General features: G+C 70.1%; 53 protein-coding genes and 1 pseudogene (1 of these 54 running past the window's edge). 32 read left to right on the top strand and 22 right to left on the bottom strand.

The window, feature by feature from the left end; genetic code table 11:
• Positions 1 to 55: the 3' end of a pyridoxamine 5'-phosphate oxidase family protein gene (locus AC6CCG_RS32535; protein ID WP_496659013.1), read on the top strand. It extends 362 nt beyond the left edge of the window; the window shows 55 of its 417 coding nt (coding positions 363–417); its start codon lies beyond the left edge, outside the window; it ends in the stop codon at positions 53 to 55.
• 10 nt (positions 56 to 65) lie between these two features.
• Positions 66 to 884, top strand: coding sequence for an alpha/beta fold hydrolase (locus AC6CCG_RS32530; RefSeq protein WP_496659012.1), 819 nt, complete (start codon positions 66 to 68; stop codon positions 882 to 884).
• A gap of 6 nt (positions 885 to 890) precedes the next feature.
• Here the strand turns inward: AC6CCG_RS32530 and AC6CCG_RS32525 are convergent, their stop codons facing one another.
• A complete protein-coding gene (locus AC6CCG_RS32525; RefSeq protein ID WP_496659011.1) occupies positions 891 to 2,471 on the bottom strand; it encodes a hypothetical protein in 1,581 nt (526 codons plus the stop codon).
• 144 nt (positions 2,472 to 2,615) lie between these two features.
• On the opposite strand from AC6CCG_RS32525, the gene AC6CCG_RS32520 reads away from it, so the two are divergent.
• Positions 2,616 to 3,656, top strand: coding sequence for a CobW family GTP-binding protein (locus AC6CCG_RS32520; protein WP_496659010.1), 1,041 nt, complete (start codon positions 2,616 to 2,618; stop codon positions 3,654 to 3,656).
• Between the two features lie 114 nt (positions 3,657 to 3,770).
• On the opposite strand, the gene AC6CCG_RS32515 is transcribed toward AC6CCG_RS32520, so the two are convergent.
• Together AC6CCG_RS32515 and AC6CCG_RS32510 are read right to left on the bottom strand one after the other, a co-directional pair.
• Entirely contained in the window at positions 3,771 to 7,595 is a 3,825-nt protein-coding gene (locus tag AC6CCG_RS32515) for an efflux RND transporter permease subunit (RefSeq protein WP_496659009.1), read from the bottom strand.
• Between the two features lie 164 nt (positions 7,596 to 7,759).
• Positions 7,760 to 8,164, bottom strand: a complete 405-nt coding sequence (locus tag AC6CCG_RS32510; RefSeq protein ID WP_496659008.1) for a hypothetical protein — start codon at positions 8,162 to 8,164, stop codon at positions 7,760 to 7,762.
• A 147-nt stretch (positions 8,165 to 8,311) separates the two neighbouring features.
• On the opposite strand from AC6CCG_RS32510, the gene AC6CCG_RS32505 reads away from it, so the two are divergent.
• Entirely contained in the window at positions 8,312 to 8,797 is a 486-nt protein-coding gene (locus tag AC6CCG_RS32505; protein WP_496659007.1) for an HNH endonuclease, read from the top strand.
• Between the two features lie 7 nt (positions 8,798 to 8,804).
• Here the strand turns inward: AC6CCG_RS32505 and murQ are convergent, their stop codons facing one another.
• Positions 8,805 to 9,746: an N-acetylmuramic acid 6-phosphate etherase gene (gene murQ / locus AC6CCG_RS32500; protein WP_496659006.1), complete on the bottom strand. Its 942-nt coding sequence runs from the start codon at positions 9,744 to 9,746 to the stop codon at positions 8,805 to 8,807.
• 115 nt (positions 9,747 to 9,861) lie between these two features.
• Between murQ and AC6CCG_RS32495 the strand changes: the two genes are divergently transcribed.
• Positions 9,862 to 11,100: an exo-beta-N-acetylmuramidase NamZ family protein gene (locus AC6CCG_RS32495; RefSeq protein WP_496659005.1), complete on the top strand. Its 1,239-nt coding sequence runs from the start codon at positions 9,862 to 9,864 to the stop codon at positions 11,098 to 11,100.
• A gap of 349 nt (positions 11,101 to 11,449) precedes the next feature.
• On the opposite strand, the gene AC6CCG_RS32490 is transcribed toward AC6CCG_RS32495, so the two are convergent.
• Positions 11,450 to 12,253 carry a class I SAM-dependent DNA methyltransferase gene (locus tag AC6CCG_RS32490; RefSeq protein WP_496659004.1) on the bottom strand — a complete coding sequence of 268 codons (804 nt, stop codon included), beginning with the start codon at positions 12,251 to 12,253 and terminating at the stop codon, positions 11,450 to 11,452.
• A 76-nt stretch (positions 12,254 to 12,329) separates the two neighbouring features.
• Between AC6CCG_RS32490 and AC6CCG_RS32485 the strand changes: the two genes are divergently transcribed.
• The 3 genes from AC6CCG_RS32485 (at position 12,330) to AC6CCG_RS32475 (ending at position 14,587) form a co-directional block, all read left to right on the top strand.
• Positions 12,330 to 12,812 carry a GNAT family N-acetyltransferase gene (locus AC6CCG_RS32485; RefSeq protein WP_496659003.1) on the top strand — a complete coding sequence of 161 codons (483 nt, stop codon included), beginning with the start codon at positions 12,330 to 12,332 and terminating at the stop codon, positions 12,810 to 12,812.
• Positions 12,813 to 12,914: 102 nt separating this feature from the next.
• Positions 12,915 to 13,889: a GNAT family N-acetyltransferase gene (locus AC6CCG_RS32480; protein WP_496659002.1), complete on the top strand. Its 975-nt coding sequence runs from the start codon at positions 12,915 to 12,917 to the stop codon at positions 13,887 to 13,889.
• Complete coding sequence (locus AC6CCG_RS32475) at positions 13,886 to 14,587, top strand: PIG-L deacetylase family protein (protein WP_496659001.1); 702 nt, start codon at positions 13,886 to 13,888, stop codon at positions 14,585 to 14,587. The genes AC6CCG_RS32480 and AC6CCG_RS32475 overlap by 4 nt, the downstream gene beginning before the upstream one ends.
• Before the next feature lie 4 nt (positions 14,588 to 14,591).
• Here the strand turns inward: AC6CCG_RS32475 and AC6CCG_RS32470 are convergent, their stop codons facing one another.
• Entirely contained in the window at positions 14,592 to 15,503 is a 912-nt protein-coding gene (locus AC6CCG_RS32470; protein WP_496659000.1) for a MurR/RpiR family transcriptional regulator, read from the bottom strand.
• 141 nt (positions 15,504 to 15,644) lie between these two features.
• Between AC6CCG_RS32470 and AC6CCG_RS32465 the strand changes: the two genes are divergently transcribed.
• The 8 genes from AC6CCG_RS32465 to AC6CCG_RS32430 all read left to right on the top strand — a co-directional run bounded on the left by AC6CCG_RS32465 (position 15,645) and on the right by AC6CCG_RS32430 (position 21,502).
• The gene (locus AC6CCG_RS32465) at positions 15,645 to 16,265 is read left to right on the top strand and encodes an alpha/beta fold hydrolase (RefSeq protein ID WP_496658999.1); all 621 of its coding nucleotides are present in this window, start codon (positions 15,645 to 15,647) and stop codon (positions 16,263 to 16,265) included.
• 31 nt (positions 16,266 to 16,296) lie between these two features.
• On the top strand, positions 16,297 to 17,064 hold the full coding sequence (locus AC6CCG_RS32460; protein WP_496658998.1) for a trans-aconitate 2-methyltransferase: 768 nt from the start codon (positions 16,297 to 16,299) through the stop codon (positions 17,062 to 17,064).
• Positions 17,065 to 17,073: 9 nt separating this feature from the next.
• On the top strand, positions 17,074 to 17,679 hold the full coding sequence (locus tag AC6CCG_RS32455) for a GNAT family N-acetyltransferase (RefSeq protein WP_496658997.1): 606 nt from the start codon (positions 17,074 to 17,076) through the stop codon (positions 17,677 to 17,679).
• Entirely contained in the window at positions 17,676 to 17,972 is a 297-nt protein-coding gene (locus tag AC6CCG_RS32450) for a GNAT family N-acetyltransferase (RefSeq protein WP_496658996.1), read from the top strand. The genes AC6CCG_RS32455 and AC6CCG_RS32450 overlap by 4 nt, the downstream gene beginning before the upstream one ends.
• Before the next feature lie 79 nt (positions 17,973 to 18,051).
• The gene (gene hisD / locus AC6CCG_RS32445; RefSeq protein WP_496658995.1) at positions 18,052 to 19,392 is read left to right on the top strand and encodes a histidinol dehydrogenase; all 1,341 of its coding nucleotides are present in this window, start codon (positions 18,052 to 18,054) and stop codon (positions 19,390 to 19,392) included.
• A complete protein-coding gene (locus AC6CCG_RS32440) occupies positions 19,389 to 20,123 on the top strand; it encodes an SDR family NAD(P)-dependent oxidoreductase (protein WP_496658994.1) in 735 nt (244 codons plus the stop codon). The genes hisD and AC6CCG_RS32440 overlap by 4 nt, the downstream gene beginning before the upstream one ends.
• Positions 20,120 to 21,046, top strand: coding sequence for a 3-hydroxyacyl-CoA dehydrogenase family protein (locus AC6CCG_RS32435; protein ID WP_496658993.1), 927 nt, complete (start codon positions 20,120 to 20,122; stop codon positions 21,044 to 21,046). The genes AC6CCG_RS32440 and AC6CCG_RS32435 overlap by 4 nt, the downstream gene beginning before the upstream one ends.
• 9 nt (positions 21,047 to 21,055) lie before the next feature.
• Positions 21,056 to 21,502 (top strand): acetyltransferase, encoded by a 447-nt coding sequence (locus AC6CCG_RS32430; RefSeq protein WP_496658992.1) that lies wholly within the window; start codon positions 21,056 to 21,058, stop codon positions 21,500 to 21,502.
• A 100-nt stretch (positions 21,503 to 21,602) separates the two neighbouring features.
• Here the strand turns inward: AC6CCG_RS32430 and AC6CCG_RS32425 are convergent, their stop codons facing one another.
• From AC6CCG_RS32425 to AC6CCG_RS32380, 10 genes are all read right to left on the bottom strand, one after another.
• The gene (locus AC6CCG_RS32425) at positions 21,603 to 22,520 is read right to left on the bottom strand and encodes a carbohydrate ABC transporter permease (protein ID WP_496658991.1); all 918 of its coding nucleotides are present in this window, start codon (positions 22,518 to 22,520) and stop codon (positions 21,603 to 21,605) included.
• Positions 22,510 to 23,388, bottom strand: a complete 879-nt coding sequence (locus tag AC6CCG_RS32420) for a carbohydrate ABC transporter permease (protein WP_496658990.1) — start codon at positions 23,386 to 23,388, stop codon at positions 22,510 to 22,512. The genes AC6CCG_RS32425 and AC6CCG_RS32420 overlap by 11 nt, the downstream gene beginning before the upstream one ends.
• Before the next feature lie 2 nt (positions 23,389 to 23,390).
• On the bottom strand, positions 23,391 to 24,737 hold the full coding sequence (locus AC6CCG_RS32415) for an ABC transporter substrate-binding protein (protein WP_496658989.1): 1,347 nt from the start codon (positions 24,735 to 24,737) through the stop codon (positions 23,391 to 23,393).
• A gap of 220 nt (positions 24,738 to 24,957) precedes the next feature.
• Entirely contained in the window at positions 24,958 to 25,947 is a 990-nt protein-coding gene (locus tag AC6CCG_RS32410; RefSeq protein ID WP_496658988.1) for a dihydrodipicolinate synthase family protein, read from the bottom strand.
• Between the two features lie 7 nt (positions 25,948 to 25,954).
• Entirely contained in the window at positions 25,955 to 26,704 is a 750-nt protein-coding gene (locus AC6CCG_RS32405; RefSeq protein WP_496658987.1) for an amidohydrolase family protein, read from the bottom strand.
• A complete protein-coding gene (locus AC6CCG_RS32400) occupies positions 26,701 to 27,591 on the bottom strand; it encodes an amidohydrolase family protein (protein WP_496658986.1) in 891 nt (296 codons plus the stop codon). The genes AC6CCG_RS32405 and AC6CCG_RS32400 overlap by 4 nt, the downstream gene beginning before the upstream one ends.
• A complete protein-coding gene (locus tag AC6CCG_RS32395) occupies positions 27,588 to 28,355 on the bottom strand; it encodes an amidohydrolase family protein (protein WP_496658985.1) in 768 nt (255 codons plus the stop codon). Before AC6CCG_RS32395 ends, AC6CCG_RS32400 begins: the two co-directional genes overlap by 4 nt.
• The gene (locus AC6CCG_RS32390) at positions 28,352 to 29,125 is read right to left on the bottom strand and encodes a creatininase family protein (protein WP_496658984.1); all 774 of its coding nucleotides are present in this window, start codon (positions 29,123 to 29,125) and stop codon (positions 28,352 to 28,354) included. Before AC6CCG_RS32390 ends, AC6CCG_RS32395 begins: the two co-directional genes overlap by 4 nt.
• Complete coding sequence (locus AC6CCG_RS32385) at positions 29,122 to 30,204, bottom strand: Gfo/Idh/MocA family protein (protein ID WP_496658983.1); 1,083 nt, start codon at positions 30,202 to 30,204, stop codon at positions 29,122 to 29,124. The genes AC6CCG_RS32390 and AC6CCG_RS32385 overlap by 4 nt, the downstream gene beginning before the upstream one ends.
• 217 nt (positions 30,205 to 30,421) lie before the next feature.
• Positions 30,422 to 31,222, bottom strand: a complete 801-nt coding sequence (locus AC6CCG_RS32380; RefSeq protein WP_496658982.1) for an IclR family transcriptional regulator — start codon at positions 31,220 to 31,222, stop codon at positions 30,422 to 30,424.
• Between the two features lie 107 nt (positions 31,223 to 31,329).
• On the opposite strand from AC6CCG_RS32380, the gene AC6CCG_RS32375 reads away from it, so the two are divergent.
• The 4 genes from AC6CCG_RS32375 (at position 31,330) to AC6CCG_RS32360 (ending at position 35,466) form a co-directional block, all read left to right on the top strand.
• Complete coding sequence (locus AC6CCG_RS32375; protein WP_496658981.1) at positions 31,330 to 31,821, top strand: RidA family protein; 492 nt, start codon at positions 31,330 to 31,332, stop codon at positions 31,819 to 31,821.
• Positions 31,822 to 31,961: 140 nt separating this feature from the next.
• Positions 31,962 to 34,724 (top strand): NEW3 domain-containing protein, encoded by a 2,763-nt coding sequence (locus AC6CCG_RS32370; RefSeq protein ID WP_496658980.1) that lies wholly within the window; start codon positions 31,962 to 31,964, stop codon positions 34,722 to 34,724.
• 84 nt (positions 34,725 to 34,808) lie between these two features.
• Positions 34,809 to 35,042 carry an AbrB/MazE/SpoVT family DNA-binding domain-containing protein gene (locus AC6CCG_RS32365; protein WP_496658979.1) on the top strand — a complete coding sequence of 78 codons (234 nt, stop codon included), beginning with the start codon at positions 34,809 to 34,811 and terminating at the stop codon, positions 35,040 to 35,042.
• Positions 35,026 to 35,466 carry a type II toxin-antitoxin system VapC family toxin gene (locus tag AC6CCG_RS32360; RefSeq protein WP_496658978.1) on the top strand — a complete coding sequence of 147 codons (441 nt, stop codon included), beginning with the start codon at positions 35,026 to 35,028 and terminating at the stop codon, positions 35,464 to 35,466. Before AC6CCG_RS32365 ends, AC6CCG_RS32360 begins: the two co-directional genes overlap by 17 nt.
• 19 nt (positions 35,467 to 35,485) lie before the next feature.
• Here AC6CCG_RS32360 and AC6CCG_RS32355 read toward each other — a convergent pair whose 3' ends face one another.
• Together AC6CCG_RS32355 and AC6CCG_RS32350 are read right to left on the bottom strand one after the other, a co-directional pair.
• Complete coding sequence (locus AC6CCG_RS32355) at positions 35,486 to 36,604, bottom strand: mandelate racemase/muconate lactonizing enzyme family protein (protein WP_496658977.1); 1,119 nt, start codon at positions 36,602 to 36,604, stop codon at positions 35,486 to 35,488.
• 2 nt (positions 36,605 to 36,606) lie between these two features.
• Positions 36,607 to 37,467: an aldose 1-epimerase gene (locus tag AC6CCG_RS32350; protein WP_496658976.1), complete on the bottom strand. Its 861-nt coding sequence runs from the start codon at positions 37,465 to 37,467 to the stop codon at positions 36,607 to 36,609.
• 134 nt (positions 37,468 to 37,601) lie between these two features.
• On the opposite strand from AC6CCG_RS32350, the gene AC6CCG_RS32345 reads away from it, so the two are divergent.
• From AC6CCG_RS32345 to AC6CCG_RS32305, 9 genes are all read left to right on the top strand, one after another.
• A complete protein-coding gene (locus AC6CCG_RS32345) occupies positions 37,602 to 39,047 on the top strand; it encodes a hypothetical protein (protein WP_496658975.1) in 1,446 nt (481 codons plus the stop codon).
• A 216-nt stretch (positions 39,048 to 39,263) separates the two neighbouring features.
• The gene (locus AC6CCG_RS32340) at positions 39,264 to 41,243 is read left to right on the top strand and encodes an ABC transporter substrate-binding protein (protein WP_496658974.1); all 1,980 of its coding nucleotides are present in this window, start codon (positions 39,264 to 39,266) and stop codon (positions 41,241 to 41,243) included.
• A 2-nt stretch (positions 41,244 to 41,245) separates the two neighbouring features.
• Positions 41,246 to 42,238: an ABC transporter permease gene (locus AC6CCG_RS32335; RefSeq protein WP_496658973.1), complete on the top strand. Its 993-nt coding sequence runs from the start codon at positions 41,246 to 41,248 to the stop codon at positions 42,236 to 42,238.
• Entirely contained in the window at positions 42,235 to 43,380 is a 1,146-nt protein-coding gene (locus AC6CCG_RS32330) for an ABC transporter permease (RefSeq protein ID WP_496658972.1), read from the top strand. Before AC6CCG_RS32335 ends, AC6CCG_RS32330 begins: the two co-directional genes overlap by 4 nt.
• A 9-nt stretch (positions 43,381 to 43,389) precedes the next feature.
• Positions 43,390 to 44,601 (top strand): ABC transporter ATP-binding protein, encoded by a 1,212-nt coding sequence (locus AC6CCG_RS32325; RefSeq protein WP_496658971.1) that lies wholly within the window; start codon positions 43,390 to 43,392, stop codon positions 44,599 to 44,601.
• Positions 44,598 to 45,647: an ABC transporter ATP-binding protein gene (locus tag AC6CCG_RS32320; RefSeq protein ID WP_496658970.1), complete on the top strand. Its 1,050-nt coding sequence runs from the start codon at positions 44,598 to 44,600 to the stop codon at positions 45,645 to 45,647. The genes AC6CCG_RS32325 and AC6CCG_RS32320 overlap by 4 nt, the downstream gene beginning before the upstream one ends.
• A 50-nt stretch (positions 45,648 to 45,697) precedes the next feature.
• Positions 45,698 to 47,662, top strand: coding sequence for a penicillin-binding transpeptidase domain-containing protein (locus AC6CCG_RS32315; protein WP_496658969.1), 1,965 nt, complete (start codon positions 45,698 to 45,700; stop codon positions 47,660 to 47,662).
• A complete protein-coding gene (locus AC6CCG_RS32310; RefSeq protein WP_496658968.1) occupies positions 47,659 to 48,603 on the top strand; it encodes a sugar kinase in 945 nt (314 codons plus the stop codon). Before AC6CCG_RS32315 ends, AC6CCG_RS32310 begins: the two co-directional genes overlap by 4 nt.
• 9 nt (positions 48,604 to 48,612) lie before the next feature.
• Complete coding sequence (locus AC6CCG_RS32305; protein ID WP_496658967.1) at positions 48,613 to 49,242, top strand: bifunctional 4-hydroxy-2-oxoglutarate aldolase/2-dehydro-3-deoxy-phosphogluconate aldolase; 630 nt, start codon at positions 48,613 to 48,615, stop codon at positions 49,240 to 49,242.
• 128 nt (positions 49,243 to 49,370) lie between these two features.
• Here the strand turns inward: AC6CCG_RS32305 and AC6CCG_RS32300 are convergent, their stop codons facing one another.
• On the bottom strand, positions 49,371 to 50,600 hold the full coding sequence (locus AC6CCG_RS32300; RefSeq protein WP_496658966.1) for a citrate synthase: 1,230 nt from the start codon (positions 50,598 to 50,600) through the stop codon (positions 49,371 to 49,373).
• A 92-nt stretch (positions 50,601 to 50,692) separates the two neighbouring features.
• Between AC6CCG_RS32300 and AC6CCG_RS32295 the strand changes: the two genes are divergently transcribed.
• Both AC6CCG_RS32295 and AC6CCG_RS32290 read left to right on the top strand, forming a co-directional pair.
• Positions 50,693 to 51,868: a citrate synthase gene (locus AC6CCG_RS32295; protein ID WP_496658965.1), complete on the top strand. Its 1,176-nt coding sequence runs from the start codon at positions 50,693 to 50,695 to the stop codon at positions 51,866 to 51,868.
• A 413-nt stretch (positions 51,869 to 52,281) separates the two neighbouring features.
• Positions 52,282 to 53,055, top strand: coding sequence for an enoyl-CoA hydratase-related protein (locus tag AC6CCG_RS32290; protein WP_496658964.1), 774 nt, complete (start codon positions 52,282 to 52,284; stop codon positions 53,053 to 53,055).
• Here the strand turns inward: AC6CCG_RS32290 and AC6CCG_RS32285 are convergent.
• From AC6CCG_RS32285 to AC6CCG_RS32275, 3 genes are all read right to left on the bottom strand, one after another.
• On the bottom strand, positions 53,042 to 53,518 hold the full coding sequence (locus AC6CCG_RS32285; RefSeq protein ID WP_496658963.1) for a hypothetical protein: 477 nt from the start codon (positions 53,516 to 53,518) through the stop codon (positions 53,042 to 53,044). The two genes, AC6CCG_RS32290 and AC6CCG_RS32285, sit on opposite strands and share 14 nt — an antisense overlap.
• Positions 53,519 to 53,595: 77 nt before the next feature.
• Complete coding sequence (locus AC6CCG_RS32280) at positions 53,596 to 54,357, bottom strand: 3-hydroxyacyl-CoA dehydrogenase (protein ID WP_496658962.1); 762 nt, start codon at positions 54,355 to 54,357, stop codon at positions 53,596 to 53,598.
• A 13-nt stretch (positions 54,358 to 54,370) separates the two neighbouring features.
• A complete protein-coding gene (locus tag AC6CCG_RS32275) occupies positions 54,371 to 55,564 on the bottom strand; it encodes a thiolase family protein (protein ID WP_496658961.1) in 1,194 nt (397 codons plus the stop codon).
• Between the two features lie 248 nt (positions 55,565 to 55,812).
• On the opposite strand from AC6CCG_RS32275, the pseudogene AC6CCG_RS32270 reads away from it, so the two are divergent.
• Positions 55,813 to 55,928: pseudogene (locus AC6CCG_RS32270) on the top strand (superoxide dismutase); the annotation flags it as partial.

Raw genomic sequence — 55,928 nt, 5'->3', positions numbered from 1 at the left:
CATCGCGATCAGTCTCGATCATGTCAGCGGGCGGGCGGTGATCAACTCGGGCTAGGGTCGTGATCATGGAACTGACCCAGACGTTGGAGTGGCACGGCCGGACGGTGCGCTGGGACCGGCTCGGCTCCGGACCGCCGGTCGTGTTCTGCCACGGCACACCGTGGTCGTCCTGGCTGTGGCGCCCGTACGCGGAGGCGTTGGCGGCCGAATTCACCACATACCTCTGGGACATGCCCGGGTACGGCAGCTCGTCCAAGCATCCGGAGCACCGGGTGTCGCTGGACGTCCAGGGCGAACTGCTGGCCGACCTGATCGACGGCTGGGGGCTGGACCGGCCGCACGTCGTGGCGCACGACTACGGCGGGGCGGTGTCGCTGCGGGCCACCCTGCTGCACGGCGCCCGGTATGCGTCACTGGCGCTGATCGACGTGGTCGCCCTGGCGCCGTGGGGTTCGCCATTCTTCCGGCTGGTCGGTGAGCACCCGGACCTGTTCCCGCAACTGCCGCCGTCGGTGCACGAGGGCGCGCTGCGCAGCTATCTGGCGACCGCGAGCCACCGCGGCCTGGCGCCGGAGCAGGAGGCGGCGCTGACCGGGCCGTGGCTCGGCGACGAGGGTCAGGCCGCGTTCTACCGGCAGATCGCCCAGGCGGACCAGGCCTACACCGACGAGATCGAGCCGCGCTACGGCGAACTCGACCTGCCGGTGTCGATCACCTGGGGTGCGCAGGATCGCTGGATCCCGGTCGACCGGGCGCACCGGCTGGCGGCGGCGATCCCGGGCGCCCGGCTCGAGGTGATCGACGGCGCCGACCATCTGATCCAGCTCGACCAGCCGGTCCGGCTGGCGACCAGCCTGCACCGCTGGCTCAGCGGGCAGCGCTGATCATGATCAACGGAGCCGGTCGGCCAACTGCGCCTGGTACAGCGAACCGGGGTTGAGCCCGGCTCGGTTGGCCCCTTCGATGTGCCCGGCCGGGTGGTCGAACGGGCCGTCGCCGGTGATCACACCACGGCAGCCGATCGCGTAGTTCTGCCCGGTCGGCGGCCGCTGCACGACCAGCTTCTTCCCGGCCATGTCGCAGTTCCAGCCGACCGAGTGCACGGCGGCCCAGCCGTGGCCGGTGCCGTAGTCGCCGCGGTTGTAGATGCCGAGGGTGATCGACGTCGCCGGGTCGACCTCCTGGTGGTTGTCCCAGAGCATGCCCTGGCTCCAGCGCCGGTGGCCCTCCGACGAGGCAAGGCTGCCGACCGAGGTGCCGCGCAGGAAGACCAGCCCCGAGGCGCTGCTGGTGCCGTTGGAGATGAACGCGTGCCTGGCCTTGGTGGCATGGCAGTCGGTGAACAGGATCTGCTGCGAATACCCTTCGCTGTTGAAGTTGTAGCGCAGCCCGCCGGTGATCACCGAGGCCGGATCGAGCGCCCGGCAGTCGGCCACGGTGACCCGGGTGGTCTCGTTGGTCTCGACGCCGGCCTTCGCGAAGTGCAGGAACGTGCAGCCGGTGACCCAGCCGTCCTGCAGCCCGCGCAGCCGGACCGCCACCCAGGCGTGATCTTCGTCGACGTCCGGATCGCCGGCGAATTCGATCATGATCCGCAGGTCCTCCACGCCGGCCTCGGTGACCAGCCCGGCGCGGTCCCAGCGGTGCACCGTCGAGGTGGCCAGGGACCGGTCCAGCGGGTTGTAGACCGGCACGTCGACGGTGATCGACTTCCCGGAGACGCCGGTGACGAAGCGGTTGTACGTGATCGGCTGGCTGCCCACCGTCCAGCCCGCGTCGGCGCCGGTCGCCCCGTGATCGACGGCGGCCAGCCACTCGGTGGTGCACGGGTGGACGATGATCACGTTGTCGCCCGGCCGGTACGCCGAGGGATCCGCCACCGAGAACGTACGCGCTCCGACGGGGACCAGGTCGGAGGTCACCTCGGTCCTGGTGCCGGCCACCTCACCGGCCCACTTCGTGGTCGCGCCGCTGCCGACGACCAGCACGTCCCGGTGCACCGGCGTGTTGCCGGTGGCCCGGATGATCGTGCTGTCCGACGGGTCGTCGCCGTCGCCGACCCCGCGCAGCACCACGCCGCTGTACGGGATCCGCAGCGTGCCCGCCACCGGATAGGTCCCGGCCTCGAGCAGCAGCGCACCGCGGTGCCCGTCCGGATCGAGCGGGCGGGCACCAACGGCGTCGATCGCGGCCTGCAGGTGCGCCGTGTTGTCGCCCGCCACCGGCCGCACGGTGGCCACCGTGGGCAGGTCCGGCAGCGCGACACCACCGCCCCGGTAGCCGGCATGACTGAAGTCGGGGATCACGTTGCCGTCGGCATCGGCACGGTAGCCGAGCCGGCCCCGCGAGTCCGTACGGACCAGCCGGGACTGCCAGCCCGCGGCCGACGCCGTCGTGGTCGCGCCGAGGATCGACAAGGCCGCCACTCCTCCGCCTGCTGCCAGGAGACTTCGTCGGGTCAGTTCGTTCATGATCGGCCGCACCTCACCACGTTGTCGAGACGGTCTGGGATCACCTCAGTGTCAAAGACCCACCCACCGCGGGCAAGCGTTTGCCAGGATTTTCCGCGTGCTGCCGAGCCCGGGGGCGGGAGCGGACGACACTAAGGTTGCCCCGTGCCTCGTCGTACCGCGTCCCGCCGCCCGATCCCGATCATCGTGCTGGCCGGCTTCCTCGGCTCGGGCAAGACCACCGTGCTCAACCATCTGCTCCGGAACAGCCTGGACGTCCGGATCGGCGTCGTGGTCAACGACTTCGGAGCGATCAACATCGACGCGATGCTGGTCGGCGGGCAGACCGACAGCATGATCACCACCAGCGGCGGCTGCCTGTGCTGCGTCTCCGACGGTGGCGAGATCGCCGGCATGCTGGACCGGTTGGCGGCGCCGGCCGCGGAGATCGACGTGATCGTCATCGAGGCCAGCGGGATCGCGGAACCGGGCGCGATGGTGCAGCTGGTGTTCCAGGCGCTGGACGACCGGATGGCCTACGGCGGACTCGTCGAGGTGGTCGACGCGGCCGCGTTCCCGGAGTCCCGGCAGGAGCACCCGGAGCTGGAGCGGCACGTCGAGGTGGCCGATCTGGTGATCATCAACAAGATCGACCGGCTCGACGACGCCGAGCGTTCCCTGCGCCGCAAGGAGATCCGGGAGCTGAACCCGGTGGCGCCGGTGCTCTGCACCACCGAGGGCCGGGTCGACCCGGAGCTGCTGTATGAACTCGAGCTGCGGCCCAACCACCAGCCGACCCTCGCCCTGGCCGACGCCGACCATGATCACGAAGCGGCCGACCATGATCATCTGCACGACCGGTTCGAGTCGCTGAGCTTCGAGACCGACCGGCCCCTGCACCCGCGACGGCTGATGGCCCTGCTCGACGACGACCTGCCCGGGGTGTTCCGGATCAAGGGCTTCGCGACGTTCGCCGTCCCCGGTCACCGCCGCCGGTACGTGATCGGCAAGGTCGGCCCGTCGTTGCGGATCGATCCGGAACGCCGTGGCAGCGACCGGGCCAGCCGGCTCGTCCTCATCGGTGCCGGGATCGACCAGGACCGCCTGACCGAGCGGCTCGAGGCCTGCATCGCCACCGACGACGAGGCCGCCGCCCTGACCGAGGACGACCTCATGGGTGTGCTGCGGTTCTCCGGGCAGACCTAGCGAGCCCTGAGCCTGGCACGTTGTTCGCCACGATCCCTGAGCCTGTCGAAGGGCAGGCCGGACCTGGCACTTCGACAGGCTCAGTGCGCGTCGTGGCTCAGTGCGCGTTGTGGCTCAGTGCACGTTGGGCCCGTCGCGGCGCGGTTCGTCGTCGAGCGGGAAGACCGTGTCCCGTTCCTCGGCCGGCCGGTCCGACTGCTCCTGTTGATCTTGCTCCGGTGCGTACTGCTGCTCCGGCGCCTCGGCCCGGCCCTGGTCGGGTCCGCCCTCCGGCGGTCCGGCCGGCTGTTCCGCCGCGGGCTGGGCCGGCGGCTTGTAGCCGATCTTGGAGACCAGGCTGTAGAGCACCGGGACCAGGATCAAGGTCAGGATGGTCGAGGAGACCAGGCCGCCGATCACGACGACGGCGAGCGGCCGGGAGATGAACACGCCGCCGCCGGTCAGGCCGAAGGCCATCGGGGTCAGCGCGCAGATCGTGGCTGCGGCGGTCATGATGATCGGCCGCAACCGCAGCCGGGCACCGTCGACGATCGCGGCCTTCGGCTCGGCGCCGCGCTCCCGGTAGTGGTTGATCAGGTCGATCAGCACGATCGCGTTGGTCACCACGATGCCGATCAACATCAGCAACCCGACCATCGCCGGTACGCCGAGCGCCGTGTTCGTCGCCAGCAGCCCGACCAGGGCACCGGTCGCCGCGAACGGGATCGAGACCAGCAGGATCAGCGGCTGCAGCAGGCTGCGGAAGGTCGCCACCATGATGATGAAGACGAGCACGATCGCCAGCAGCATGGCCAGGCCCAGCTGGACGAAGGCCTCCTGCTGCTCGGCCGAGGCACCGCCCTGTTCCTGGGCGATCCCCGGCGGCAGCTCGACGCCGTTGACCGCGGTCATCAGGGCGGCCGAGACCGCCCCGAGGTCGGACCCGGTCGGCGTCGCGGTGATCGTCACCGCGCGCTGCCCGTCGACGTGCTTGACCGTGATCGGGGTCTTCTGCTCGACCACCTTCGCGAGGCTGCCGACGGTGATCGCGCCGGCCTTCAGGTCGGCCAGGTCCTGCTGCTCCTCGGCCAGCTTCTTCTGGTCGTCGGCCAGTTCCTCCTGCAGGTCGGAGATCCGCTCCTGCTCGTCGGCCATCTCCTCCTGGTCCTGGGTCTGCTCGTCGCTCTTCTCCTGCTGCTCGTTCATCGCCTCGAGCTGGTCGTCGATCTGCTCGAGGGCCTGCTTCGCCTGCTTGACGGCCGATTCCAGCTGGGCGATCGCCTGGGCCCGCTGCTCCATCTGCTTCTGCCAGGCCAGCTGCTCCTGGGTGACCGGCGCGCTGCCCGGGCCGGGCGGCTGACCGGGCGACGGCGGGGCCGGCGGCGGAGGCTCCGGGCTGTTGCGCAGTTCGCGGAGCTGCTCGCGCAGGTCGGCCAGCGACTCCTCCGCCTCGTCCCGGGAGTCCTCCAGGTCGCGGCGCTGCTTGTCGGCCTCCTCCTCGGCCTCCCGCTTGGCGTCGTCGGACTGGTCCTCCTGCGTCCTCTGCAGGTCCTTCTGTCGCTCCTGCAGGTCCTCCTGTCGCTTCTCCAGCGCGTCGGACTTCTTCTCCAGCTCGTCCTGCGCCTTCTTCTGCGCCTTCTGCTGCTGCAACTGGGACACCGGGAGCTTCAGCTTCGCGATGTCCTTCGGCCCGGGAGTGCCCTTGAACGTCCGCAGCACCAGATCATGGGTCTCGCCGTCCAGCGTCACCTCGCCGATCGGCGTACCCCTGAGCGCACCGGCGACCGCGGCGCCGATCTCGGCCTGCGTGAAGCCGTAGTCGGCCGCCTTCTCCTGGTCGATCTGGACCCGGAGCACCGGACGCTGCTCGGAGAGATCGGTACGGACGTCGCTCAACCCGGGCACGCCGGCCACGGCGGCCTGGACCGCAGCGGCCGCCGCGTCGAGCTGTTTCTGATCATCGCCGGTCAGGGTGACCGTGACATCGTTCGAGGTGTACGCGGCGGTCGCCGAGGTCACCCGGACCTCGCCGGCATCCGGGATCGCGGCCAGCTGCGCCTTGATCCGCTCGGTCGCCGCACCGGCGTCGGCCTCGTCGGACAGAGTGATCGAATAGGTGGCGACGTTCGCCTCGCCCGGCTGGCCGATCGTCGACTGGTAGCTCTTCACGTCGGGATCGTCGGCGAGCACCTTCTCGATCTTGGCCGCCGACTCGGCGGTCGTCTCGAGCCGGGTGCCGGACGGCAGCTCCTGGTTGATCTGCAACGCCCGGTCGTCGCCGAGCGAGCCGAGGAAGTCGGTCTTCAGCAGCGTCGACGCGCCGAGCGTCCCGATGAAGATCACGAACGAGATGATCAAGGTGATCACCGGGTGCCGCAGGGTCCAGTTGAGGACCGGCAGATAGCCCTTCTGCAGCGGGGTGACCCGCTCCGCGCCCTGCTCGGCCTCGGCCCGCGCCGCGGCCGTCCCCGCCTTCGGCTTACGGCCACGGAAGAACCAGAACGCCAGCAGCGGCACGATGGTCAGCGACACCAGCAGCGAGGCGGCCAGCGCGATCGCCACCGTGATCGCGAACGGCCGGAACAGTTCGCCGGTGGAGCCGGTGACGAAGGCGACCGGCAGGAACACCGCGATCGTGGTCAGGGTGGACGCGGTGACCGCACCGGCCACCTCCTTGACCGAGTCGACGACCTGGTCGATCGACAGCCGGCGTTCCGTCATGCCGAGGCTGTGCCGTTTGATGTTCTCGACCACCACGATCGAGTCGTCCACCACCCGGCCGACCGCGACGGTCAGCGCGGCGAGGGTGAACAGGTTCAGCGAGTACTGGCCGATCCACAGCCCGATCATCGCGATCAGCAGCGACAGCGGGATCGAGATCGCGGTGATCAGCGTCGACCGCGCGGACAGCAGGAAGAGCAGGATCACGATGATCGCGAAGACCAGGCCGAGCCCGCCCTCGACGGCCAGGTCGTGCAGCGACTGCTCGATCATCGGCGCCTGGTCGAAGACCGTACTGAACGAGGCGTTGTTGCCGAGCTCGGTCTGCAGCCCCGGCAGGGTGGCCTGCACCGCGTGCGAGACCCGTACCGTGTCGGCGTCGGGGGTCTTCATCACCGCGAGGCCGAGCGAGGGCCGGCCCTCGGCCCGGGCGATCGAGCTGCGGGCGACCGACTGGAGCTTCACCTCGGCGATCTCGCTGAGCCGGACCGGCCCGTCCGTGGTCGCGATCGCCAGCTTCTTCACCGCGTCCACCGAGCCCGGCGCCGCGCCGACCTCGACGGACAGCTCGGTCCCGCCCCGGTACGTGGTCCCCGCCGGCAGCGAGCTGAGCTGGGCCTCGATCGTCTGGCTGACCTGCTGGGCGGTCAGTTCATGATCATCGAGCTTCTGCTGGTCCAGCGTGACCGCGAGTTCCTTGGTGTCCTGGCCGGACAGGGTCACGTCGCGGACGCCCGGCAGTCCCTTCAGGGCGCTCACCGCGACGTCGTCGACCAGCGGCCCGAACTTGTCCAGGGCGAGGTCGGAGGCGACCGCCAGCTGGATCACCGGGATGTCGTCCGTGCTGCCGGCGAACACCTCGGTCGTGACCTGGTCGGGCAGCGTCGACTTGCTCGCCGAGACGGCCGAGTTGATCTCGCCGAGCACCTTGTCGTCGTCCAGCCCGTACTCCCACATCACCGTGATCTGGGAGGAGTTGGTGGACGAGACGGAGTCGACCTGGGTGACGCCCGAGATGTTGCGGACCGCCTGCTCCAGGGGCGCGGCGGCCTCGTCGGCGACGATGTCCGGCGAAGCGCCGGGGTACTGCACGATCACCACGGCCTGCGGCGCGGTGATGCTCGGCAGCAACTCCTGTTTGAGCGAGGTCGTCGCGATCACTCCGAAGGCGATGATCGCCAACGAGAGCAGGGCGACGACCAGACGGTTGATCAAGCTGAGCCGGGTCAGCAGGGCCATGACAGGCGGGTCCTCTCCAACACCTGGGCGGCCCAGGTGAGACGCTCCCCCGAGGCCATGGTCGGCACCCTAGCGTTTGCTGCCCGGGCGCTGGCAAAACACTACGGATCAGGGGCAACCCTGGCCGTGCCCAGGGTCCGCCTCACCCTTACGGGGGAGGCGGTTCAGCTGGCCCCGTCGCGCTCCCCCGGCAGCACCTCGCGGAGCGCCTCGGCGGCGGCCATCACCTCGTCCTGCAACGGCCCGATCTGCTCCAGCTCGGGCGGGATCGGACCGGTGAACACGGGCCGTACCTCGAACACGAGATCGAGCAGCCGGTCCCGGGACAGCGTCGCCTGCCGCTGGGTCATCGCCTCGCCGGCCAGCCGCCCGTACTCGGCGACCCGTTCCCGCCAGCCGGGGTTCTGCAGCCGGATCCGGTCCTCCTTCATCGCGGCGACGAGCGCGTCCAGGGACTGCTCGAGTCGCAGCAGTTGGGCCTTGCGCTGCTCGGCGTCAAGGGTGATCGGAAGGTCCGGTCCGGACTCCTCGTCATCGGATCTTCCGAACAGCCGCTTGAGGAAATTCACCCTTCATTATGACCAGATGCGTCGAGCCGCCGACCCGCGGTTGGGAGTTGTCGGCAATAATCTCCATGGAATAAGCCGATGACAAGGTTTCGATCCATCGGGCACCCTGGTTGGTCGGAGCGGCTGGTTCGACGAAGGAGGTGCAGCATGTCGGTCATCGCGACAGCGGCCGGGCCCTTTCGTGCTGCCCCCGGAGTCCTGGTCCTGAACACCGACAACACCGCCCTGCACACGGTGACCCTGAAGCACGCGATCCGGATGCTGGTGCGTGAGGTCGCGGTCGTCGAGCAGGCCCACGAGGACCGCCGGATCGGACCGTACCCGTGGCCCCTGGTGCTGCGGTTGATCCGCTACGTCAAGACCACGTTCCTGTACGCCCGCAACCCGCTGTGGTCCAAGCGCGGCGTGCTGCGCCGGGACCGGCACACCTGTGCCTACTGCGGCCGCAAGGCGACCACGGTCGACCACCTGATGCCGCAGTCCCGCGGCGGCCGGAACACCTGGCTGAACACGGTCGCGGCCTGCCAGGACTGCAACGCCCGCAAAGGGAACCGGACCCCGGCCGAGGCCGGGATGCTGCTGTCCTGGAAGCCGCGGGTGCCCGGCTGGCGCGAGCACGCCAACGCGTGCTGAGCGCCGCTCAGGAGAGGGCCGGGTGCTGCGAGCTGGGCAGCCCGATGGCGACGCCCAGCCGCCCGCCGGCCTCGTCCACCAGCTTCCGAGCCTGGTCCGCGTCGACGCCGCGGGTGATCATCACCGAGGCCGTCTTGACCTCCTGATCGGCGGCGTCCAGAGCCTCCTCGGCCGGGGCCGCGTCGACCTGGGCGATCGTGCTGACCAGCCGGATCGCGCGCTGCCGCAGCTTCGCGTTGGTGGCCTGCATGTCGACCATGAGATTGCCGTACGTACGGCCGGTGCGGACCATCAGCGCGGTGCTGATCATGTTCAGCACCAGCTTCTGCACCGAGCCCGCATTGAGCCGGGTGGAGCCGGCGACGACCTCCGGGCCGGCCGGCGCCTCGATCGGGTGGTCGGCGTGCTCCGACAGCTCGGCCGGGCTGTTGCAGGACAGCGAGACCGTCACCGCGCCGGCGCTCTTGGCCGCCTGCAGGGCGCCGCGGACGTACGGGGTCCGGCCGCTGGCCGCGATACCGACCACGGTGTCCTCGGGGGTCAGGTTCAGGGCCGTGACGTCGGCGGCGCCGGCCGCGGCATCGTCCTCGGCGCCCTCGATCGAGTCGACCAGCGCGGTCCGGCCGCCGGCGATCACGCCGACCACCCGGCCCGGGTCGGTGTGGAACGTGGGCGGGCATTCCGAGGCGTCCAGCACGCCGAGCCGGCCGGACGTACCGGCTCCGACGTAGATCAGCCGGCCGCCGGCCGCGAAGCCGGGCTCGGCGGCGGAGATCGCCGCGTCGATCTGATCACCGGCCGCGGCGACCGCCTTCGGCACCGCGAAGGCCGCCTCGGTCATCGTGTCCACGATCTCGGCCACACTCATCTCGTCCAGGCGACCGAACCGTCGGTCGTACGCCTCGGTCCCGAGACCCTCGAGACGTGGCCGGTCCGGAGGTGGCGTCATCTCTCTCCTCGTTGGTCCTGCACAGCCCAAAACGCTTGGTGCGGTATTTACCCGCACAGTCGACCTTGGGTAATTTCTCTACCTGTAGCCCGCATCGTAACCGGAAAGGTCACCGATGGCCGACATATCCCGCAAGCAGCCGCGACCTGGTCCCGCCGACCCGTCCGGTCCGTCCGTCACCAGTGGCGCGGACCGGCTGATCCTAGACCCGGGGCTGTTGGGCGGTGACGGCCCGGTCGGCCTGATCACGAACTTCACCGGCCTGCGCCGCGACCTGCGCCCGATCGCCGGCGGCCTGCTCGAGGCGGGGGTCGAGCTGACCTCGCTGTTCGGGCCGGAGCACGGCCTGCTCGGCACGGCGCAGGCCGGCTTCGTCGAGGCCGGTGATCATGATCCGGTGACCGGGCTTCCCTTGTACGACACGTACCGGACGACGCCGGACGAGCAAGATCAACTGATCGAGAAGTCGGGCGTGTCGACCCTGCTGTTCGACCTGCAGGACATCGGGGTCCGCTACTACACCTACATCTGGACGATGTTCGACCTGATGCAGGCGGCCGGCCGGACCGGGCGCCGGTTCGTGGTCCTGGACCGGCCCAATCCACTGACCGGACTGGTCTCCGCGGGTCCGCTGCTGGAGCCCGGCCAGGAGAGCTTCATCGGCCGGGTGTCGATCCCCCTGCGGCACGGGCTGACCGTCGGCGAACTGGCCGACCAGCTCAACAGGACCGCCGTCGCCGAACGGCTCGGCCGGCCGATCGACCTCGACGTGATCACCGTCGACGGCTGGAGCCGCGACCTCTGGTACGACGAGACCGGCTGGTCCTGGGTCCCGCCGTCGCCGAACATCCCGACCCTGGACACGGCCATCTGCTACGCCGGTACGGGGTTGTTCGAGGGCACCAACCTCACCGAGGGCCGCGGCACGACTCGGCCGTTCGAGACCCTCGGCGCCCCGTTCTGTGATCACCGACTGGCGGACGCCGTGACCGAACGAGGCCTGCCCGGCGTGCTGGCCCGGGCCACCTCGTTCGTGCCGACCTTCCACAAGTTCGTCGACCAGACCTGCCACGGCCTGGCGCTGCACGTGACCGACCGGGCGGCCTTCGACCCGATCCGGACCAGCCTCGTGATCATGGAGGTCGCCGGCGAGCTCTACCCCGAGTTCGGGCCGCGGGAGAACGGCGGCACCGGCATCGACATCCCCGGAGCGAAGGGCTTCGCCCTGGACAAGCTCTGGGGCTCCCCCGCCCTCCGCGAGGCCATCGCCGCCCGTGCTCCACTGGAGCCCCTGCTCCCGGCCCCGACCCACCCGTCCGACTGGATCGCCACCCCCGATCTCCTCCGCTACTAGTCCCCGGGAGTCCAACGACCGGCGTCGGCGGAGTGTCCGCCCGGCATCACTGTGGAACTTTCCGCCGGGTCTGGTCGGCTGAATGTTCCACGGTCGGTCCGGCACCGTGCCTCGACAGGACGCAGAGTCATCGAGCGGCCGCGACGGCAGACGCGGAGCGGAGCACATGCGCGCCGGGCGCTCCGGGAGAGACCCACCGGGCCTGTCCGACCGGGCCACCACCACTGGGCCGGATGCCGCCCGTCCGCCGGCCACCGGTCGTCACCCCACCCCCCAACACCGACCGGTCACTTCTGCAGCGACACGCAGACAGAATGCCTGCTTGGGTGACCGGTCGGCAGAGGGAGGGTCAGGTGGGGAGCTTCTCCCAGACCGAGACGTGCTTGGTGCTGTCGGCGGTGAAGGCGGAGCGGTCCCAGTCGGACCAGCGGTCCTTCAGCCGCATCCCGGCGATCCGGGCCATCAGGTCCATCTCGGCCGGCCAGGCGTACCGGAACGGGATCCGGTAGAACCGGCCCGCGCCGTCCGGGGTCACGGTGACGTGGTTCGAGCTGAACTCCTGGGTGACCACGTCGTACTGGTCGAAGCCGACGTAACCGCCGCCCTGGGCGCCCGGAGCGACGGTGAACGGGACCGTGTCCTGGCCCGGGGGCAGCCGGCGCAGGCCGGGCACGCCGACCTCGATCAGGAACAGCCCGCCCGGCCTCAGGTGCGCGGCCGCGTTGCGGAACACGTCGACCTGGCCGTCCTGCGTCGTCACGTTGCTGATCGTGTTGAAGACCAGGTACGCCAGCGCGAACTCCCCGGGCACCCGGGTGCTCGTCATGTCGCCGATCGTCACGTCGACCGCAGCGCCGCCGGGCTTGTCCGCGATCCGCTCGGCCATCGCCCGGCTCAGCTCGATCCCGCTGACCCGGACACCGCGGGAGGCCAGCGGTGCGGCGATCCGGCCGGTGCCGACCGCGAACTCCAGTGCCGGCCCGCCGGCCGCGAGCTCCGCCAGCAGGTCGACCGCCGGCGTGATCACCGCCGGATCGTTCGCGCCGCCCGGGTCGTCATAGTTCGTCGCCACGCTCTCCGGGAACCAGCCGTCGGCCACATCGTCGCCGGGCTTGAGGATCGCCGCGAGACCGTCGTCCACCACATCAGTCATGATCTTGACGCTAGTGATCAACGGCTGGGCGCGCCACCCCATTCGGACCGCCGGCGCCGTGTGAGAACATCCGTCGATGACCACCGTGACCGTCCGGCCGATGACCGCCGACGAGTACCCGCACTGGCTCCGGGCGCTGTCGGAACGGTTCGCCCGCGAGCAGGTCGACACCGGCGCCTGGGCTCCGGAGGGTGCCTTCGAGGCGGCGCTGGCCAAGAACGAGAACTTCCTGCCACAGGGCCTGGCCACCCCCAGGATGTTGATCTTGGTCGGGACGGACGAGCTGGGGACGCCGGTCGGCCGGGCCTGGGTCGGCCTCGATCATCCGACCGGCAAGGCGGACTGCGCCTTCCTGTACGACATCGAGATCGAGCCCGGCCAGCGCGGCCGCGGCTTCGGCCGGGGCCTGCTGGAGGCCGTCGAGCAGGCGACCCGCCTGGCCGGAGCGCCGGCGCTCGAGCTCAACGTGTTCGCCCCCAACCGGACGGCCGTCGCGCTCTACAGCTCGGCCGGCTACGCGGTGACCACCCAGCAGATGCGCAAGGACCTGCACTCCTGACGTGTTGGGAACCCACACACTGAGATGACCACCGGAGATTTATTGACCTGGCTCCGCTAGGCTCGGTTGACTGGTCTCGATCATCGCGACAGAAAGTTGATCATGAACGACACTGGCAAGCCTTCCGGGGCGGTGATCCGCGGCTTCCGGACCGGCGACGGGCCTCGGTTGGCCGAGGCCTGGACGAAAGCGGCACCCGGCGACCCGATCGGCTACCGGCGGTTCCGGGACCAGGTCCTGCTGGACCGCAACTTCGACGCCGAGGGCCTCCGGGTGGCCGAGTTCGACGGGGTCGCGGTGGGCGCCGCCTACGCGGTGCGTCGGCTGATCCCCGAGGCCGGCGGCGATCTTCAGCCGGAGACCGGCTGGATCGGCTTCTTCTTCGTGGATCCGGCGGTTCAGCGGCGCGGCATCGGCCGCGAGTTGATCACCAGCGCCCTGGACTGGCTGCGGTCCCTGGGCTGCCGTACCGTCTTCTTCTCCCCCACCACGCCGAACTACTTCCTGCCCGGCCTGGACGCCGACCGCTATCCGGCGGCCGACGCGCTGCTGCGCGGCCAGGGGTTCCAGACCCACTACCAGGCCGTCGCGATGGACCGGAGCCTGAACGACTACGCGATGCCGGCCGAGGTCAGTGATCAACTCGCCCGGCTCGCCGAGGACGGCTACCGGTTCGGCACCCCGACTTCGGACGAACTGCCCGCGCTGATCAAGATCGCCGGCGAGGAGTTCAACGCGGACTGGGCTCGGGCGATCCGCGAGGCGGTCGTCGCCGGGCTGCCGCTGGACCGGATCGTCGCCGTGTACGACCCGGCCGGTGAGCCGCTCGGCTGGGCGATGCACGGGGCCTACGAGCAGGTGATCGAGCGCTTCGGCCCGTTCGGCGTACTGCCGACCAAGCGCGGCCTCGGCTTGGGCAAGATGCTGCTCCACCTCACCTTGGAACGGATGCGGGGTGCGGGCTGCCACAGCGCCTGGTTCCTCTGGACCGGTCTCCAGTCGGCAGCCGGCCAGCTCTACCTGAAGACCGGCTTCACCGTCACCCGGACGTTCACGATCATGAAGGCGGAGCTGTGACCGACCAGATTCCCCGGACGGTGCTCGCGGTCGGCGGGCACATCGGCGACATGGACCTGACCGCCGGGCCGACCCTGGCCCGGGTGACCGGCGAGGGCGGCCGGGCGATCCTCGTCGCGCTGACGTACGGCGAACGCGGCCACCCGAAGCTGACGCCCGAGGAATACCGGGCGCAGAAGATCACCGAGGGCCGGCGGTTCGCCGAGGGCATCGGCGCCGAGTTCCACGTCTTCGACTACAGCGACGGCTTCCTGCCCGACAACGACGAGGTCGCCGAGCAGTTGGCCACGCTGATCCGGCAGACCAAGCCGGACACGCTGATCGCGCACTGGAAGCACAGCATCCATCGTGATCATGAACACGCCTCGGCGATCGCCGAACGGGCCCGGTTCCTGGCCTCACTCCCCGGTGATCATGAGCTGCCCCGGCACGGGATCCGGCAGTTCCTCTACGCCGAGAACTGGGAGGACGCCGAGGGTTTCGTCCCCAACGTCTCGGTGCCGATCCCGGACCAGGCGTTCGACCGCTGGCATGCCGCGATCTCGGGGCAGGCGTTCGCCCGCGGCGAGACGTACGGCTTCCGCTACATCGACTACTACACGGCGTTGATGACGGTACGGGGTTGTCTGGCCCGCCACCCGCGCGCCGCCGGCTTCCATCGCCCGCAGACCGGCGCGCAGGTGCTGGCCGACTTCTGACGACCTAGTGCCGCTTGCCGGACGTGTGCCGGGAGCGGACCACGGCGTAGGTGCTCTCCAGCGCCTCGATCGCCGTGTCGTAGTAGCGCTGCGCGACCCCGGCGAACAGGCAGTCCACCAGGGCCAGCTGCGCGATCCGGCTGGACATCGCGCCGGACCGGAAGGTGGTCTCCCGGGCGGCCGTGATCAACAGGTGATCGGCGACCTCGCCGATCGGCGAGCCGCGGAAGTTCGTGATCGCGACCGTCGTCGCACCACGCTTCCTGGCCACGCCGAGCATGTCGATCGTGTCCACGGTCGTCCCCGTGTGCGAGATCCCGACCGCGACATCACCCGGATTGAGCACGGCGGCCGACGAGAGGGCCTGGTGCGGATCCGGCCAGATGAAGGAGATCAGGCCGATCCGGTGCAGCTTCTGGTGCAGGTCGCCGCCGACGAGTGCACTCGCGCCGGCGCCGTAGATGTCGATCCGGCCGGCGTTCGCGACGGCGTCGACCGCGGACTCCAGCTCGGTCAGGTCGAGGGCGGTCGCGGTCTCCTCGATCGCCCGCGCATCCGCGTGGGTGATCTTGCGGACGACGTCGGCCAGCGAATCGGTGGCACTGATCTTGCCCGTGATCGGGCCGTCGCCGTTCTGCCCGGACTCCTCCCACTGGGCGGCCCGCGCCAGCGCGATCCGCAGCTCCGGGTAACCCGCCAGCCCGAGTGCCCGGCAGAACCTGAGCACGGTCGTCTCCGAGGTCTCGCATTGTCGGGCCACAGCCGTGATCGAGCTCTCCGAGACCGCGGCCGGATCGGCCAGGACGGCCTGGGCCACCCGTTGCTCGGCCGGCCGCAGATTCGGCAGGATGCCCCGCACCCGGATCAGGATCGAACCGGGTCGCGGTGTCTCCGCCGTGCCATTCATCGTCGGCATCTATTCCTCTTCACTCAGGTCGACAGCATGGGAGTATCCCCCCACTGAATCCCCCGCGTACTCGGCGAACCCTCGTCCCTGGTGCCTGCGAGCCTACCGAGACCGGCACCGGCGCGCAGGGAACCCACCGAAGGACACCCGATGACGTCGAAATCCACCGCGTATCTGATCCACGGCGGACTGTGGGCCGAGCAGGACGCCGAACGATTCTGGCACCGTCCCGGCATCACCGCGGGACTGGCCACAGCCGGGATCCGGGTCCTGGCGCCCGACCGCCCGCCACGGCCACCCGACTGGGCGACGGAGGCCCGGGAACTCGCGAACTCGCTGCCCGCCGAACCGGTGGTGGTCGTCGCCGGGTCCAACGGCTGCTCCGCCGCGGTACGGCTCGCGACGGACGCACCGGGTCGGGTCCGGACCCTGGTCCTGGGCTGGCCGGCGACGGCGGGGGATCCCGAGGTCGACGCCCGGGACCGGGCCCGACTGATCAGGCTCGGCGCGGCCGGCCGAACCGCGGACCGGCTGCTCGCCGGCGGCACCCTGCGCGGCGTGGACGATGCCGACCTCGCCGGGCTGGCGATGCCGGTGGCCGTTCTGCCGTCGCTCCGGGAGAACCCGCCGCACCAGCGCCGGACGGTCGACGCCCTGCTCCGCCTGGTGCCGGGCGCGGTGGAGGTGCCGGGCTCTCCGGAGCCGCCCCGTCCCGACTTCGCCGAGCACCGAGCGTCCGTCGTCGCCACCCTCCTCGACCTGATATCTTGACATCAAGATATTCCGCAGTCGAGGAGTCACGATGCCGGTCTGGAACCCGTCCGTCTACCTGCAGTTCGCCGACGAGCGATCGAGGCCGTTCTTCGACCTCACCTCCCGGATCGATGCCGCCGGCCCGCGCACCGTGGTCGACCTCGGCTGCGGCCCGGGCCAACTGACCGCCTCGCTGGCCGAACGCTGGCCGGCGGCGACGGTGACCGGGCTCGACTCGTCACCGGAGATGATCGAGCAGGCGCAGGCGTACGCGAGCGACCGGGTGTCCTTCGCCGTCCGCGACCTGCGCGACTGGCAGCCCGAGGCACCGGTCGACGTGATCATCAGCAACGCAACCCTGCAATGGATTCCGGAGCATCGTCGGTTGCTGCCCCGTCTGATCGACCAGCTCACCGACGGCGGTTGGCTGGCCTTCCAGGTGCCGGGCAACTTCGACCAGCCGAGCCATGTCCTGCTGTACGAACTCGCCCGCGACCCGCGGTTCGCCCGCTGGACCGAGGGCACCGAGTTGCGCACCGTGATCGGCGCGGCCGACTACCTCGACGAACTGGCCGGCCTCGGTCACCGGATCGACGCCTGGGAGACCACCTACCTGCACGTCCTGGAGGGGCCCGATCCGGTGTTCCGCTGGATCTCCGGGACCGGCGCCCGCCCGGTGCTGCAGTCGCTGCCGGAGCCGCAGCAATCCGAGTTCGTCGCCGAATACCAGGCCCTGCTGCGCGAGGCGTACCCCGCCCGACCCCACGGCACCGTGCTCCCGTTCCGCCGGATCTTCGTCGTCGTCCGGAAGGCCTAAGGTTGGCCCATGGCCTCGCCCGTCTCACCCTGGTTCGACCCGATCCCGCTGACCGGCCGACTGCTCCGGCTCGAACCATTGACCGAGGCCGACGCCGACGACTACGCGGCCGCCCTCGGCGATCCGGACACCGCGGCCGAGGTGGTGGCGCACATGTCCTTCCTGCCGCCCGCCTCGAAGGCCGACATCGTGAAGATCATCAGGGCCGCGGTCGCGGATCCGGGCCGGATCGCGTACGCCCAGCGACTGCGGGACACCGGTGAGTTCGTCGGCACGACGTCCTATTACGAGATCACGCCGAACACCCGGGCGCTGGCGATCGGGCACACCTGGATCGGCCGCCGACACTGGCGCACCGGCGTCAACACCGACTCGAAGTTGATCATGCTCGGCCGGGCGTTCGACGACCTGGGCGCCGAGCGGGTGGTCTGGCACACCGACATCCGCAACACCCGGTCCCAGGCCGCGATCGAGCGCCTCGGCGCGATCAAGGAGGGCGTCCTGCGGCATCACCGGATCCGGCCGGACGGCAGCTGGCGCGATACGGTCCAGTACTCCATGCTCAGCGCCGACTGGCCGGCCGTACGCCAACGACTCGAGGAGAGCCGCCGATGACCAAGATCGACCCGGACCAGCTCGCGTTCCTCCAGGACGAACGGAGGTCCCGTTACGAGGCACGGCTGGACGACACGGTGGTCGGCGTGGTCGAGTACTCGCTCCGGGACCGGACCATGATCATCGTGCACACCGGGACCAAGCCCGAGTTCCGGGGCAACGGGATCGCCGCCCGGATCACCGAGCACGTCCTCGACGATGTTCGGAAGCTCGACCTCCAGGTGGTCCCCGAATGCCCGTTCACGGCCCAGTTCGTCGCCGAGCACCCGGAATACGCCGACCTGGTCGGCTGATCTCCGAGATCGTCACGCAGCGCTGGCCGCTGGTGATGTATACGTATACAATCCTGTCAGGCGAAGGGAGACCCCACCAATGACCACGACCCAGTCCACCGAGTTCCCGGTTCCGTCGACCCTGCTCAAGGCACCGTCCGCCGGCGAACAACCGCGCGGCGGCGACCCGGAGGTCCGGCAGACCGTCGAAGCCGTGATCAACGACATCGCCGAGCGCGGCGACGCGGCCGTCGCCGACTACTCGGCGAAGTTCGACTCCTGGTCCCCGGAGAGCTTCCGGCTCAGCACCGAGGAGATCGAGGCGATCGTCGCGCGGGTGCCGGAGCAGGTGATCGAGGACATCACGTTCGCGCAGGCGCAGGTGCGCCGGTTCGCCACCCGGCAACGGGAATCGCTGACCGACTTCGAGATCGAGACGCTGCCCGGGGTGCACCTGGGCCAGAAGAACGTGCCGATCCGGGCCGCCGCCGCGTACGTGCCGGGGGGCCGCTATCCGCTGCTCGCCTCGGCGCACATGACGATCGTCACCGCCAAGGTCGCCGGCGTGGAGCGGGTCGTCGCAGCCACGCCGCCGATCAAGGGCGAGATCCCGGACGCGACGATCGCCGCGATGCACCTGGCCGGCGCCGACGAGATCCTGCTGCTGGGCGGCGTCCAGGCGGTGGCCGCACTGGCCATCGGGACCGAGTCGATCGCCCCGGTGGACCTGATCGCAGGGCCCGGCAACGCCTACGTCGCGGAGGCCAAGCGGCAGCTCTTCGGCCGGGTCGGGATCGACCTGCTGGCCGGGCCGACCGAGATCTTGATCATCGCGGACGACCAGGCGGATCCGTACCTGGTGGCGGTGGACCTGCTCAGCCAGGCCGAGCACGGGCCGGACTCCCCCGCGATCCTGATCACCACCTCCGAGGAGCTCGGCCGGCAGGTGCTGGAGCACATCGACCGGATCCTGCCCGGGATGCCGACCAAGGACTTCGCCGAGCCGGCCTGGCGTGATCATGGTGCGATCCACGTCGTCGCCGACCTGGCCGACGCCTGGCGACTCGGTGATCACTACGCGGCCGAGCACGTGCAGGTGCTGACCGCCGAACCGCGGCTGGCGCTCACCGAACTGCACCACTACGGTGCGCTGTTCCTCGGCGAGGGGACCTGCGTCAGCTACGGTGACAAGGTGATCGGCACCAACCACGTGCTGCCCACCCGCGGCGCGGCCCGCTACACGGGCGGGCTCTGGGTCGGCAAGTACCTGCGCACGGTGACGTACCAGGAGGTCACCGACGAGGCCTCCTCGGCGCTGCTCGGCGAGGTGTGCGGCCGGGCGTCCCGGGCCGAACGGTTCGAGGGCCATGCCCGGTCCGGTGACGTGCGGGCGGCGAAGTTCGGCTCGTACAGCTACGACTGGGACCCCGCCCGTCCATGATCGACTTCGCGCTGACCGGCCGGACCGCGCTGGTCACCGGTGCCAGCCGCGGCCTCGGTCTGGCGATCGCCGACGGCCTGGCCGAGCTCGGCGCGACGGTGTTCGGGACGTCCCGGTCGGCCGCGGAGTCGGCCCGGATCGCCGAGCGCTACGGCACCACGCCGTGCCCGCTCGACGTCTCCCGGCCGGAGACCTTCGCCGCGTTCGCGGACGAGCTGCCGGACGTCGATCTCTTGATCAACAACGCCGGCACGATCGTCCCGGCCGCGGCGGTCGACGTCCGGGTCGAGGACTACGACACGGTGATGGACGTCAACCTGCGCGGCACGTTCTTCCTCACCCAGGCCTTCGGCCGGCGCTGGATCGCGGCCGGGACCGAGGCCAGCGTGGTCAACATCGGCTCGCAGACCGGCACGGTCGCGATCGAGGAGCGGTCCGTGTACGGGGCGTCCAAGGCCGCGCTGGACAACCTGACCAAGAACCTGGCCCTCGAGTGGGCACCGCACGGCATCCGGGTCAACGCGATCGCACCGACCTGGATCCGTACCGAGCTGGCCGAGCTCACCCTGTCCCGGGCCGAGCTGGCCGAGCGGCTGCTCGCCCGGATCCCGCTCGGCCGGTTCGGCGATCCGGTCGACGTGGTCGGCGCCGTCGCGTTCCTGGCCGGGCCGATGGCGAAGTTGATCACCGGCCACACCTTGATGATCGACGGGGGCTACACGATCCGATGACCGAGCAACTCGCCGTCGTCGGCGGCGGCTACATGGGCGGCGGCATCGCCCAGACCCTCGCCCTGGCAGGCTTCCGGGTCGCCCTTGCCGACGTCGACGCCGACACGACCCGGGCCCTGCGGGAGAAGTTGATCATGGGCGTGCAACGGTACGCCGAGCAGGGCCTGGTCGATCCCGACGCCGCGCTGCGGGTGCCGGAGCTGCTGACCGCGGCCGGCTCGGTCGAGCAGGCCGTCGGCGAGGCGGTCTATGTCAGCGAGGCCGTACCGGAGGATCTTCGGATCAAGCGCGCCGCGCTGGCCGCCGTCGCCGCCGCGGCGCCCGAAGACGCCGTGATCGCGACCAACACCTCGTCGCTGCCGCTGGACGCGCTGGCCGAGGTCGTCGACCGGCCCTTCATCGCGGCGCACTGGTTCAACCCGGCGCCGTTCCTGCCGCTGGTCGAGCTCGCCGGCGAGGACGAGGACGCGCTGGCCCTGGCCGAGCGGCTGCTGGCCCTGGCGGGCAAGATCACCGTACGGGTGCCGGCGGTGCCGGGCTTCCTGGCCAACCGGCTCCAGTTCGCGCTGTTCCGGGAGGCGGCCATGATCGTCGAGGAGGGCCTGGCGACGCCGGAGCAGGTGGATCTGGTGGTGAGCAACTCGTTCGGCTACCGGCTGCCGTTCTTCGGCCCGTTCCAGGTCGCCGACATCGCCGGGCTGGACGTCTACGCGGCCTCGTACGCGACCCTCGTCGACCGCTACGGCGACCGCTTCTCCGTCCCGCCGTCGCTCGCCGAACGGGTCGCTGCCGGCGATCTCGGGCTGAAGACGTCCGGCGGCTACCGGCAGACGCCGGCCGACCAGCGGGAGAGGCTGCAGGACTACCGCGATCACGCCTTCACCGCCCTGGCCGCCTTGCGCGCCAAGGTCTCTCCGGCGTAGACCAGCCCCATGGACCTCGCCATCCGCCCCCGCCGCGACACCGACCTCGCCGCGCTCTGGCAGATCTGGCGCGCCGCGGTCGAGGCGACCCACCTGTTCCTCACTCCCGCCGACCTCGACGACATCGGCGAGCTGGTCGCCGGCTACCTGCCGCGCATGAACGATCTCCGGGTCGCCGTGGACGCCGACGACCGCCCGCTCGGCTTCGTCGCCCAGGACCACGGCGAGATCCACATGCTGTTCGTCGACCCGGCGGCGCACGGCCGCGGCATCGGGACCCGGCTGCTGGAGGACGTCGGCCGAGACTTCCCCACCCTGCGGCTGGACGTCAACGAACAGAACCCGACCGCCCGCCGTTTCTACGAGGCCAAGGGCTTCGTCCAGGTCGGCCGGTCCGACCATGATCACCAAGGCCGCCCGTTCCCGCTGCTTCACCTGGAACGACGGCGGCCCTAGCCAGTTGACCTCGGCTGCCTGTCACGATTTCTCTTCGCATCAGCCGATAAAGCGCTTCAGGGGCCCGCAATGCTCGATGCCAAGAGATTCTGCGACATGCTCACTTCAGGGAGCCGGCCGTCAGCCCGCGCGTGATGTGCTTCTGCAGGAAGGCGAAGACGACCAGCACCGGCAGGACGGTGATCATCATGCCGGCGAACAGGGTGACCCACTGGCTCCCGTAGGTCGCGGCCTGGTTCAGCTGCCAGAGGCCGACCGGCAGGGTCATCCGGTCCGGCGTCGTGATGAACACGAGGGCGTAGAAGAACTCGTTCCAGTTGTTCAGGAAGCTGATGATCGTGATCGAGGCCATGCCCGGGCCGAGCAGCGGGACGATCACGCGCAGGAAGGCGGTGGCCGGGCCGGCGCCGTCGACGGCGGCAGCCTCTTCCAGCTCCCGCGGCAGGGTCTTCATGAAGCCGACCATGACGTACACGTTGAAGGGCAGGTTGTACGTGGCGTAGACCAGGATCAGGCCGAGCTGGCTGTCCAGCAGGCCGAGGTCCTGCAGGGTCAGGTAGAGCGGGATGAAGGTGACCATCCACGGCACCATCAGCCCGGACACGATCACGGCGAGCACGATGGACGAGCCGGGGAACCTCACCCGGGCCAGCGGATAGGCGGCGAGGACGGCGAAGCCGACGCCGATGGCGGTGGCGCAGACCGAGACCAGCACGCTGTTGCCGAAGTAGGTCGCCACGCCGGCGGTCTGCCAGGCCTCGACATAGTTCCCGAACGACCAGGTGCCGGTGATCGAGAACGGTGAGGTGCCGATGAAGTCGACGTTGGTCTTCAGCGAGGCGTTGATCACCCAGAGGTACGCGGCGATCGCCGAGGCCCCGCCCGCGCCCATGATCAGGTAGAGGACCAGGTGGAACAGCCGGAACGGCGGGTGCTCGCCCCGGCTCCGCCGTCGACGCCGGACGGCGCGCCCGGAACCAGCAGCACGCGCGGGCGCCGCCATCGTGTCAGTACTCAAGATCGTCTCGCTTCAACAGCCGGTTCAGGCCCAGCGCGACCACGAGCAGGATCAGCACCAGCACGATGCCCATCGCCGCCGCGTAACCGTAGTCGGCCTGGTCGGTCGCGGTCCGGTACATCAGGGTGGCGGTGATCTCGGTCGAGCCGAACGGGCCGCCGCCGGTCATGATGAAGACGAACGCGAACGCCTGCAGGCTCTGGACGAACCAGAGCACGATCAGCACCCGGAACAGGTCGCTCATCATCGGCAGCATGATCCGCCAGAAGATCTGCCACTCCCCCGCCCCGTCGATCCGGGCCGCCTCGATCACCTCACCGGGCAGCCGGGCGAACCCGGCCGAGATCAGGATGATCCAGATCCCGATGCCGTGCCAGACCGCGGCGAACGCGACCGCCGGCAGTGCCGTCCGCGGGTCGCCGAGCAGCACCGGGATCAGGTCGCCCAGCCCCATCGCCGCGAACGTCGGATTGATCAGGCCGAATGTGGGATGGAAGATGAACGTCCACATCAGCGCGACGACCGCGACCGAGAGCACCACCGGCGAGAAGATCAGGAACCGGAAGATCCGTTCCCCGTGCAGCCGGTGGTGGAACGCCCAGGCGATCGCGATCGCCGGCGGGAACAGCATGCAGCCGCCGATCACCGCGAGCAGGATCGCGTTGCGCAGCGAGTTCAGGTAGTCACCGTCGCCGAACACGCTGACGTAGTTCCCGAACCCGACCAGTTTCGACCGGCCGGTCCGCGAGTACTCGCTGAGGGAGATCACGAACGTCCGGCCCAGCGGGAAGACGAAGAACGTCCCCAGCAGGACCAGCGCCGGCAGCAGGAAGGGGATGGTGATCAACCGCTGGGACCGGGCGAACATGATCAGTTCTTGTGCTGCTTGCGCAGCATCGCGTCCAGCCGGTCCAGGGTCTGCTGAGCGTCCTGCTCGCCGAAGAACAGCCTGGCGATCTCGGCGTAGTACGGCTCGTACACCTTGGTCCCGCTGAGCGAGAACTCGCGCGGCACCAGCGCCGACGCCTCGCTGATGATCTTGTCGATGCCGGTCACCCCGGTCGGGCTCGGTACGCCGACGACCGCGGACAGGTCACCCAGCTTGGTGGCCCGTTCGGTCTGCACCTCGACGCTGGTCAGCCGACTGGCCCAGGTCAGCGCCATCCCGAGGTTCTTGCTCTCGGCGTTGATCGAGATCAGCTGAGCGGCCGCCATCAGCGCCTTCTGATCACCGGCACCGCCGTCGACCGCCGGGAACGGCAGCACGCCGACCTCGAAGCCCTTCGGGATCACGGCCTTCATCTCGCTGACCAGCCAGTTGCCCATCAAGATCATTCCGGCCTTGTTCTGGAAGAACAGCGCCTGGGCCGGGGTGAAGTCGGTGCCCTGGAAGCCCTTGATGAAGGCGTTCGCATCGCGCAGTTCCTGGACGTGCTGCAGGCCGGCCAGGAAGCCCGGGTTCTCGGTGATGTGGCCCTCACCGGTGACCAGGACCTTGTTGGCGGCCTCCCAGCCGACCGTGCGCAGCCACAGGTTGTCCGACCACATGCCCATGTAGGGCTGGAACAGGCCGGTCACGGCGATCGGGTCGACGCCGGCGGACTTCAGCGCCTCCACCGCGGTCATCAGCTCGGTCCAGGTGGTCGGCGGCGTGATCGACTTCTCGCTGAAGAGTTTCGCGTTGTAGAAGAGCACCTGAGTGGAGAGCTCCGTCGGCACCCCGAAGATGCCGCCGGTGTCCGGGTGCGTCATGAAGCCGCGCGCGGCCGGGGAGAAGTTCTCCAGCCAGGGCTTGCCGGTGGCCGGGTCGTTCTGCTCGAGGTACGACTTCAGGTCGAGCAGCATCCCGTCGTCGGCCCAGACCCGCTGCGCCGGATTCGTACCGTCGAACATGCCGTAGTCGACATCCAGGCCGTCGCCGCCGCGCCAGCGCTGCTCCAGCGCCGGCCGGGCCTCGGTGTTCGCGAACGTCAACGTGATCTTGGACCCGGAGATCTCGCCCTCGATCTTCTTCGCCAGCTGCTCCAGGTAGCTGAGTCCCGGCGTCCCCTTGGCCGTCAGCACTCCGGCCTCGATCGGGCCACCGGTCACCTCCGACCGCCAGTCCTCCGCCTTGGGCGCCTCGGACGGCGTGCCGCCCCCACCCGAGTTGCACCCCGACAGCGCCATCCCGGCCGCTACGGCCCCCGCGCCGAACAAGAGTTCCCGCCGTCTCATGTCTCCCCCTCTCGCCTGTCTTCTCCCCGACTATCTTCAGAATGTCGTAAACGTATCCAGAATATTGAGAACTGTACGCCCAGCGTGCGTCGCCCGCAAGGAATTCGAGAGCGTGTTACGCACCCGAAACCCGAGTGGTGTCGACCACGTTCCCTGAGCTTGTCGAAGGGCCAGGCACGATCAGGCTCGGCACTTCGACAGGCTCAGTGCGCGTTCGAGTTCAGCTCTGACGCAGGGACGGCAACAGGTCGCCGAACTCGGCCAGAAATCGGTCGATCATGGCCAGTTCCTCGGCGTCGAGGTCGTGCCTGGGCGGCCGGCAGTACGGACTCTGGATCAACCCGCGCCGGTACGAGATCATCTTCTCGGTCGCGATGATCCGCTCGGTGTCGAGCATCCAGTACGAGATGTACGGCAGCAGCCGGGCGTGCAGCCGGTCGCCACCGGCCAGGTCCCCGTCGGCGAACCGGCGCCAGATCTCGCAGTAGACCTCGGTCAGCGAGCAGCCGGGCTGGGTGCCGACGCAACCGCGCCGGAACGCGTCCGGCAGCTGCACCCCGGCGTAGCCCTCGACGGCCAGGATCGGCGGGTCGAGCCGGCCCAGCTCGGCGATGTACGGCCCCGGCGGCGAGGACTCGACCTTGACCAGGACGAGATTCGGATGATCATGGACCAGACCGGCCAGGCCCTGCGGATCGAGGCTGGTCCCGGTCTCCGCCGGTGCGTACTGCAGCACGACGGCGGTGTCCGGCACCGCGGCCAGCACGGTCCGCAGGTGTGCCTCGATCGCGGCCGCCGACGGGGCCAGCAGATGCGGCGGCAGCAGGTTGATCGCGTCGGCACCGGCCTCGACCGACCACCGGGCCCGCTGCACGGCGAGCCGGGTGGCGTGATCTTGGACCGCGGCGATCACCGCCACCTCGGTCCCGGTGTCGACGGTGAGTTCGCGCACCTCGGTGATCAGGACCTCGGTGAGCAGCCGCCGCTCCTCCTCGGAGAGCTTGTAGAACTCGCCGGCGAAGCCCGGGAACATGACGCTGCTGACCCCGGTGCCGACGACGTAGCGGATGACCCGGCGGAAGTCCTCGACGGCGATCTCGCCGTCGTCGGTGAACGGGACCTCGAGCACCGGCGAGACGCCGCGGATCAGCGCGGCGGCCTCGGTCGCGCTGCGCCCTGAGCCTGTCGAAGGACGCTGGGACGTGATCATGGTCATCTCAGGCCCGGCCCGTCCCGCGTTCGAGCAACGTGGCCAGCGTGCCGCCGCTGACGGCGGCCTTCTCGTCGTCGCCGATCGGCCAGTCCTTGATCCGCTTCACCTCACCGGCGGGCGTCGCGTACGGGAGGTCGGTGCTGAAGATCACCCGGTACGCCCCGATCTCGGGATCCCGGACGAACTCCGACAACACCGTGTCCCACGGCGCATAACTGGTGTCGGCATAGAGGTTCGGCGCGTAGCGCAGCGCGGGCGCGGCGTCGATCCAGAAGTCGGTCGCTCCGCTGCGGCCCATCACGAAGTCGAGCTCGGGGAACCGGCGGGCCAGCAGCGCCAGCGGCAGCGGCAGGTGGCCTGGTGGAGTGCCGGTGCGCACGTAGACGAACCAGCCCGCCGATTCCGCGTACGAGAGCAGTGGATCGACCAGCCCGTCCAGCAGGTCGAACCCCTGCAGGCTGGAATCCACCGCCAGGGCCCTGGCCCCGGCCGCGCGAGCCCGGTCCAGTTCCTCGACCGCCTCGGCACCGGCCCACGGATTGGCCACGGCGTAAGGGATCAGTCGGCCGCCCGAGGCCTCTGCTGCGGCTGCGGTGGCCTCGTTCCCGGCCCGGTTGGCGAAGGCGATCTGCGCCTCGCTGGGCGCGATCAAGGTCTGGTCGATGCCGTGCTCGTCCATGATCGACAACAGCTCGGCGACCTCGAGCGCGCACTCCCGCTGCTGCCCGATCCTCACATGGGCGTCGATGATCATGGGTTGGTCCTCTCCCGCGGATCAGCCAGACCGAGCGCCGTCAGCGCATCGGCGTTGATGATGTTCTCGATCACCTCGTCGGGAATCCTCGGGAACTTGGTCCCCTCGACGATGTCGTTGGCCCGGCGCAGCCCGGCGATCGCCTCCGCGGTGGTGGCGATCGGGAAATCCGAACCCAGCAGGAGTTTCCCGGCGGCGCCCCACTCGGTGGCGAACAGCAGTGACTCGTAGAGCACCCACGGCCGCAGGTAGATCGAGGACACGTCGGCGTACACGTGCGGGTGCTTGCGAATCGTCACCACGGTCTCCCGGGCCCACGGATGACCCATGTGCGCCATCACGATCCGCAGTTCCGGGAACGCGATCGCGACATCGTCGGTGACCAGCGGAAACGTATACCGCAGCGGCGCGTGCCGGATCGGCGAGGCGCCCTGATGGAACAGGATCGGCAGTCCTTCGCGCTCGCAGTACGCGTAGAACTCCAGCGCCGGCTTCCCGAGCGGCTCGAACTCCTGGTAGTTGGCACCGAGCTTGACGCCGACCAGCCCGAGCTCACGGGCTCGTTCCACCTCGTCCCAGACGTCCGGCTTGGTCGGGTTGACCGACATGAAGCCGATGGCCTTGGTCGGGTTCTCCTTGACGTAGGCGGCGGTCGCGGTGTTGGTGTCCTCCGGCCGGTAGGACAGCCCGGTCGAGGCGAGCGGGTCGTCGGCGGCGATGTTGAACACGATCGCCACGTCGGCCGGCTCGATCGCCGCGTCGAAGTCGGCCCAGGTGTTGGAGGTCACCACGTCGCGGTCGGTGCGCCAGGCGCTGAACGACCGGAAGTCCTCCTCCGGCACCTCGTGGGTGTGGGTGGGTGTGTGGCAGTGGACGTCGACGATCATGCGGTTCCGAGCCTCTCCAGCAGTGCGGCGGGGTTGTCGATCAACATGGCCTGCTTCTGTTCCGCGGTGATGCCCCAGTGATCGATCTCGGCGACCCTGGCCTGCGCGTAGTCCTGGCTGGCCTTGTCGGACAGGCCGGCGTCGGTCCCGAACAGCACCTTGCCCGGTGCGCCGCGGCGGCAGATCTCCCGGGCCGCGTACGGTGGCGTACCGCAGATGCAGATGTAGAGGTTCTCCGTCTCGTTCGTGTACGCCAGCGACTCCCGCCAGAGGTCGTGCAGGCCGGCGTGGCCGAGCACCACCGGGACGGTCGGATGCCGCCGGGCCAGGGCCGCGATCTGCCCGGCCGTCGAGTACGGCGGCGTACCGTCATGGCAGAGCAGGATGCCGGAGTGCTCCGCCACCACCTCCATGATCGGATCGAGTGAGGTCTCGTGCGGGCTGAAGCCCTGGAGCCACGGATGCAGCTTCAGGCCGCGCAGCCCGAGCTCGGCGAAGCTCCGCTTGGTCTCCGCCAGCGCCTCCGGACGGCGCGGGTTGTAGGACCCGAACCCGATCAGCCGGTCCGGGAACTCGGCGACGAAGGCCGCCAGCGCCTCGTTGGCCTGCGGCGTCGAGTTGAACAGCCCGTCGTGGCTCAGGACGATCGCCCGGTCGATGCCGGAGACGTCCATGAACTCGACGAACTCGGTCGCCCCGAACGTGGCCCCGCCGAGCCACGTCGCCGTCTCCCAGGCCGGCGTATGGGTGTGGAAGTCGATCAAGAGTTCGTCTCCTCCTGCGCTAGTTCCATGATCACGGACTCGGTCGCGGCGACCAGTTCGTCCAGCAGTTCGTGGCCGAGCGCCGCCGTCGCGCGTTCCGGATGGTCGGTGTAGCCGTCGGTGGCCAGCCAGACGGCCGACGCGTGGATCGTCGCGCCGCCGGCCGACGAGCCGATCGCCGGCGGGTCGGACCGGATCGGCCGGTCCGCCACCAGTTCCGGCCGCACGGCCATGATCATCGCGGTCTCGAACTCGCCCGCGTGGCCCGGCACCGGTCCGGTGCAGGACGTCCGGGCCGCCCAGCGGGACCGGTCCTGACCGCCCGCGGCCCAGTAGTCCAGGTGCCCGACGGTCAGTTCGGGGGCGGCGTTGGCCGCGGCAGCGGCGGCCGCGGCACAGCCGCCCTGGTTGCCGCCGTGCCCGTTGACGATCAGCACCCGGCGCCCGCCGCAGGCCACGATCGAGGACAGGATCTCGGTCAGCATCGTGGTCAGCGTCGCCGGGCTGATCGACAGCGTGCCGCCGAACGGCAGATGATGATCGGAGGCGCCGACCGGCAGCGTCGGCGTGATCAACAACTCGGTGGACAGGTTCGTCGCGGCGCGCTCGGCCGCCCGCGCGGTGACCGCGCCGGCCAGCAGGTGGTCGGTCCCGGTCGGCAGGTACGGGCCGTGCTGCTCGGTGGCCCCGATCGGCAGCAGCACCAGGGCTTCGGGCAGCAGCCGGGTCAGCGTCTCCCGGTCGGTCTCGGCCCAGTAGCGAACGGTCATCGGTGATCACTCCTCGTCGCGGCGTCGTCGATTCCGGCACGATCGCTGAGCTTGTCGAAGCGCGACGCCCCTTGCCCTTCGACAGGCTCAGGGAACGATGTTGCCAGTTGTTGCAGCCGCTGGCTGGTGATCAGCGCCGCGATCCCGTCGTCGAGACTCGGCTCGGCCGGGCCGCCGGCCAGCAGATCGGCGAACCGGTCGACCTGGCGGTCGAAGCAGCGAGTGCCCCGGTCCGGCTCGAACACGTACCGTCGCGGCTGACCGCCGGCCGGCTCGACGGTCAGGTCGAACGTGCCGCCGTCGAGCGTCGCCAGCCCGCCGTCACCGACGAAGATCAACTCACAGCGGGGCAGGGTCGGGGTGTACCAGCCGAACTCGATCAGCACCGTCGCGCCCGGGTACGCCAGCCGGCCGCCGATCAGGTTCGGTGCGGCGAGGCCGGGCCGGGTGGTCACCGCCCACGCGTCCTCGATCTCCCCCGGGCCGCCGAACAGGCTGCTCAGCCAGTCGAAGACGTGCGCCCCCTCGTGGATCACCGGCGAACCGTGCTTCAGCGTCTCGGTGATCAGGTGATCATGGGCCGGGTCGCCGTCGGCCGGTTCGTCGTAGATCGACGCCCGGACCAGCAGCGGCCGGCCCAGCGTGCCGTCCTTGATCCAGGTCCGCAGCTGGTCCAGGGCCGGGTCGTGCCGGTAGGTCAGCCCGACCTGGATCCGGGACCGCTCAGCGGGGTCCAGCACCGCGTACCGGTCCGCGTCCTCGATCGACGGCGCGACCGGCTTCTCCGCCAGGACGGCGATCCCGGCCTGCGCTGCCCGTACCGCGAGGTCGGGGGTGACCCACGGCGGCGTGGCCAGCACGACTCCGTCGATCCCAGCGGCGAGCACAGCCTCAAGATCATCGAGGACCGCGACGTCGTCCCGGCCGGACTTCGTCAGCTGCGCGGTCGCCGACTTGCGCCGCTCGGCCGAAGCGTCGGCCACGGCGACCAGCCGCAGCCGGTCCGCCCGGAGCAGGGCCGGCAGATGCGCGCCCGCCCCGATCGCCCCGAGCCCGACCAGCGCCACTCGGTTCGTCACCCGTTGAACACCCCCGCCGTCGAGGATTCGAAATAGCGAAGATACTTTCACCTCGCCGAACAAAGGCTAGTGCCGATCCGAGGGGGACGCAAGATCAGCAGACGAACCGCGGACCCGACCGGCCCGACCTCACCCGGTTTCCTGGCGCTTTACCCGAGAAGTAACCGTGGTAAAGCGCCAGTTTTTCACGTTAACGTGAAAAACCGACGGGCCCCGATCAGCGCAGGGCGGCGTGGTAGCCGAGGCGGGTGGAGATGGTGGCGGCGATGTGGGTGAGGCCGTCGGTGGTGCGCTTGAGCAGGTCGCCGACCAGGTCGCGCTTGAAGCCGGTGACGCCGACCGCGCCGGCCGGGCCGCCCTCGGCGTCGAAGAACGGTGCCGCGACGCAGGCGATGTCGGCACGCTCCTCCTCCACCTCGATCGCGTAGCCGCGGGTCTTGATCTCGGCCAACTGGTTCAGGAAGGCCTTGCGGCCGGCCGGCAGCGCGCCGGGGCCCTCACCCTTGCTCAGCTGGTTGAGCAGCGGACTGAGCCGCTCCTCGTCCAGGAAGGCGGCGATCGCCTTGCCCAGCGCGGTCAGGTTGTAGGGCGCCATCTTGCCGGGATAGGTGTCGAACTGGATGAAGTCCGAGGTGGCGGCCTTGGCGACGTAGACCACCGACGCGCCGTTGAGGACGCCGATGTGCACCGGCATGTTGATCTCGACGGCCAGCGCCCGCATCTCGTCCGCCGAGACGGTGGCAAGATCAACTTTGCGGACCAGCTGGGTGGCCAGCCCGTACAGACCGAGGGTGGCGCGCCAGAAGTGACTCCGACCGACCACCTTGCGCGCGGCGTATCCCCGCTGCTCCAGCGTGTAGACGATGGACGCGCAGGTCGCCAGCGGAATCCTGGTCGCCTGGGCCAGCGCGGTCAGTGTCATCCCGTCGTCGGCCGCGACCAACGTCTCCAGCACCGTCAGCGTGCGCGCGACCGACTGCGACGGCGCCTTGGTCTCGGTCGTTGTGGTCCCTGCCATAACGGACAGAATAGAGGTACCCGGTTGGCGTACGGCTTATCATCTCTGCGAAACTTCGGAGACATCTTCGAAATTTCGCATCCTGACCCGCATCGGAGGACCTTTCCGTGACCGCCGCCGAACGCCACCTGTCTGCCCCGATTGACTCGCCCGCCTCGACCGAGGCGACCGCTTTGTCCGACCCGCCGACCATCGCCCCGGCCCGGATCTACGGCGACCAGCTGATCACCTCCGGCCAGACCGCCCACATCGACGGGACGAACATCGCCGAGGGCATCGTCGGCGACGGCATCGATCTTGACACGGCCCGGCGCTGTGCCCGCCAGTGCGCCCGCAACGTGGTCGAGGCCGCCCGCGGTGAGCTGCTCAAGGCCGGCCGCGACCTGGACGCGATCACCGGCGTCACCCGGGTGACGATCTTCGTGGCCAGCGCCCCGTCCTTCACCGATCAGCACCTGGTCGGGCACGCCGCGACGCAGTACTTCCTCGAGGTGTTCGGCCCGGAGATCGGGTTCCACACCCGCGCCGCGCTCGGGCTGGCCGCCCTGCCGACCAACAGCCCGGTCGAGATCGAGGCGATCTTCCAGCTCGCCGACTGATTTCCACGCAGGCCCGGAACGCCGTATCCCGCAAGGGATGCGGCGTTCTGCGTTCCTGGACAACCTCTGGACAACCATGATCAACCCAAGGTTTGCTTCTCCACAATAATAAAATACTTTTCGAAATGCTGGAGGATCCCATGAGAATGGTCCCGATCGCCTCCCTTTCGCTCATCGCGCTGCTGGCGCTCGCCGCGTCAATGCTGCCGTCGTCCGCCGACGCCCAGCCGCGCCAACCCGGGGAGCCGGCCAAGATCAACTCCGTCCATCGACCGCCCGGCGGGATGCTCGCCGCCCAGACCGGCGGCAACACCGTCGGCGATGTGATCAGAGAAGCCGAGCCGCGCGCCGACGGCTACCGCCACATCGACACACCGGCCACGATCCGTGCCCTGCAACGGGTCGGCGTGAACACCTACGTCTATCTGATCTGGAACTCCCCCACCGATTGGGAGGACCTGATCGAGGAGTTCGCGCCGGCCGCGGCCGCAGCCAAGATCGATCTCTGGCTCTACCTGGTGCCGCCGTCGGAGTGCCAGGACGACCCCAGGCCGCATCTCAGCGGCCGGTGCTCGCGGCCGTTCGAGAAGGACTACGTGCGTTGGGCCGAGGAGATCGCCAAGCTCTCGGTACGCCAGCCCAACGTGCTCGCCTGGGCCCTGGACGACTTCTTCAGCCAGCTGCCGCCGGAACAGGTGGCCGAGATGCAGCGGGTGCAGAAGTCGATCAACCCGAAGCTCGGCTTCTACACCACGGTCTACTACGACGAGGCGGTGAATCCCGAGTTCTACGACCGCTATGAGGGCGTGATCGACGGGATCATCTACCCGTACACGGGGGCGAACAGCAACACCCAGGACGCCTCCCGGATCGGCCCGAATCTCGACCTGATCCTGGCCCAGACCGAGCAGCATGATCTTGGTGTGGTGCTGCTGGCCTACACCGGGCGCTACCTCTCGGCGATCGTGCCGCCGACCGACCGGTACGTCTACGACGTGATCAAGGAGACCCAGCCGTACCTCGACTCCGGCCGGCTGCACGGGATCACCCTGTACGGGCTGCCGATCGCCGGCGGTACGCAGATGTCGGACTACAACCGGGCCCGGACCGGCGCCGGCTGGCTCAGCCTGGCTCCGGAGGTGTTCGCCCGCACCCAGGCCGGTGACCACGCACAGGCCGAGCAGACGATCACCGTCGACCCGGACGCCGAGTCGTACAGCCTGGAGTTCTCCGACTTCGACACGCACTACGACCAGTACGGCACCGCGACCACGTACCACACGCGGCAGGTGCTGATCGACGGCGAAGTCGTCTGGGAATCGGACCGGCCGGGCTCCGGCGGCACCTGGCACCGGCGCTTCGTCGACCTCACGGAAGCCTTGCAGGGCAAGAAGAAGGCACGACTCACCCTGCGGCTGATCGACAAGACCGGGCTCAGCCTGTGGACCGGAGTGATCATCGACGACGTCGCCGGCCGGGGGATCACGATCAAGAACGGCGGCTTCGAGACCCGCGGCGGCTGGGACGTGACCACGAACAACTCGGGCATTCTGCCCGGGATCCACCACTTCGCCGACTTCGACCCGGACAACGCGCTGGAGGCGGCGGCCCGCGCCTTCCGCGGCCGCTCGTTCGAGCCCTCCCGGCGTCCCGGCGAGCCGGTGCTCGGGGACGCGATGTACGGCAGCGGCCGGCTCCGGCTCGCCGTCGAGCCGTTCACCCGGACCGCGGCGGGGACCTGTGTCAGCGCCAGTCAGCGGCTCGCGGTCGACCCGACCTCCCCGCGGTACGAGATCGACTTCTTCCAGTTCAGCCCGCACGCCACCTACCCGGGCTTCCTCGGAGCGCACCAACTGACCGTCACCATCGACGGCGAGACCGTCTGGACCCGCGACGCCAACAGCGTCTATCCCTTCTGGGAGAACGGGAACGGACTGCAGGGGCCGGTCGACGTGACCGAGTTCGTCCAGGGCAAGGAGAATGTCACGCTGAGCTTCCGGCTGTGCGGGCTGCAGCACTCCGACACTCGGCCGAACCCGGCGATCGACATCGGCTTCGACCGGCTCCGCACCGTCGGGCTGACGGGTGAGAACTTCGACTTCGAGGACGCGGGCGGCTGGACCTTCGAGTCCGACGCCGACGGGCTGTCCGGCACCGTGCTCACCGATGCCACCCGCGCCGAGGCCCCGCCGGTGGCGGCCCGGGCCCAGAACCGGGTGGCCCGGGCGGGCGCCGAGGTGACGCTCCCGGTCACGATCGGCAACGAGAGCGCGGAGCCGCTGACCGGCACCATCGCGCTCGACCTGCCGGACGGCTGGGACGGCGACGGCGAGTCCACTCCCCTGGATCCGATCCCGGCCGGCGGCTCGGCGGCGGTCGACGTGCCGGTCACGGTCCCGGCCGGCACCGCCGAAGGCAGCTACTGGGTCACCGCGACGGTCGAGACCGCGGCCGGCACGGTGCGGACGGCGGCCCGGATCCAGGTGATCGGGACCTTGATCGAATTCACGCCCGGTACGGTCGCCGAGGGGCCGTGGCTGGACCAGGCCGGCGGCTCCCAGCTGGACGGGGAGATCTTCGACGGCCGGGGCCGGTTCGCGGACGGGGCGACCTCGTTCACGTACCGCTTCGATCTGCCGGCCGACGTCACCGGCGGCACCCTCACCCTGCACATCGGCAACCAGTTCAAGGTGTCGGTGTCCGCGGACGGCCGGACCTGGCGCACCGTGCTGACCGAGGAACGGGAGATCCGCGACCTTTCCAATCTCCAGGACCGGACGCTCCAGCTGGCCGACCTGGACGCCAAGGGCGGGAAGCCGTTGTTCGTCAAGGTCGAGGACAGCTTCCCGACCGACGGCTGGGGCGGCTGGCTCGGCCGGCTCACGCTGACCATGATCAGCTGAACCGAGGTTGCCGGGATCTTGGGCATTCGGCGAGTGCCCAAAGTCCCGGCAACCCGATGGTTATCTGAGTGGTAGGATCGTGGTATGAGAACCACCATCGACCGTGCCGGGCGACTGGTCATCCCGAAGGCAGTGCGCGACCGGGTCGGAATGTCGGCCGGCGAGGTCGAGATCACGATCGAAGGATCGACCTTGTCGATCGCACCTGTGACCACCGACGAACTCGTCGAGCACGATGGATTCCTCATCCTGCCCTCGGCGGACGGGGCCATGACTGATCAAGACATTCGAGAACTCCGCCTTGCCGACCAGGCGTAGGGCGAAGCGCAGTCCAGGCTCGGACTGCCTACTGGACACCAGCACCGCGATCGCCTTCGTTCAACCCGACCATCCAGGTCACGAGGAAACCTTCGAACGGCTGTCTGCCCGATCCATGGGTCTCGCGGGTCACGCTGCGTTCGAGACCTTCTCGGTTCTGACCCGTCTCCCGCCGCCACAGCGGCTTGCTCCGGACGCGGCACGTCGCCTGATCGAGCACAACTTTCCGGACAGCCGGTACATCTCCGCCGAGCGGTCCAGCATGCTGCTGGCCGAGTTCACGAAGCTCGGCATCGCGGGCGGCAGCATTTACGACGCACTCGTCGGCTGCGCGGCCCGGGAACACGAACTGCCACTGGTCAGCCGTGATCGCCGAGCAGCCGAGGTTTACCTGAGCCTCGGGGTCGACCTCGAACTGATCTGACTCGACCCCGGGCGAACGGTCAGCGGAAGGCTTCCTCGAGGTCTTCCGTGAGGGTCACACCGAGCCCGGGTGCGTCGCCGAGACGGGCCCGGGCTCCGGTGGCGTCCAGACCGCCGGCCAGGATGTCGCTGCTGTAGTAGTGGGCGCCGATGATGTCGGACGGGATCTCCTCCGACAGCCGGTCCAGGGCGCAACCCACATGCAACTGGGCCGCGGCGCCGACGCCGAGCTCGCCGTTGGAGCCGATGATCACGTCGAGGCCGGCGGCGGCGGCGATCCGGCCCATCGCGACTGCCCGGCCGGGACCGCCGCTCTTGCCCACGTACAGGCTGATCACGTCGGCCGCATCGGCGGCCAGGACGGCCATCAGGTCGTCCAGGCCGAACACGCTCTCGTCCGCGACGATCGGCAGCCCGAGGTCCCGCAGCGACGCCATCCCGGGCAGGTCGCCCGGCTGCACCGGCTGTTCGAAGAACGCCGGGCCGTACGGCAGCAACTGCTGCCCGGCCCGGCGGGCAGCGCTCCGGCTGTAGCCGCCGTTGGCATCCAGGCCGATGAACGTCTCCGGGCCGACCAGCTCGCGCAGCTCCCGCAGCCGGGCCACGTCGGTGGCCACGTCCATCCCGATCTTGATCTTGTACGCCGTGAAGCCGGCCGCCCGGGCGTGCTCCAGGCCGGTGCGCAGCCGGTCCCCGTTGCCGCTGAGCGAGCACTTGACCACGATCTCGGACCGCCGCGGGCCGCCGAGCGCCACCGCGAGCGGCACGTCGAGGGTCCGGGCGTACGCGTCCCAGAGCGCGATCGAGATGCCCGCCTTCGTGAACGGGTGCCCGGCGAGCACGGTGTCCATCGCGGCCTCCAGTTCGGCCACCGGCGTCAACGGCCGGCCGATCAGGGCCGGCCGCAGCACGGTGTCGATCACGTGCTGGGCCGTGGTCGAATCCTCGCCGCTCCAGGTCAGCGTCGCGCTCACCTCGCCGATGCCGGACACCCCGGCCGAGGTGATGATCTTGACCAACAGGAAGTCGCTGCGGTCATGGGTGCCGCGGGCACCGCTGACCAGCAGCTCCGGCTTGACCCGCGGGCTGATCGCGACGGTCTTGAGCTCCGCGACCGTGGCGTCAAGGGATCGGGACATGATCAGGAACCCTCCTCGTGCTCGCCCTTCGACAGGCTCAGGGTACGTTCGGGCCGCCAGCTGACGTCGATGGTCAGGTCGAGCGACTCGCCCGGTTGGAGCAGGTGGTCCATCCGTTCCGCCGGGCTGGTCACCGGCTCGACGCAGATCCCGCGCGGATGGACGGAATAGACGGTGGCGTACGGAGAATCGTGCGCGATCCGCACCGCCCCGACGCCGGGCCAGGTCAGCGTGGTCGGCCCGCCGACCTGGAGGCAGTCGTTGAAATCGCGCTCGGCCGGATCGACCGACTGCCACAGACCGGTCGGCGCCTCGTCGGCGTCGCGGTGCTGCCGCCGGACCGGACCGGTCAGGCCGAGCTCGACCGGCGCCGAACCGGCAAGCTCACGGACGAACCACGGATGCCAGCCGATCGCCGCGGGCTGCGCGTGATCGCCGGCCTGCACTCGCAGCAGCACCCGGAGCCGGCCCTCGGACAGCTCCGGGATGATCATCACCCGGCCCCCGAACGGCCAGCCGCTCGCCGTCTCCAGCTCGCAGACCAGCCGGTCGCCGTCGATCCGCCAGGGCAACTTCCAGGTGAGCCCCAACACGGCGTGCCGCCCGTCGTCGACGGGCAACCGATGGGTGGCCCCGCCGAACTCGAAGACCGCGTCGCGGATCAGGCTGGTCCACGGCGCCATCACGAACGAGCCCCAGAACCAGGAGCCGCGCGGCGGCGGCTGCTCCTCCGGGCCGACGATCACCTCGTGGCCGTCGAACACCAGTGAGGTGAGGCGTCCGGCCTCGGTGCTGAACCGCGCCGCGCTGCGGCCCGCCTCGAGCACCAGCGCCCGGTCCTGTCCATGATCATCACGGTTCATGCGCGCGTCCCGTCCTCCGTCACGGCCGTTGCGATCCGCCGAACGGTAGGTTACCTTGATCAACGAGATATTGGTCTTATTTTCCGTAATTCGAAGATAGCCACCTCGTTGGCTCGATCGGAGCACCGACAATCATGTCCCAAGATCAACTCCCCCGACGTTACCGCGCCCCCGGCTTCAAGGCCGGACTGCCGCCGGGTGGCATCAAGTCCGCGCTGCCCGGAGGCAACACCGTGGGCGGCTGGATCCGCGAGGCCGAGCCCCGCAAGGACGGCTACCGGCACGTCGACACCCCGGCCATGATCGAACTCCTGCAGCGGATCGGCGCGAACCACTACTTCTTCGGCATCTGGGACTCGCCGACCGACTTCGACGACCTGCGCCTGGAGTTCGCCCCGGCCGCCCAGGCCGCCGGCATCCAACTGCTGCCCTACATCGTGCCGCCGACCGAGACGTACAGCTGGGGCCGGGCGTCGCGCCCGTACGTGATGGACTACCTGGCCTGGGCCAAGGCCCTGGCCGAGCTGTCGCTGGAATACCCGGTGCTGACCGGCTGGGCGATCGACGACTTCGACTGCGGCGACAACCCGGCCGTGTTCACGCCGGAGTACCTGGCCGAGATCCGGGAGGCACAGTTCGCCATCAACCCGGACCTGGGCTTCTTCACCTGCGCCTACTACGGTTCCGCGACCTCGGACGAGTTCATGATCAAGTACGGGCCGTACATCGACGGCATCATCTATCCGTACCTGGACGGGCCGAACATCAACACGATCGTGGCCGACCGGGTCCGGCAGGACATCACCGAGATCAACGAGGTGGCCGGCCGGCACGACGTCGGGCTGATCTTCCTGGTCTACACCGGCCGGTTCCTGGACGGCGTGCTCGCGCCGACCGCCGAGTACGCCGGCGCCTGCGTCAGCCAGGCGGTCCAGGCCGCCGCCGAGGGCGAGACCTTCGGCGTCGTCTCGTACGGGCTCCAGGTCGACAGCGCCCCGACGGTGGCCAACGAGCGCCGCTCCATGTACGGCGACGGCCGCGGCGCCCTGGTCGCCTCGCACGCCCGGATCAAGGCCGGCGACTACGCCGAGCTGTCCACCAAGATCACCATCGATCCGGGCAGCCCGCGTTACGAACTGAGCTTCTGGCACTCGCGAGCGCTTCAGCTGTGGCGGATCCCGCAGCGCGGCGACTTCCGGATCCTGGTCCTCGTCGACGGAGCCCAGGTCTGGGCCGCCGACGTGCACGACGCGACGTGGCAGCAGCTCTGGGTGCAGGGCCTCGACCCGCAGGGCCAGTTCGACGTCTCGTCGGCCATGATCGGCAAGACCGAGGCGACGCTGAGCTTCCGGCTGACCGCCCTGCGCGACATCTCCGGGCGCAGCGTCGACGTCGGAGTCGATCATCTGGAGACGATCGGCTTCACCATGGCCGATCCCGGCTTCGAGGACGCCTCCGCGTGGCAGGTCAGCTCCTCCGGCGGGCCGATCGTGGGTCTGGTCGACGTCTTCGTACCGAATCGTCCGGAGCAGATCATCGAAGCCGTCGGCGCCGCGTACCGCCAGCAGTCAGAAGGCTGATCAACCATCCGCCGGGTGCTCCGGGAACGTTCTGATTACAACGATCCAGGAGCGCCCGGCAACTCTTGACGGGCCGTTCACGCCGGTTTTAGATTCAGAGAACCATCGAGACATCGAAGTTATATCCGATATTTAGAAAATAGTGGTTCGGGGGGCACTGGGGCTCCAGTGGTCACGGCGCCGCCCACCCGACGCACCCGAGTGAGGTAGCACGCCATGACATCGCCCCTGAACCACACACTCGACCGCCGCACTCTCCTCCGCGCCGGCACCGCCGCGGCGGCGGTCACGGCCCTGGCCGGTTGCTCGGCGCTGGACATCGCGCCGGACACCGGCGGCCAGGCGACCGGCCCGGCTCTGGACACCACGCAGAAGCAGTCGCCGATGCTGCAGAAGCTCGTCGACAGCGGGAAACTGCCCGATCTCGCCGAGCGGCTGCCGGAGAACCCGCTGCAGATCCCGATGCAGGAACAACTCGGCCAGTACGGCGGCAACATGCGCCGGGCCCAGGTCGATCCGGGCTCCACCGGCGGCCAGTACATGGTCTTCTCCGGCCTCGCGGAATGGAGCCCGACCACGCCGGGCAAGCCGCAGCCGGGCCTCGCCGAGAAGTGGGAGATCAGCCCGGACGGCCGGGTGTATACGTTCACACTCCGCAAGGGCCTGAAGTGGTCCGACGGCGAACCGTTCACCACGGCCGACCTGATGCACGTGTACGAGAAGGTGATGCTCAACAAGGAGCTCAGCCCGGTCTTCCCCGGCTGGCTCACCGTCGCCAAGAAGCCGGCCGTGTTCGCCGCACCCGACGACATCACCCTGACCGTGACGTTCGCGGCACCGCACTCACTGTTCCTGAAGTTCCTCTGCTTCATCCCGTTCGGCGGCTGGCTGATCCAGCCGAAGCACTACCTGTCCCAGTTCCACAAGGAACTCGTCGCCAAAGACGATCTTGCCGCGGGGATGAAGAAGTACTCCGTGACGACCTGGATGGACCTCTACAACAACCGCAACAACTCCAACCAGAACGCCGACCGGCCGGTGCTGGGACCCTGGCGGCTGACGAAGTCGATCAACGCCACCAACACGACCGGCAAGCTGGAGCGCAATCCCTACTACTGGAAGGTCGACGAGGCCGGCCGCCAGCTGCCGTACCTGGACACGGCGTCGTTCCAGGTGCTCTCCCCCGATGCGATCGGCTTGCGGGCCGCCAACGGCGAACTGGACATCGCCCTCTGGGACCTGCCGGAGACGTCCCTGCCGGTGTTGATCAAGAACCAGGACAGCAAGCCGTTCAAGGTGCTGCGCTGGCAGACCGACGCCAACACCTCGATCCTGCTGAACCAGAGCCACAAGGACCCGGTGATCGCCGAGCTCTTCCAGAAGCTCGACTTCCGGGCCGGGTTCAGCCACGCGATCAACCGGACCGAGCTCAACGACGCGCTGCTGGCCGGGCAGGGCAAGCCGGTCCATCCGTGCGGCCAGGTCGGCGACGAGTACTTCGAGGAGGGCATGGGCCAGCGCTTCATCGAGTTCGACCTCGACGAGGCCAACAAGCGGCTGGACGCGGCCGGGCTGACCAAGCGGGACGACAAGAACATGCGGCTCCGCCCGGACGGCAAGCCGATGCGGTTCACCATGCAGACCTTCCCGGTCGGCGTCGGGCTGAACCAGATGACCGTCCTCGAGTACGCCAAGCGGCACCTGGCCGCCGCCGGCATCGACACGGTGATCAAGACCATCAGCCAGGACCTCTGGTACACCGAGATCCCGCAGGGCAACTTCGACATCATCTGCTACCCGTTCCCCGGCTACCAGTGGGACATCGACCCGCTCTGGTACGTGCCGAACTCGAACCTGACCTACTGGGCGCCGCGGTTCGGCACCTGGAGCTACGACCCGAAGAACAAGTTCGCCGCCGAGCCGCCGGAGACGATCAAGAGCCTGCTCGGCCTGTACGACCAGCTCAAGGTCGCCCCGAACGACGAGGAGCGGATCAAGTACGGCAAGGAGATCACCAAGCTGCACGACGAGAACGTGTGGATCATCGGCACCATGCCGCTGCCGTACACGCCGATGGTGGTCGCCGACGATCTGAAGAACGTCCGGCCCGAGGCGGTGGCGAGTTTCCGGCAACACTACGAGGGAGCGACAGACCTGGCGCAGATCTTCTACGCCGAACCCGCCAAGCACGCCTGACGATGATCAAATACGTCGTCCGGCGGATCCTGTTGATGATCCCCACCGTGTTCGCCGTGTCGCTGGTGTCGTTCCTGGTGATCCAGTTGCCGCCGGGCGACTACCTGACCACGGTGCTGGTCAACCTGCAGCGGGAGGGCCAGGTGGTCCAACCGGAGCAATTGATCGCGCTCCGGCAGCGGTACGCCCTCGATCAGCCGATCATCGTGCAGTACTGGACCTGGATCACCAACATCATCTTCCGCGGCGACTTCGGCCAGTCGTTCAGCTATGCCCGGCCGGTCTCCGACCTGTTGGCCGAACGGATGCCGCTCACCCTCGGGCTGGGCATCACGGCGTTCCTGATCGGCTGGGTGATCGCGCTGGCGGCCGGGATCTACTCGGCGGCCCGCAAGTACGGCGTGATCGACTACATCATCACCGTGCTGGCCTTCCTCGGCGTCGCGGTGCCGGGCTTCCTGATCGCCCTGGTCTGCATGTACGTGCAGTTCCAGGTGTTCGGCTGGAGCGTCGGTGGCATGTTCTCCGCCGAGTACGCCCAGGCGAACTGGAACCTGGGCAAGCTGCTCGACCTGCTCGGCCACCTCTGGCTGCCGGCGGCGGTGCTGGTCACCGGCGGTGTCGGCGGCACGATCCGGGTGCTCCGGGCGAACCTGCTCGACGAGTTGGGCAAGCCGTACGTCGTCGCGGCCCGCGGCCGTGGTCTGGACGAGCGCAGCCTGCTGCTGCGCTATCCGGTCCGGGTCGCGCTCAACCCGTTCATCGCCACGATCGGCTGGGCGATCCCGGCGATCTTCGACGGAGAGGTGCTGGTGTCCACCGTGTTCGGGCTGGAGACGACCGGGCCGCTGCTGTTGCGGGCACTGCAGAGCCAGGACATGTACCTGGCCGGCAGCGTCCTGTTCATCGTCTGCGTGCTCACCGTGATCGGGACCTTGATCAGTGATCTGCTGCTGGCCGCGGTCGATCCCCGAGTGCGGGCAGGTCTCGCATGATCAACCAGACCCTCGAGGAAACGCGCCCTGAGCCCGTCGAAGGGCCCGAATCCGTTCCGGACAAGCGCTCCGTCGCCACCGCCTCGCAGCGGCAACTGATCTGGTGGCGGTTCTCCCGGCACAAGCTCGCCGTGATCAGCATGTTCGTGCTGATCGTCTTCTACCTGGTCGGCGCGACCTGCGAGTTCGTCGCGCCGCGGGCCCAGGACACCGCCCTGCCCCAGGCCGCGTACTCGCCGCCGCAGTGGGTCAAGGTCTCCCCCACCGCACCGCACCTCTACGTCAACGGCGTGGTCGGCGTGCCCAACGTGGACACGCTGAAGCGGGACTACAAGATCGACGAGAACGTCCGGATCCCGGTCGGCTTCTTCGTCAAGGGCGATCCGTACAAGCTGTTCGGGCTGATCCCGGGCGACGTGCACCTGTTCGGTTCGACGGAGCCGGGCGCGCCCGTGTTCCTGCTCGGGTCCGACCAGCAGGGCCGGGATCTGCTGTCCCGGTTGATCTACGGGGCACGGATCTCGCTGTCGGTCGGCCTGATCGGCGTGGTGCTCAGCCTGACCCTCGGCCTGTTGCTCGGCGGTCTCTCCGGCTACTTCGGCGGGCGGATCGACAGCGCGATCCAGCGGATCATCGAGTTCTTCATCTCGATCCCGACGCTGCCGCTGTGGCTGGGCCTGGCCGCCGCCGTGCCACCTGGCTGGGACTCGCTGAGCACATACTTCGCGATCACGCTGATCCTGTCCCTGATGGGCTGGACCGGGATGGCCCGGGTGATCCGCAGCCGGCTGCTGCAGATCCGGCACGAGGACTTCGTGCTGGCCGCCGAGCTCGATGGGGCCAGACCGTTGCGGGTGATCGGCAAGCACATGCTGCCGGCGTTCACCAGCCACATCATCGCCTCGCTGTCGCTGTCCGTCCCCGGGATGATCTTGGGCGAGACCTCGCTGTCCTTCCTCGGGCTCGGCCTGCAACCGCCCGTGGTCAGCTGGGGCGTCACCCTCGGCGACGCCCAGTCGATCCGGGTGCTCGCCGAGGCGCCCTGGATGCTGTTCGCCGGGCTCGCCGTGGTGATCACCGTGATGGCCTTCAACTTCGTCGGCGACGGGCTTCGCGACGCCGCCGACCCGTACGGAACCTAGGAGCATCCGATGGCTGACCAAGATCAACCGCTGCTCCGGGTCCGCGGACTGAAGACGCAGTTCGCCGTCCGGGAGGGCACCGTGCGCGCCGTCGACGGTGTGGACCTGACCGTACGGGCCGGCGAGACCCTCTGTGTGGTGGGCGAATCCGGCTGCGGCAAGAGCATCACCGGCCGTTCGATCATGCAGCTCGTCGACGAGCCGGGCCGGATCACCGACGGCGAGATCTGGTTCCGGACCCGGTCCGGCGTGAACCTCGGACCCGCTCCCGGCAGCGGCCTCCGCCGGGCCTGGCGCCGCAACGAACCACCACCACAACGTTCGCTGAGCTTGTCGAAGGGCGAGGGCGATGATCCCCGAGGCCCTTCGACAGGCTCAGGGCACGGAATGGTGGATCTGGCTCCGCTGCCGACCGGCGGCCCGGCGATGCGGGCGATCCGGGGCAAGGAGATCTCGATGATCTTCCAGGAGCCGATGGCCTCGCTCAGCCCGGTCCACACGATCGGCCGGCAGCTGACCGAGATGATCATGCTGCACGAGCGGCTGTCCGCCGCGGAGGCCAGGGACCGCGCGATCGACGCGCTGCGCCGGGTGGGGCTGCCCAGTCCGGAGAAGCGGTTCGACGCGTACTCATTCGAGCTGTCCGGCGGGATGCGGCAGCGGGCCATGATCGCGATGGCCATCGTCTGCGAACCGCAGCTGCTGATCGCCGACGAGCCGACCACCGCCCTGGACGTGACCACCCAGCGGCAGATCCTGGACCTGCTGCGCCGGATGCAGGAAGAACTCGGCATGGCGATGATGTTCATCACCCACGACCTCGGCGTGGTCGCCGAGATCGCCGACCGGGTCGCGGTGATGTATCTCGGCATGGTGGTCGAGGAGTGCGACGTCCGTCAGCTGTTCACCTCGCCGCGGCACCCGTACACCCGGGCGCTGCTGGCCTCGATCCCCGACCTGGAGGCCACCGGCCGGCAGCGGCTGAGCACCATCCGCGGCACCGTCCCGCACCCGCTGAACCGTCCCGACGGCTGCCCGTTCGTGACCCGCTGTGATCATGCGACCGACGACTGCTCGGCCACCCTGCCGCCCATGATCGACGGCGCGGCCGGCGCCCGACCGCGCGGCGTCCGCTGCGTCCACTACCCCGACCCGGCCGCCGTCGACGACGGCATCGGCCGCGACCTCGACCCGATCGCGCACGCGGAGGTGGCCTCATGATCAACGAAACGCCCCCGCTGCTCGAGCTCCGGGACGTGTCGATGGAGTTCGCGGTCGCCCGCGGCTGGTTCGGCACCAAGGGACGGATGACCGTCCGCGCGGTCCGCAACGTGTCGCTCACGATCGGCCAGGGCGAGACGATCGGCCTGGTCGGCGAGTCCGGCAGCGGCAAGACCACCCTCGGCCGCTGCATCCTCCGCGCGCACAAGCCGACCAGCGGCTCGATCCTCTACCGCACCGAGGACGGGGACGAGGTCGACCTGGTCACCGCCGGCGCCGAGCAGCTGCGCCGGCACCGCCGGGACATCCGGATGATCTTCCAGGACCCGAACTCCTCGCTCAACCCGCGGCTCACCGTCGCCCAGATCATCGGCGAACCCTTGATCACCAACAACCTGGCCCGCGGCGCCGAGTTGAAGCGCCGGGTGCTCGAGACGATGCGGTTGGTCGGCCTCCGGCCGGACCAGGCCGAGCGCTACCCGCACGCCTTCTCCGGCGGCGAGCGGCAGCGGGTCGGCATCGCCCGCGCGTTGATCACCAACCCGCGGCTGGTGGTCTGCGACGAGGCCGTCACCGCCCTGGACGTGTCGATCCGCAGCCAGGTGCTCAACCTGCTCCAGGAACTGCAGGAGCGGCTCGGGCTGACCTACCTCTTCATCTCGCACGACCTGGCCGTGATCAAGCACCTGTGCGACCGGGTGGCCGTGATGTACGTCGGCGAACTGGTCGAGCAGGCGCCGACCGCCGAGCTGTTCGCCCGGCCGCGGCACCCGTACACGGAAGCGCTGCTGTCCTCGCTGCCGATCCCCGATCCCGACCGGCGCCGGGACGCCCGGCCCGCGATCAGCGGCGAGATCCCCGACCCCGCCGACCAGATTCCCGGCTGTGTCTTCCACCCCCGCTGCCCGCACGCCCAGGACCGCTGCAGCCACGATGTCCCCGCCGAGCATCGGATCGGGGCGGACGCCGTTTCCCGCTGCCACTTCGCCGAAGACCTCGAACTGCTCGGGATCGGCGGCCGGGGTGGCGTCGGATCTCGGCGTTGACCGACCGGGTCGCGCAGGGCGGAACTTGTGCCGGATGTAAGGATGGGCCGGTGCCGGACCGATCCTTCGCCCGACTCCGCCTCCTGATCGCCGGAGGACTCGCCTTCGCCCTGACCGCCTGCACGGCCGGCGGAGGCGGTACGGAACCGCCGCCGCCCGGGGACGACCCGGCGCGCGCCGCGGCCGAACTCGCCGCCGGGCTGCAGTCCGGCGACCTGACCAAGGTCCAGTTCTCCCGACTGGACGGCACCGCCGTCGACGAGCAGTTCGACGCCCTGGTGGCCGGGCTGCCCGGCTCGAAGCGGACCGTCGAGGTCGGCGAGATCCAGACGACCGGGGACGAGGCGACCGCCGCGCTCTCCTACACCTGGGCGTTCCCGGGTGTGAAGGACCGCTGGGTGTACGACGCGACGGCCCGGCTGGTCGTCGAGGACGGCCGCTGGCGGACCACCTGGGCACCGGACGTAGTGCAGCCGAACCTGGACGGGACCAACCGGCTGACCGGCCGGCGGCTGGACCCGACCCGCGGCGAGCTGATCGGCGCCGAGGGCGAAACGATCATGAACCTGCGGCCGGTGGTCCGGATCGGCATCGACAAGCAGAAGGCCGGCAAGGAGGCGGCCAAGTCCGCCGAGCGGCTGGCGAAGCTCGTCAAGATCGATCCGAAGGCCTACGTCAAGGAGGTCGAGCAGGCCGGCAAGCAGGCCTTCGTCGAGGCGATCGTGCTGCGCGAGGAGGACAAGGAGCGGCCCAGCAACGAGTCCGTCCTCAAGATCACCGGCGCCCGCGCGATCAGTGCCGACCGGGTGCTCGGCCCGAGCCGTACCTTCGCCCGGGCCCTGATCGGCACCGTCGGCGATGCCACCAAGGAGATCGTCGACAAGTCGAAGGGCACCGTCGTCGCCGGCGACCAGGTCGGCCTGTCCGGTCTGCAGCGGCGGTACGACGAGCAGCTGCGCGGCCTCCCCGGCATCGAGGTCAAGCTGATCCCCGACTCGTCGCAGGCCGGCGGATCGCCCAGCCCGACGCCCTCCCCCACGACCTATCCGACCGGGCCGGAGACCACCGAGCCGATCTTCACCGCCAAGCCGACCCGCGGGGTCGACCTGACGATCACCCTCGACGTCGCGCTCCAGCAGCTGGCCGAGAAGACGCTCGGCGACGTCAAGGGCGACGCCGCGATCGCCGTACTGCGCAAGTCCGACGGCGCCCTGCTGGCCGCCGCCACCGGGCCGGACTCCGAGGGCGAGCCGATCCCGAACTTCGGCCAGTACCCGCCCGGCTCGACCTTCAAGGTGATCACCGCGCTGGCCCTGCTGCGGGCCGGGCTCAAGCCGGACAGCATGATCGAATGCCCGGCGACGATCACCGTCGACGGGCGCCGGTTCACCAACTACAGCGACTATCCGAGCGGCTCGATCGGCCGGATCCCGCTGTCCGAGGCATTCGCCCAGTCCTGCAACACGGCCTTCATCGGCCAGTTGTCCAAGATCAAGGACTCCGGGCTCGCCGAGGCGGCTGCCTCGCTCGGGTTCGGTGTCGATCATGACTCGGGCTTCCCGTCCTTCTACGGCAAGCTCGGCGAGCCGAAACTGGAGACCGAGCGGGCGGCGACGCTGATCGGCCAGGGCCAGGTTCTGGCGTCGCCGATGGCGATGGCCGCGGTCGCCGCCTCGGTGGCCGGCGGCGGCACCCGGCTGCCGTACCTGATCAAGGACCAGGTGCCGGAGCAGAAGGGGAAGCCGCTGACCAAGGCCGAGGCGAGCCAGCTCCGCTCGCTGATGCGCGGCGTGGTCACCTCGGGCCCGGGCCGGTTCCTGCAGGACCTGGACGGGCCGGACGTGATCGCCAAGACCGGCACCGCCGAGTACGGTTCGGACGCGCCGCTGAAGACCCACGCCTGGATGATCGCGGCGCAGGGCGACCTGGCCGTCGCCGTGTTCGTGCACGACGGCAAGTCCGGCTCGTCCGCGGCCGGACCGCTGCTCGAGGAATTCTTGAAGGGAACCCGATGAGCATCCCCGAGGTCGTCACGTTCGGCGAGCCGATGGCGCTGCTGCTGGCGGAGCGGGACCTGCCGCTCGACGCCGCCACCGGCTTCGCCTGGTCCATCGCCGGCGCCGAGAGCAACCTGGCCATCGGCCTGGCCCGGCTCGGCCACCCGGTGGCGTACGCGGGACGGGTCGGCGACGACGTGTTCGGCGCGCGGATCCGGCGGGACCTGCGCGCCGAGGGGATCGACGTCTCCGCGCTGATCACCGACCCCGCGCTGCCGACCGGGCTGCTGATCCGGGACTCCCCGGTCGACCGGCCGATCACCGTGCACTACCGCCGGTCCGGCAGCGCGTCGACGGCGTACGGCGTCGCTGATCTTCCCGGCGCGGCGATCCGGGGCGCCCGGCTGCTGCACCTGACCGGGATCACCGCCGCACTGTCCGAATCCGCCTTCCGGGCCTGCAAGGCCGCGATGACCATGGCCCGGGAGGCCGGGGTCACGGTCAGCTTCGACCCGAACCTGCGGCTCCGGCTGGCCGGCCCGGACGAGTGGGCTCGGATCGTCGACGAACTCGCCCGGCTGGCGGACCTGATCTTCGTCGGCGCCGACGAGGCGACCATGATCACCGGCGGCGTACCGACCGAGAAGTGGTTCTTCGAGCGCGGTGCGGGCACCGTCGTGATCAAGGACGGCGGCAACGGCGCGGTCGAGCACACGCCCGGCGGCAGCACCGCGGTCGGCGTCCGGCGGGTGCCACTGGTCGACCCGGTCGGGGCCGGCGACGCGTTCAACACCGGCTGGCTTTCGGCCTGGCTGCGCGGCCTGGACGTGGACCGCCGACTGGCCGAGGGTGCCGCTGTGGCATCGTTGGTGGTCGCCACCCACGGCGACGCGATCGGACTGCCGGACGCGGCCACCCGGGACCGGGTGCTCGCCGAGGGCGCCGACATCGACCGATAGGAGTTGATCATGACCTCCGGCTCGGCCGCCGTCCGCGCGGCGGTGATCGACAGTGCCGTGATCGGCATCGTCCGGACCGGCGACGCGGACGACGCGATCGTCAAGTCCCGCCAGATCTGGGACGCCGGCGTCGGCGTCGTCGAGGTCGCCTTGACCACCCCCGGTGGGCTGCGCGCGATCGAGACGCTGGCCGCCGAGGCCGGCGACGGCCGGATCATGGGCGCCGGGACCGTCCTCGACGCCGCCACGGCGCGGGCCGCCGTCCTGGCCGGCGCGCAACTCCTCGTGACGCCGACCCTGGCGCCGGAGGTGATCGAGGTCGGGCTGCGCTACGGCGTGCTGACCGCGATCGGCTGCGCCACCCCGACCGAGATGCTGCAGGCGAAGTCGCTCGGCGCGGATCTGATCAAGGTCTTCCCGGCCAGCCGCTGGTCCCCCGGTTCGCTCAAGGACGTCCTGGCCGCGCTGCCGCAGCTCGACTGCGTGCCGACCGGCGGCATCGCCCCGGACACGGCAGCCGAGTGGATCGCCGCGGGAGCGGTGGCCGTCGGGCTCGGCTCCGCCCTGACCAAGGGTCCGGACCCGGCCGCCTCCGTCGCCGAGCTGCTCGCCGCGATCCGTACCGTCCGGAGTACCTGAGCCACCGTGCCCTGAGCCTGTCGAAGGGCAAGCCTCGATCCGCAGCGCGCCCTGAGCCGGTCGAGCGCACCCTGAGCCTGTCGAAGGGGCTGGCCGGCCCTATCGGCCGGCGCGGAGAGCGTCAGCCTTCACGGACCGACGTAGCGGCCGGTCGGCCGGAGGCGGAGCGGCGGGCGCTGGTACTCGTCGAGGGCGTGGGCGATCCAGCCGCCGCTCCGGGCGCAGGCGAAGATCACCTCGCCGGCCTCGGCCGTCATGTCGAAGGCGAGCACCAGGGACGCGAGGGCGAAGTCGACGTTCGGAGACTGGCCGGTGCGGCGGGTCACGGCCTCCGCGACGGAGCCGGCCAGGTCCAGGGTCGCGGCGGTCCCGGGCACGCCGGCCAGCCGGTCCAGCAGCACCGTGGCGCGCGGGTCCTGCCCGGAGTAGAGCCGGTGGCCGAAGCCGGGGATGCCGGTCCGGCCGCGCAACGTCTCGGCCAGCGCCCGGTCGACCGGGGTTCCGGCCCGGACCGAGGCCAGCAGCCGGTGGGCGTCGACGCTCGCGGTGCCGTGCAGGGCCGAGTCCAGAGCCGCCAGTCCCGCCGACACGACGCCGTACGGATCCGCGCGCGCCGACGCCGCCGCCCGCGCGGCCAGCGTCGACACCGCCAGGTCGTGGTCGAACAGCGCCACCAGCGCCGCGTTCAGGGCGGCCACCCGGGACCGGGTCGGCCGCCGGTCGGTGAGCTTCGGCCAGAGCGCCGCCGCCAGCGTCCGGCCGGGCCGGGATGCGGCCGGGCCGGACCGTTCGGGGTGATCCGGCAGGGCCGCGATCAGGCCGGCCAGCAGTGCTCCCGCGGCCCGGGTCACTCGGCCCGCTGACAGGTCCCCGCGGAGCGGATCGGCCTGACCGAACACCCGGGTCGCGACCATGATCAGATCGATCGGCCGAGTCTCCGCCGGCATCGCGGCCAGCACGGTCCGGGCGGTCGCCACCGCCGCGTCGTCGGCCCGGAACAGTGCTCCGGACGAGTCCGGCTCGGCCTGCCAGAGCCGGCTCGCCACCTCCTCGTACGGCTGCTCGGTCAGCCCGGCGATGTCGCGGCCCCGCAGGTAGAGCCGGCCGTCCTCGATCAGCGCGAGATCGGTGTCCAAGATCATCAGCGGGGTGCCGGCCGGGCCGGCCCGACCGGCCGAGGCCGGGTCACGGCGCCGTTCGGTGGCCAGCCGCTCCACCTCCAGCGGGTCGAAGGTGGAGCCGTCGCTGTCCCGGTGCCGGGTGATCCGGCCGCGGGAAACGTACGCATACAGGGTTTCCAGGCGGATGCCCAACCGGGCCGCCGCCTCGGCGCTGGTCAGCCGCGGTAGGTCGGTCATCGGTCGCCCTTCCTGAGGTTGATTCGATCAACGTTGACTGTGTCATCAATCAAGTTGACAGTGAATCGTAGCCAAGCAGAAGGGGAACCGACATGCCGCGCATGATCATCGACCGGATGGACGACACGCCGATCGACGTGCCGCCCGGGCTGACCAACGTCGTCGTCACCGAGACCGCGCTCGGCGAGGTGCGCGGCCGGGAGGGCTTCTACCACTACCGCGAGTACTCGGCCGTCGACCTGGCCCGGGCGGCCAGCCTCGAGGAGGTCTGGCACCTGCTGCTGCTCGGCCGGCTGCCGAACGCCGCCGACCTGACCGCGTTCGCCGAGCGCACCACCGCCGCCCGCGAGCTGCCGGAGCCGGTCGCCGCCCTGCTGCCGCCCGCCGTCGCCTCCGGCGCCGACCCGATGGCGGTGCTGCGCACCCTGCTCAGCGGGTACGGCGCCGCGGCCGGGCTCGCCCCGCTCTACGACCAGACCGCCGACGAGCGGCTCGACGCCGCCCTCCGCGTCGGAGCGGTCACCCCCGGCCTGATCGCGGCGAGCCACCGGCTTCGGCAGGGCCGGCAGCCGATCCCGCCGCGACCCGAGCTCGGCTTCGCCGCCGACTACCTGCACCGGCTGACCGGGGTCGAACCGACGCCGGAGCAGGTGGCCGGGCTGAGCGCGTACCTGATCGCGGCGATCGACCACGGCTTCAACGCCTCCACCTTCACCGCCCGGGTGATCGCCTCCACCGGCGCCGACCTGGCCGCCTGCGTCACCGGAGCCGTCGGCGCGCTGTCGGGACCGCTGCACGGCGGTGCCCCGGGCCGGGTGCTGGCCGCCCTGGACGAGATCGGCACGCCGGACCGGATCGAACCCTGGGTCCGGGACAAGATCAACTCCGGCGGCCGGATCATGGGCTTCGGTCATCCGGTCTACCGCACCGAGGATCCGCGGTCGGCGATGCTGAAGGAACTCGTCCGCGGGTACGGGACGCCGCGGGCCGAGTTCGCCCTCGAGGTCGAACGAACCGTGATCGACCTGCTCGCCGAGCTCAAGCCGGGCCGCGCGCTGAACACGAACATCGAGTTCTACGCCGCCGTGGTGATGGAGCACTGCGGCATCCCGGCCGAGCTGTTCACGCCGACCTTCGCGGTCGCCCGGGTGATCGGCTGGACCGCTCACATCCTCGAGCAGGCGCAGGATTCCAAGATCATCCGGCCGTCCTCACGCTACGTCGGGGCGACCCCGCCGGCGCCCGTGCCCCCGTTGTCGGAGCGCTAGGCATGGCCTGTGGCCGGGTGGAGCGCACTCCACGACGTGATCGTGATCGGCGGTCCTTCGAACTCGGCGGTGATCACGGCGGTCCGGCCGGATCGGTCTCGGCGCACACCGGCCCGGCCACGGGGCAAGACCACCGAGACACCGCCGGCTCCGGTCCGCCCGCGCCGCTGCCACCATTCGCGGAGCACCGGGCACGAGACCCGCGACCTGCGGCCAGGAGCAAGGACCGATCCACGCGCGATCTTGATCGAGGCGGGCATCCCGAGCACGGTGGCCCGGGTCGGGTCGGGTCGGGTCGGGTCGGGTCGACGTCGATCAACGGCGGCGCGGCCGGGGGCGCGTCCCGGTGATCCGAGACGACGCGGAGCCCGCCGTGGCAGGATCGGCGGATCAGTCTTCGTAAGGAGCCGCCGATGTCCGCCGAACCGCCCGTCCTGGTCTCCACCGCCGGTCCGGTCACCGCGATCACGTTGAACCGGCCGGACCGGCTGAACGCGCTGACCCGGGAGTCGACCGGCCTGCTGGCCGCCGCCCTGGAGGACGCCGCGGCGGACGAGTCGGTCCGGGTGATCACGCTCACCGGGGCCGGCCGCGGGTTCTGCGCCGGGGCCGATCTGGCCGGCGGGATCGAAGGCGACGGCGGCGAGCTGATCGACCTGCTGAACCGGATCGCGACCACCGTCTGCTCGGCACCGAAGCCGGTCGTCGCGCTGCTGAACGGTCCCGCGGTCGGCGCCGGTGCGTCACTGGCGCTGGCCTGCGACCTGGTCGTGGCGCACCAGGCCGCGTACCTGAAGCCGGGGTTCGAGTCGATCGGGCTGATGCCGGACGGCGGCGGCACCGCCTTCTGGACCGCGGCGCTCGGCCGGACGGCGGCGCTCCGGGTGCTGCTGCTCGGCGACCCGGTGCCGGCCGCGGAGGCCCAGCGGCTGGGCCTCATCGATCAGGTGCACGGGCCCGAGGAGTTCGCCGCGGCCTGTGACCGGACCGTGGAGCGGCTGGCCGGCGGCCCGACCAGGGCCTACGCGGCGACCAAGGCGGCGATCAACGCGGTCGCGCTGCCCGACCTGCCCGGCACACTCGCGTACGAACGGGAACACCAGGTCCGGCTGCTCGGGGGCGCCGACTTCGCCGAGGGACTGGCGGCCTTCGCCGAGAAGCGGCCGCCGCGGTTCACCGGTCGCTGACCGGCCTGGCGTGCGCGGTGCCCGGCAGCCGGAGGAAGGACGCCGCGGTGAGCGAGACGACGGCGACCAGGCCGGCCGCGGCGATGGCCAGATGCAGCCAGTTACCCTGCCCCAGCAGCAGCGCGCCCAGGGCCAGCGTCAGGGCGAGCACGACGCAGAGCCCGGTCAGCAGCAGCGGGCGCGGGACCCGGCGACCGGCCGGGACGATCGCGAGAACGGCGATCGCCACCGGAACCAGGCCGAACGCGGCGTTGCCGAGCTGGGCGAGGGTGGGATTCGGGATGTCCGCGTACGCCTCGGGCGGGATCGCCGAGCCGACCATGCCGATCCTCCCCTGGCCGGCCAGGTAGACCTTCTCGATCACGTACAGCAGCCAGTGGGCGGCGCTGGCCAGTCCGGCGACCAGGACCAGCCGGCGGACTCGCGCCGCCGCGGCGCCCGCGCGGACCTGGGACGTCGTCATGGTTCAAGCTTTCCGGACAAACCCGGTCCGGAGCTCCGGTGGCCGGGTGAAGCGGCCTCCCCGGCGCGGGTGAACCGTCAGTGCGGCGCCATCCGGATCGCGCCGTCGAGACGGATCACCTCGCCGTTGATCATGGGATTGGCCACGATGTGCGCGGCCAGGGCACCGTACTCGGACGGGTCGCCGAGCCGGGACGGGTGGGGCACCTGCGCCGCGAGCGAGGCCCGGACCTCCTCGGCCATGCCGGCCATCATCGGGGTGTCGAAGATGCCCGGCGCGATCGTGACCACCCGGATCAGCAGCGGCGCCAGGTCGCGGGCGATCGGCAGCGTCATGGCGGCCACGCCACCCTTCGACGCCGAGTACGCCGCCTGGCCGACCTGGCCGTCGAAGGCCGCGACCGACGCCGTGTTGATGATCACGCCCCGCTCCTCGCCGACCGGCTCGGTGGCCGCGATCCGCTCGGCGGCCAGTCGGGTGACGTTGAAGGTGCCGACCAGGTTGACGCTGATCGCCCGCTGGAAGTCCTCCAAGGGGAACGGCCCGCGCTTGCCCACGGTCCGGGCCGCGTTGACGATCCCGGCACAGTTGACCAGGACCCGAAGATCACCGAGGGTGCCGGCCAGGTCCAGCGCCGCGGAGACCGAATCGGGATCGGTCACGTCACCGGCCGCGAACCGGGCCTCGTCGCCGAGCTCGCCGACGACCTGCTCGCCCCGCGACGACGGCAGGTCGAAGATCACGATCTTGGCGCCCGCCGCCTGCAGGGCCCGCGCGGTCGCAAGCCCGAGGCCGGACGCTCCGCCCGTCACCAGCGCCACCTGACCGGCAAGGTTCATGATCGTTGTCCTCTCAGAGCCGCTCGATGATCATGGCGTTCGCCATGCCGCCACCCTCGCACATCGTCTGCAGACCATACCGGCCGCCGGTCGCCTCGAGGTGGTTGACCAGGGTGGCCAGCAGCTTGGTGCCCGACGCGCCGAGGGGGTGGCCGAGCGCGATCGCGCCGCCACACGGATTGAGCCGCTCCGGATCCGCGTGCAGTTCGGCGGCCCAGGCCAGCGGCACCGGCGCGAAGGCCTCGTTGACCTCGTACGCGTCGATCCGGTCCAGCGACAGCCCGGTCTTCTCCAGGATCCGGCGGGTCGCCGGGATCGGCCCGGTCAGCATCATGATCGGGTCGTCGCCGACCACCGCGAAGCCGGTGAACCGGGCCCGCGGCCGCAGGCCGAGCTCCGTCGCGCGCCGCTCGGACATGATCAACGCAGCCGAGGCTCCGTCGGTCAGCGGTGACGAGTTGCCGGGGGTGATCAGCCAGGGCAGGCCGCCGAACCGGGCGTCGGTGGCCTCGTCGTAGAAGGAGGGCTTCAGCCCGGCCAGTCCCTCGACGGTCGTCGCCGGCCGGATGGTCTCGTCGGCGGTGTGCGCTCGTTCGGTACCGTCCTCCGCGGTGACCGGCACCGGGACCAGCTCGTTGTCGAACCGGCCCGTGGCTGCTGCGGCCGCGGCCCGGCGATGCGACTCGGCGGCATAGCCGTCGACCGTGTCCCGGTCGAAGCCCCAGCGGGCCGCGATCAGCTCGGCCGAGATGCCCTGTGGCACCAGGCCGGGCGCGAACCGCTCGGCGACCTTGGGCCCGAACGGGTCCCGGCCGCCGACCGGTGAGCCCATCGGCACCCGGCTCATCGACTCGACGCCGCAGGCGATCACGATGTCGTACCCGCCGGCCATCACGCCTTGCGCCGCGAAGTGCGCCGCCTGCTGGCTGGAGCCGCACTGCCGGTCGATCGTGACACCGGGCACGGTGATCGGGAAACCGGCCGCGAGCGCGGCGTTGCGGGCCAGGTTGAACGTCTGCTCACCCGCCTGGGAGACGCAGCCGGCGATCACGTCGTCGACCTGGGCCGGGTCGAGCCCGTTCCGTTCGACGAGCTTGGCCAGGACACCGGCCAGCAGGTCCACCGGGTGAATGCCGGACAGGGCACCGCCGGGCTTGCCCCGTCCGGAGCCGGTCCGGATCACGTCCACGATCACCGCATCGTTCATCGAATCCTCCTTCGGCCACTGTCCTCGGCCACAGTAACCCGTCCGTCGCAGCGGCGCCGCCGGCCGCCTGACGCAACCGGGGCCGCGGCCGGTTTCCCCGTGCGCGCGACGGGTACAGAGCCCTTCAGGCCGGCCGTCGCACCGTGCCCGGCACGGAGCGGGCCTCTCCGGGAGGCTCCTTGACCTCAAGCGGCCTTGAGGTTGCAGGCTGGTCGCGTACCGTTCGTGATCTTGAAAGGATTCCTGCAGTGCCTGCCTATGAGCTTCCTGATCTTCCCTACGACTACGCCGCGCTGGAACCCCACATCTCCGGCACGATCATGGAACTCCACCACGACAAACACCACGCCACCTACGTCAAGGG

The organism is Microlunatus sp. YIM B11417 (assembly GCF_059617205.1).
The sequence above is the reverse complement of the archived record's forward strand: the minus strand, read 5'-3'. Positions and strand labels throughout refer to the sequence as shown.

Coding starts and splice junctions, on each gene's coding strand:
- AC6CCG_RS32310 (WP_496658968.1), top strand. CDS start 47,659: ATGAGCATCCCCGAGGTCGTCACGTTCGGCGAGCCGATGGCGCTGCTG.
- AC6CCG_RS32390 (WP_496658984.1), bottom strand. CDS start 29,125: ATGACCGTTCGCTACTGGGCCGAGACCGACCGGGAGACGCTGACCCGG.
- AC6CCG_RS32525 (WP_496659011.1), bottom strand. CDS start 2,471: ATGAACGAACTGACCCGACGAAGTCTCCTGGCAGCAGGCGGAGGAGTG.
- AC6CCG_RS32405 (WP_496658987.1), bottom strand. CDS start 26,704: ATGATCATCGACGCCCATGTGAGGATCGGGCAGCAGCGGGAGTGCGCG.
- AC6CCG_RS32330 (WP_496658972.1), top strand. CDS start 42,235: ATGATCAACCAGACCCTCGAGGAAACGCGCCCTGAGCCCGTCGAAGGG.
- AC6CCG_RS32305 (WP_496658967.1), top strand. CDS start 48,613: ATGACCTCCGGCTCGGCCGCCGTCCGCGCGGCGGTGATCGACAGTGCC.
- AC6CCG_RS32295 (WP_496658965.1), top strand. CDS start 50,693: ATGCCGCGCATGATCATCGACCGGATGGACGACACGCCGATCGACGTG.
- AC6CCG_RS32450 (WP_496658996.1), top strand. CDS start 17,676: ATGACCAAGATCGACCCGGACCAGCTCGCGTTCCTCCAGGACGAACGG.
- AC6CCG_RS32285 (WP_496658963.1), bottom strand. CDS start 53,518: ATGACGACGTCCCAGGTCCGCGCGGGCGCCGCGGCGGCGCGAGTCCGC.
- AC6CCG_RS32345 (WP_496658975.1), top strand. CDS start 37,602: ATGTCCCAAGATCAACTCCCCCGACGTTACCGCGCCCCCGGCTTCAAG.
- AC6CCG_RS32430 (WP_496658992.1), top strand. CDS start 21,056: ATGGACCTCGCCATCCGCCCCCGCCGCGACACCGACCTCGCCGCGCTC.
- AC6CCG_RS32515 (WP_496659009.1), bottom strand. CDS start 7,595: ATGGCCCTGCTGACCCGGCTCAGCTTGATCAACCGTCTGGTCGTCGCC.
- AC6CCG_RS32485 (WP_496659003.1), top strand. CDS start 12,330: ATGACCACCGTGACCGTCCGGCCGATGACCGCCGACGAGTACCCGCAC.
- AC6CCG_RS32275 (WP_496658961.1), bottom strand. CDS start 55,564: ATGAACGATGCGGTGATCGTGGACGTGATCCGGACCGGCTCCGGACGG.
- AC6CCG_RS32470 (WP_496659000.1), bottom strand. CDS start 15,503: ATGCCGACGATGAATGGCACGGCGGAGACACCGCGACCCGGTTCGATC.
- AC6CCG_RS32495 (WP_496659005.1), top strand. CDS start 9,862: ATGGCCGACATATCCCGCAAGCAGCCGCGACCTGGTCCCGCCGACCCG.
- AC6CCG_RS32340 (WP_496658974.1), top strand. CDS start 39,264: ATGACATCGCCCCTGAACCACACACTCGACCGCCGCACTCTCCTCCGC.
- AC6CCG_RS32465 (WP_496658999.1), top strand. CDS start 15,645: ATGACGTCGAAATCCACCGCGTATCTGATCCACGGCGGACTGTGGGCC.
- AC6CCG_RS32455 (WP_496658997.1), top strand. CDS start 17,074: ATGGCCTCGCCCGTCTCACCCTGGTTCGACCCGATCCCGCTGACCGGC.
- AC6CCG_RS32505 (WP_496659007.1), top strand. CDS start 8,312: ATGTCGGTCATCGCGACAGCGGCCGGGCCCTTTCGTGCTGCCCCCGGA.
- AC6CCG_RS32325 (WP_496658971.1), top strand. CDS start 43,390: ATGGCTGACCAAGATCAACCGCTGCTCCGGGTCCGCGGACTGAAGACG.
- murQ (WP_496659006.1), bottom strand. CDS start 9,746: ATGACGCCACCTCCGGACCGGCCACGTCTCGAGGGTCTCGGGACCGAG.
- AC6CCG_RS32480 (WP_496659002.1), top strand. CDS start 12,915: ATGAACGACACTGGCAAGCCTTCCGGGGCGGTGATCCGCGGCTTCCGG.
- AC6CCG_RS32300 (WP_496658966.1), bottom strand. CDS start 50,600: ATGACCGACCTACCGCGGCTGACCAGCGCCGAGGCGGCGGCCCGGTTG.
- AC6CCG_RS32490 (WP_496659004.1), bottom strand. CDS start 12,253: ATGACTGATGTGGTGGACGACGGTCTCGCGGCGATCCTCAAGCCCGGC.
- AC6CCG_RS32290 (WP_496658964.1), top strand. CDS start 52,282: ATGTCCGCCGAACCGCCCGTCCTGGTCTCCACCGCCGGTCCGGTCACC.
- AC6CCG_RS32355 (WP_496658977.1), bottom strand. CDS start 36,604: ATGTCCCGATCCCTTGACGCCACGGTCGCGGAGCTCAAGACCGTCGCG.
- AC6CCG_RS32415 (WP_496658989.1), bottom strand. CDS start 24,737: ATGAGACGGCGGGAACTCTTGTTCGGCGCGGGGGCCGTAGCGGCCGGG.
- AC6CCG_RS32435 (WP_496658993.1), top strand. CDS start 20,120: ATGACCGAGCAACTCGCCGTCGTCGGCGGCGGCTACATGGGCGGCGGC.
- AC6CCG_RS32350 (WP_496658976.1), bottom strand. CDS start 37,467: ATGAACCGTGATGATCATGGACAGGACCGGGCGCTGGTGCTCGAGGCG.
- AC6CCG_RS32335 (WP_496658973.1), top strand. CDS start 41,246: ATGATCAAATACGTCGTCCGGCGGATCCTGTTGATGATCCCCACCGTG.
- AC6CCG_RS32410 (WP_496658988.1), bottom strand. CDS start 25,947: ATGATCACGTCCCAGCGTCCTTCGACAGGCTCAGGGCGCAGCGCGACC.
- AC6CCG_RS32365 (WP_496658979.1), top strand. CDS start 34,809: ATGAGAACCACCATCGACCGTGCCGGGCGACTGGTCATCCCGAAGGCA.
- AC6CCG_RS32400 (WP_496658986.1), bottom strand. CDS start 27,591: ATGATCGTCGACGTCCACTGCCACACACCCACCCACACCCACGAGGTG.
- AC6CCG_RS32420 (WP_496658990.1), bottom strand. CDS start 23,388: ATGTTCGCCCGGTCCCAGCGGTTGATCACCATCCCCTTCCTGCTGCCG.
- AC6CCG_RS32370 (WP_496658980.1), top strand. CDS start 31,962: ATGAGAATGGTCCCGATCGCCTCCCTTTCGCTCATCGCGCTGCTGGCG.
- AC6CCG_RS32280 (WP_496658962.1), bottom strand. CDS start 54,357: ATGAACCTTGCCGGTCAGGTGGCGCTGGTGACGGGCGGAGCGTCCGGC.
- AC6CCG_RS32460 (WP_496658998.1), top strand. CDS start 16,297: ATGCCGGTCTGGAACCCGTCCGTCTACCTGCAGTTCGCCGACGAGCGA.
- AC6CCG_RS32530 (WP_496659012.1), top strand. CDS start 66: ATGGAACTGACCCAGACGTTGGAGTGGCACGGCCGGACGGTGCGCTGG.
- hisD (WP_496658995.1), top strand. CDS start 18,052: ATGACCACGACCCAGTCCACCGAGTTCCCGGTTCCGTCGACCCTGCTC.
- AC6CCG_RS32380 (WP_496658982.1), bottom strand. CDS start 31,222: ATGGCAGGGACCACAACGACCGAGACCAAGGCGCCGTCGCAGTCGGTC.
- AC6CCG_RS32320 (WP_496658970.1), top strand. CDS start 44,598: ATGATCAACGAAACGCCCCCGCTGCTCGAGCTCCGGGACGTGTCGATG.
- AC6CCG_RS32440 (WP_496658994.1), top strand. CDS start 19,389: ATGATCGACTTCGCGCTGACCGGCCGGACCGCGCTGGTCACCGGTGCC.